Origin of the sequence: Citrobacter sp. Awk 2 (assembly GCF_028069815.1) — a bacterium.
Lineage (GTDB): Bacteria > Pseudomonadota > Gammaproteobacteria > Enterobacterales > Enterobacteriaceae > Citrobacter.
In genome coordinates, this window is record NZ_JANEWL010000012.1 from 1 (window position 1) to 57,671 (window position 57,671).

The 57,671-nt window shown below is 50.9% G+C and carries 48 protein-coding genes (1 of these 48 running past the window's edge); 23 read left to right on the forward strand and 25 right to left on the reverse strand.

The annotated features are described in order from the left end of the window. The first annotated feature begins 233 nt into the window (after positions 1 to 233). Together NNO02_RS05340 and preA are read left to right on the forward strand one after the other, a co-directional pair. On the forward strand, positions 234 to 1,475 hold the full coding sequence (locus NNO02_RS05340) for an NAD(P)-dependent oxidoreductase (protein ID WP_271454350.1): 1,242 nt from the start codon (positions 234 to 236) through the stop codon (positions 1,473 to 1,475). Continuing rightward, positions 1,469 to 2,704: an NAD-dependent dihydropyrimidine dehydrogenase subunit PreA gene (gene preA, locus NNO02_RS05345; RefSeq protein WP_271454351.1), complete on the forward strand. Its 1,236-nt coding sequence runs from the start codon at positions 1,469 to 1,471 to the stop codon at positions 2,702 to 2,704. Before NNO02_RS05340 ends, preA begins: the two co-directional genes overlap by 7 nt. A gap of 58 nt (positions 2,705 to 2,762) precedes the next feature. Here the strand turns inward: preA and mglC are convergent, their stop codons facing one another. The 6 genes from mglC to folE form a co-directional block, all read right to left on the reverse strand. Further along, positions 2,763 to 3,773: a galactose/methyl galactoside ABC transporter permease MglC gene (mglC, locus tag NNO02_RS05350; RefSeq protein WP_005129205.1), complete on the reverse strand. Its 1,011-nt coding sequence runs from the start codon at positions 3,771 to 3,773 to the stop codon at positions 2,763 to 2,765. A 15-nt stretch (positions 3,774 to 3,788) separates the two neighbouring features. Next, positions 3,789 to 5,309 carry a galactose/methyl galactoside ABC transporter ATP-binding protein MglA gene (gene mglA / locus NNO02_RS05355; RefSeq protein ID WP_048211171.1) on the reverse strand — a complete coding sequence of 507 codons (1,521 nt, stop codon included), beginning with the start codon at positions 5,307 to 5,309 and terminating at the stop codon, positions 3,789 to 3,791. Between the two features lie 71 nt (positions 5,310 to 5,380). Next, on the reverse strand, positions 5,381 to 6,379 hold the full coding sequence (gene mglB / locus NNO02_RS05360) for a galactose/glucose ABC transporter substrate-binding protein MglB (protein ID WP_043016958.1): 999 nt from the start codon (positions 6,377 to 6,379) through the stop codon (positions 5,381 to 5,383). Positions 6,380 to 6,674: 295 nt separating this feature from the next. Further along, positions 6,675 to 7,697 carry an HTH-type transcriptional regulator GalS gene (gene galS / locus NNO02_RS05365; protein WP_271440065.1) on the reverse strand — a complete coding sequence of 341 codons (1,023 nt, stop codon included), beginning with the start codon at positions 7,695 to 7,697 and terminating at the stop codon, positions 6,675 to 6,677. Positions 7,698 to 7,840: 143 nt separating this feature from the next. Continuing rightward, positions 7,841 to 8,998, reverse strand: a complete 1,158-nt coding sequence (gene yeiB / locus NNO02_RS05370; protein WP_271454352.1) for a DUF418 domain-containing protein YeiB — start codon at positions 8,996 to 8,998, stop codon at positions 7,841 to 7,843. Between the two features lie 14 nt (positions 8,999 to 9,012). After that, positions 9,013 to 9,681: a GTP cyclohydrolase I FolE gene (gene folE / locus NNO02_RS05375; RefSeq protein ID WP_003027410.1), complete on the reverse strand. Its 669-nt coding sequence runs from the start codon at positions 9,679 to 9,681 to the stop codon at positions 9,013 to 9,015. 321 nt (positions 9,682 to 10,002) lie between these two features. Here folE and fghA point away from each other — a divergent pair, with 321 nt between their 5' ends. Both fghA and NNO02_RS05385 read left to right on the forward strand, forming a co-directional pair. Then, on the forward strand, positions 10,003 to 10,842 hold the full coding sequence (gene fghA, locus NNO02_RS05380) for an S-formylglutathione hydrolase (RefSeq protein ID WP_271454353.1): 840 nt from the start codon (positions 10,003 to 10,005) through the stop codon (positions 10,840 to 10,842). Between the two features lie 274 nt (positions 10,843 to 11,116). Then, positions 11,117 to 13,102, forward strand: coding sequence for a ligand-gated channel protein (locus tag NNO02_RS05385; protein WP_271454354.1), 1,986 nt, complete (start codon positions 11,117 to 11,119; stop codon positions 13,100 to 13,102). 699 nt (positions 13,103 to 13,801) lie between these two features. On the opposite strand, the gene lysP is transcribed toward NNO02_RS05385, so the two are convergent. Both lysP and yieE read right to left on the reverse strand, forming a co-directional pair. Further along, on the reverse strand, positions 13,802 to 15,271 hold the full coding sequence (gene lysP / locus NNO02_RS05390) for a lysine-specific permease (protein ID WP_137383673.1): 1,470 nt from the start codon (positions 15,269 to 15,271) through the stop codon (positions 13,802 to 13,804). A 195-nt stretch (positions 15,272 to 15,466) separates the two neighbouring features. Beyond that, on the reverse strand, positions 15,467 to 16,348 hold the full coding sequence (gene yieE, locus NNO02_RS05395) for a DNA-binding transcriptional regulator YeiE (protein ID WP_048211165.1): 882 nt from the start codon (positions 16,346 to 16,348) through the stop codon (positions 15,467 to 15,469). 133 nt (positions 16,349 to 16,481) lie between these two features. Between yieE and NNO02_RS05400 the strand changes: the two genes are divergently transcribed. The 3 genes from NNO02_RS05400 (at position 16,482) to NNO02_RS05410 (ending at position 19,545) form a co-directional block, all read left to right on the forward strand. Beyond that, entirely contained in the window at positions 16,482 to 17,531 is a 1,050-nt protein-coding gene (locus NNO02_RS05400) for a YeiH family protein (RefSeq protein ID WP_137383674.1), read from the forward strand. Between the two features lie 65 nt (positions 17,532 to 17,596). After that, a complete protein-coding gene (gene nfo / locus NNO02_RS05405) occupies positions 17,597 to 18,454 on the forward strand; it encodes a deoxyribonuclease IV (protein WP_271440068.1) in 858 nt (285 codons plus the stop codon). Positions 18,455 to 18,456: 2 nt separating this feature from the next. Further along, positions 18,457 to 19,545, forward strand: a complete 1,089-nt coding sequence (locus tag NNO02_RS05410; RefSeq protein ID WP_271454355.1) for a sugar kinase — start codon at positions 18,457 to 18,459, stop codon at positions 19,543 to 19,545. Positions 19,546 to 19,686: 141 nt separating this feature from the next. Here the strand turns inward: NNO02_RS05410 and NNO02_RS05415 are convergent, their stop codons facing one another. The 4 genes from NNO02_RS05415 to hypT form a co-directional block, all read right to left on the reverse strand. Then, positions 19,687 to 20,937 (reverse strand): NupC/NupG family nucleoside CNT transporter, encoded by a 1,251-nt coding sequence (locus NNO02_RS05415; protein WP_040230612.1) that lies wholly within the window; start codon positions 20,935 to 20,937, stop codon positions 19,687 to 19,689. Positions 20,938 to 21,032: 95 nt separating this feature from the next. Further along, a complete protein-coding gene (locus tag NNO02_RS05420) occupies positions 21,033 to 21,968 on the reverse strand; it encodes a pseudouridine-5'-phosphate glycosidase (RefSeq protein WP_048211160.1) in 936 nt (311 codons plus the stop codon). Further along, positions 21,956 to 22,897: a pseudouridine kinase gene (locus NNO02_RS05425; protein ID WP_271454356.1), complete on the reverse strand. Its 942-nt coding sequence runs from the start codon at positions 22,895 to 22,897 to the stop codon at positions 21,956 to 21,958. Before NNO02_RS05425 ends, NNO02_RS05420 begins: the two co-directional genes overlap by 13 nt. 301 nt (positions 22,898 to 23,198) lie before the next feature. Beyond that, positions 23,199 to 24,110, reverse strand: coding sequence for a hypochlorite stress DNA-binding transcriptional regulator HypT (gene hypT, locus NNO02_RS05430; protein ID WP_271454357.1), 912 nt, complete (start codon positions 24,108 to 24,110; stop codon positions 23,199 to 23,201). A 352-nt stretch (positions 24,111 to 24,462) separates the two neighbouring features. On the opposite strand from hypT, the gene NNO02_RS05435 reads away from it, so the two are divergent. Continuing rightward, entirely contained in the window at positions 24,463 to 25,182 is a 720-nt protein-coding gene (locus NNO02_RS05435; RefSeq protein ID WP_137384075.1) for an aspartate/glutamate racemase family protein, read from the forward strand. Between the two features lie 76 nt (positions 25,183 to 25,258). Next, positions 25,259 to 26,557 carry an anaerobic C4-dicarboxylate transporter gene (locus NNO02_RS05440; protein WP_271440072.1) on the forward strand — a complete coding sequence of 433 codons (1,299 nt, stop codon included), beginning with the start codon at positions 25,259 to 25,261 and terminating at the stop codon, positions 26,555 to 26,557. A 68-nt stretch (positions 26,558 to 26,625) separates the two neighbouring features. Here the strand turns inward: NNO02_RS05440 and NNO02_RS05445 are convergent, their stop codons facing one another. From NNO02_RS05445 to fruB, 4 genes are all read right to left on the reverse strand, one after another. Next, the gene (locus NNO02_RS05445; RefSeq protein WP_271440073.1) at positions 26,626 to 26,862 is read right to left on the reverse strand and encodes a YgdI/YgdR family lipoprotein; all 237 of its coding nucleotides are present in this window, start codon (positions 26,860 to 26,862) and stop codon (positions 26,626 to 26,628) included. 145 nt (positions 26,863 to 27,007) lie between these two features. Continuing rightward, the gene (gene fruA, locus NNO02_RS05450) at positions 27,008 to 28,696 is read right to left on the reverse strand and encodes a PTS fructose transporter subunit IIBC (RefSeq protein WP_271454358.1); all 1,689 of its coding nucleotides are present in this window, start codon (positions 28,694 to 28,696) and stop codon (positions 27,008 to 27,010) included. Between the two features lie 16 nt (positions 28,697 to 28,712). Next, the gene (gene fruK / locus NNO02_RS05455) at positions 28,713 to 29,651 is read right to left on the reverse strand and encodes a 1-phosphofructokinase (RefSeq protein ID WP_003027446.1); all 939 of its coding nucleotides are present in this window, start codon (positions 29,649 to 29,651) and stop codon (positions 28,713 to 28,715) included. Further along, a complete protein-coding gene (fruB, locus tag NNO02_RS05460) occupies positions 29,651 to 30,781 on the reverse strand; it encodes a fused PTS fructose transporter subunit IIA/HPr protein (protein WP_137384080.1) in 1,131 nt (376 codons plus the stop codon). Before fruB ends, fruK begins: the two co-directional genes overlap by 1 nt. 368 nt (positions 30,782 to 31,149) lie before the next feature. On the opposite strand from fruB, the gene setB reads away from it, so the two are divergent. After that, a complete protein-coding gene (gene setB / locus NNO02_RS05465; protein WP_271440075.1) occupies positions 31,150 to 32,331 on the forward strand; it encodes a sugar efflux transporter SetB in 1,182 nt (393 codons plus the stop codon). Here setB and NNO02_RS05470 read toward each other — a convergent pair. Further along, complete coding sequence (locus NNO02_RS05470; protein WP_005129254.1) at positions 32,328 to 32,582, reverse strand: YkgJ family cysteine cluster protein; 255 nt, start codon at positions 32,580 to 32,582, stop codon at positions 32,328 to 32,330. The genes setB and NNO02_RS05470 overlap by 4 nt on opposite strands. Positions 32,583 to 32,817: 235 nt before the next feature. On the opposite strand from NNO02_RS05470, the gene yeiP reads away from it, so the two are divergent. Further along, on the forward strand, positions 32,818 to 33,390 hold the full coding sequence (gene yeiP / locus NNO02_RS05475) for an elongation factor P-like protein YeiP (RefSeq protein ID WP_271454359.1): 573 nt from the start codon (positions 32,818 to 32,820) through the stop codon (positions 33,388 to 33,390). A gap of 55 nt (positions 33,391 to 33,445) precedes the next feature. Here yeiP and torD read toward each other — a convergent pair whose 3' ends face one another. Genes torD through torC form a run of 3 tightly spaced genes read right to left on the reverse strand, consistent with a single transcriptional unit; the run spans position 33,446 to position 37,709 of the window. Next, on the reverse strand, positions 33,446 to 34,078 hold the full coding sequence (gene torD / locus NNO02_RS05480) for a molecular chaperone TorD (protein ID WP_271454360.1): 633 nt from the start codon (positions 34,076 to 34,078) through the stop codon (positions 33,446 to 33,448). Continuing rightward, the gene (gene torA, locus NNO02_RS05485; protein ID WP_271454361.1) at positions 34,068 to 36,566 is read right to left on the reverse strand and encodes a trimethylamine-N-oxide reductase TorA; all 2,499 of its coding nucleotides are present in this window, start codon (positions 36,564 to 36,566) and stop codon (positions 34,068 to 34,070) included. The genes torD and torA overlap by 11 nt, the downstream gene beginning before the upstream one ends. Before the next feature lie 12 nt (positions 36,567 to 36,578). Further along, complete coding sequence (gene torC, locus NNO02_RS05490; RefSeq protein ID WP_271454362.1) at positions 36,579 to 37,709, reverse strand: pentaheme c-type cytochrome TorC; 1,131 nt, start codon at positions 37,707 to 37,709, stop codon at positions 36,579 to 36,581. A 167-nt stretch (positions 37,710 to 37,876) separates the two neighbouring features. Here torC and pdxR point away from each other — a divergent pair, with 167 nt between their 5' ends. Beyond that, positions 37,877 to 39,358 (forward strand): MocR-like pyridoxine biosynthesis transcription factor PdxR, encoded by a 1,482-nt coding sequence (pdxR, locus tag NNO02_RS05495; protein ID WP_271454363.1) that lies wholly within the window; start codon positions 37,877 to 37,879, stop codon positions 39,356 to 39,358. Between the two features lie 71 nt (positions 39,359 to 39,429). Here the strand turns inward: pdxR and uxuA are convergent, their stop codons facing one another. Next, on the reverse strand, positions 39,430 to 40,620 hold the full coding sequence (gene uxuA / locus NNO02_RS05500) for a mannonate dehydratase (protein ID WP_271440082.1): 1,191 nt from the start codon (positions 40,618 to 40,620) through the stop codon (positions 39,430 to 39,432). 202 nt (positions 40,621 to 40,822) lie between these two features. On the opposite strand from uxuA, the gene NNO02_RS05505 reads away from it, so the two are divergent. The 9 genes from NNO02_RS05505 (at position 40,823) to yejF (ending at position 52,494) form a co-directional block, all read left to right on the forward strand. Continuing rightward, positions 40,823 to 42,289, forward strand: a complete 1,467-nt coding sequence (locus tag NNO02_RS05505; RefSeq protein WP_271454364.1) for a mannitol dehydrogenase family protein — start codon at positions 40,823 to 40,825, stop codon at positions 42,287 to 42,289. Positions 42,290 to 42,408: 119 nt separating this feature from the next. Then, entirely contained in the window at positions 42,409 to 43,395 is a 987-nt protein-coding gene (locus NNO02_RS05510) for a CobW family GTP-binding protein (protein WP_271440084.1), read from the forward strand. A gap of 34 nt (positions 43,396 to 43,429) precedes the next feature. Beyond that, positions 43,430 to 44,143: a phosphatase PAP2 family protein gene (locus tag NNO02_RS05515; protein ID WP_271440085.1), complete on the forward strand. Its 714-nt coding sequence runs from the start codon at positions 43,430 to 43,432 to the stop codon at positions 44,141 to 44,143. A 413-nt stretch (positions 44,144 to 44,556) separates the two neighbouring features. After that, on the forward strand, positions 44,557 to 45,126 hold the full coding sequence (gene mepS, locus NNO02_RS05520) for a bifunctional murein DD-endopeptidase/murein LD-carboxypeptidase (protein WP_121584825.1): 570 nt from the start codon (positions 44,557 to 44,559) through the stop codon (positions 45,124 to 45,126). A gap of 182 nt (positions 45,127 to 45,308) precedes the next feature. After that, complete coding sequence (locus NNO02_RS05525) at positions 45,309 to 46,868, forward strand: cyclic di-GMP phosphodiesterase (protein ID WP_271454365.1); 1,560 nt, start codon at positions 45,309 to 45,311, stop codon at positions 46,866 to 46,868. Between the two features lie 100 nt (positions 46,869 to 46,968). After that, complete coding sequence (locus tag NNO02_RS05530; protein WP_271454366.1) at positions 46,969 to 48,783, forward strand: extracellular solute-binding protein; 1,815 nt, start codon at positions 46,969 to 46,971, stop codon at positions 48,781 to 48,783. Next, positions 48,784 to 49,878, forward strand: coding sequence for a microcin C ABC transporter permease YejB (locus NNO02_RS05535; protein ID WP_040230596.1), 1,095 nt, complete (start codon positions 48,784 to 48,786; stop codon positions 49,876 to 49,878). Then, entirely contained in the window at positions 49,878 to 50,903 is a 1,026-nt protein-coding gene (locus NNO02_RS05540; protein WP_271440088.1) for an ABC transporter permease, read from the forward strand. The genes NNO02_RS05535 and NNO02_RS05540 overlap by 1 nt, the downstream gene beginning before the upstream one ends. Position 50,904: 1 nt before the next feature. After that, entirely contained in the window at positions 50,905 to 52,494 is a 1,590-nt protein-coding gene (gene yejF, locus NNO02_RS05545; RefSeq protein ID WP_271454367.1) for a microcin C ABC transporter ATP-binding protein YejF, read from the forward strand. Between the two features lie 3 nt (positions 52,495 to 52,497). Here yejF and NNO02_RS05550 read toward each other — a convergent pair whose 3' ends face one another. The 3 genes from NNO02_RS05550 to rsuA form a co-directional block, all read right to left on the reverse strand. After that, positions 52,498 to 52,842 (reverse strand): YejG family protein, encoded by a 345-nt coding sequence (locus NNO02_RS05550; protein WP_137384093.1) that lies wholly within the window; start codon positions 52,840 to 52,842, stop codon positions 52,498 to 52,500. 333 nt (positions 52,843 to 53,175) lie between these two features. Further along, complete coding sequence (locus NNO02_RS05555) at positions 53,176 to 54,366, reverse strand: Bcr/CflA family multidrug efflux MFS transporter (protein WP_271440090.1); 1,191 nt, start codon at positions 54,364 to 54,366, stop codon at positions 53,176 to 53,178. Between the two features lie 15 nt (positions 54,367 to 54,381). After that, positions 54,382 to 55,089, reverse strand: coding sequence for a 16S rRNA pseudouridine(516) synthase RsuA (gene rsuA, locus NNO02_RS05560; protein ID WP_137384095.1), 708 nt, complete (start codon positions 55,087 to 55,089; stop codon positions 54,382 to 54,384). A 151-nt stretch (positions 55,090 to 55,240) separates the two neighbouring features. Between rsuA and NNO02_RS05565 the strand changes: the two genes are divergently transcribed. Both NNO02_RS05565 and rplY read left to right on the forward strand, forming a co-directional pair. Further along, positions 55,241 to 57,001 (forward strand): DEAD/DEAH box helicase, encoded by a 1,761-nt coding sequence (locus NNO02_RS05565; RefSeq protein WP_271454368.1) that lies wholly within the window; start codon positions 55,241 to 55,243, stop codon positions 56,999 to 57,001. 124 nt (positions 57,002 to 57,125) lie between these two features. After that, the gene (gene rplY, locus NNO02_RS05570; protein WP_137384097.1) at positions 57,126 to 57,410 is read left to right on the forward strand and encodes a 50S ribosomal protein L25; all 285 of its coding nucleotides are present in this window, start codon (positions 57,126 to 57,128) and stop codon (positions 57,408 to 57,410) included. Positions 57,411 to 57,529: 119 nt separating this feature from the next. On the opposite strand, the gene yejK is transcribed toward rplY, so the two are convergent. Beyond that, positions 57,530 to 57,671, reverse strand: the 3' portion of a protein-coding gene (yejK, locus tag NNO02_RS05575) for a nucleoid-associated protein YejK (protein WP_005129293.1). It continues 866 nt past the right edge of the window; only the last 142 of its 1,008 coding nucleotides appear in the window; the start codon falls outside the window, past its right edge; its stop codon occupies positions 57,530 to 57,532.

Sequence of the window (57,671 nt, forward strand, 5' to 3'; positions counted from 1 at the left end):
CGATATTGTCTTTATATTAGTATTTGAGAATAACTAATATTATGATAACGGTTACCATTTCATTATAAGGGATTCATGCTGCCCGTCAGCATTTCCCTCACACCTTCTTCTATTTGTGAATCCTTTCACAGAATACTCTTCCTGCAGTGCTTAGCCTTAAGAATAGCCTTTCACTTTTTATATTTTGTTATTAACGGTTTGCCTTAATTTACTCAAGCATTAAGGAAGAAAATATGCCACAACAAAATTATCTGGATGAGCTCACGCCGGCTTTCACCCCATTATTAGCAATAAAAGAGGCTTCTCGTTGTTTATTATGTCACGATGCCCCCTGTAGTCAGGATTGCCCGGCGCAAACCGACCCAGGGAAATTTATTCGTTCCATATATTTCCGTAATTTTAAAGGCGCGGCTGAAACTATCCGGGAAAATAATGCGCTCGGTGCGGTGTGCGCCCGGGTATGCCCAACCGAAAAATTATGCCAGCGCGGATGTACACGTTCAGGAATTGATAAACCTATCGATATTGCGCGTCTGCAGCGATTTATTACCGATTTTGAACAGCAGACCGCAATGAAAATCTATAATCCCGCAACAAAAACGCTGGGCAAGGTCGCCATCATCGGTGCGGGTCCGGCCGGATTACAGGCCAGCGTAACGCTGAGTAATCTTGGCTATGACGTCACCCTCTTCGAAAAGCAGGCCCAGCCAGGCGGCTGGTTGCGTTACGGCATTCCAGAGTTTCGTCTGCCACAGACGGTTTTAGATAATGAGATTGCCCGTATCGTGGAAATGGGCGTAACCATCAGATGCCATTGTGAAGTGGGTAATGCCCTCTCCCTTGAGCAACTCAAAACAGAATACCGCGCCGTACTGGTGACCGTAGGGATGTCTTACGGTTCTACGTTGCCTCTGTTTGACCACGCGAATAATGTCGAAATTGCCGTCGACTTCCTGCAACGGGCCCGGCAGTCAGGTGGCGATATTACCGTCGCACAAAGCGCATTGATCATCGGCGGTGGCGATGTGGCAATGGATGTCGCCAGCACACTGAAACTGCTGGGCTGCCCGTCAGTCACCTGTGTCGCGCGTGAAGAACTGGCCGAATTCCCTGCCAGTGAAAAAGAGTTCAACAGTACCCAGGCGTTAGGGGTATCGATTATTGACGGTTTCACGCCTGTGGCGGTTAGTGGGAATCGCGTCACCTTTAAGCACGTACGCCTGCCGGGAGAACTCTCGCTTGAAGCCGAACATATTATTCTTGCCGTCGGTCAACATGCGCAGCTTGATGATTTCGCCGCGTTAAAGCCACAGCGCAACCTTATCGATACGCACAATTACCAAACCGCCGATCCGGTTATGTTTGCCGCGGGCGATATTGTTAAAGGCGATAAAACCGTTGTATACGCCGTGAAAACCGGAAAAGAAGCCGCTCAGGCCATTCATCACTATTTAGAGGGAGCTTGCTCATGTTAACGAAAGATCTTTCTATTACTTTTTGCGGCGTCAAATTTCCCAACCCGTTCTGCCTCTCTTCTTCTCCGGTGGGCAACTGCTATGAGATGTGTGCCAAAGCCTACGATACCGGCTGGGGCGGTATTGTTTTTAAGACAATCGGTTTCTTTATTGCCAATGAAGTCTCCCCACGCTTTGACCATCTGACCAAAGAAGATACCGGCTTTATCGGCTTCAAAAACATGGAGCAAATTGCCGAACATCCGCTGGAGGAGAATCTGGCCGCAATTCGCCGACTGAAACAGGACTATCCTGACAAGGTCCTGATTGCGTCGATCATGGGTGAAAACGAAGAACAGTGGCAGGAGCTGGCTCGCCTGGTTGAAGAGGCGGGTGCAGACATGATCGAATGCAACTTCTCGTGTCCGCAAATGACCTCACATGCCATGGGCAGCGATGTCGGGCAAAGTCCTGAGCTGGTCGAAAAGTATTGTCGGGCAGTTAAACGCGGCTCAGCCTTACCAATGCTGGCTAAAATGACACCAAATATTGGTGATATGTGTGAGGTGGCGCTGGCAGCTAAGCGCGGAGGTGCTGACGGTATCGCGACCATCAATACGGTTAAATCCATCACCAATATTGACCTGAAGCGCAAAATCGGGATGCCGGTCGTCAACGGTAAATCCAGTATCTCTGGTTACTCCGGCAAGGCCGTGAAACCTATCGCTCTGCGCTTTATTCAGCAACTGCGTATGCACCCTGAACTGCGCGATTTCCCGATTAGCGGCATTGGGGGGATTGAAACCTGGGAGGATGCCGCCGAGTTTCTGCTGTTGGGTGCTGCCACGCTGCAGGTAACCACCGGGATCATGCAGTATGGCTACCGAATCGTGGAGGATATGACCAGCGGGCTGTCACATTACCTCGCCGATCAAGGATTTGATTCACTGGAGGAGATGGTTGGTCTCGCCAATACCAATATCATCCCCGCAGAGGAACTTGACCGTAGCTACATCGTCTATCCGCATATCAATCTCGAAAAATGTGTGGGCTGTGGCCGCTGCTACATCTCCTGCTATGACGGAGGGCACCAGGCGATGGAATGGAATGAGGAGACCCGTACACCGCACTGCAACACGGAAAAATGCGTGGGCTGCTTGCTGTGCGGTCACGTTTGCCCGGTAGCCTGTATCGATCTCGGTGAGGTGAAATTTAAAACAGGCGAGAAAGCACATACTTTAACCTTGTAACACTCACAAAAAAGCCCGGTGCAGATTGCGCTGCGCCGGGCTTTTAGCGTTTTAATCGTTACTTCTTACGTGCGTATTTCAGCGAATCCAGCGCGACGGCGAAGATGATGATGCCGCCCTTAATAATGTACTGCCAGTAAGGGTTCACGCCGATGTAGGTCAGACCGTAGTTGATGACGGTGAAGATAATCACACCGGTCACCACGCCGAAAACCGTCCCCACGCCACCGCTGAACGACACGCCGCCAACCACGCATGCCGCAATGGCATCCAGCTCGTACATAAAGCCGAGGTTGTTGGTCGCAGAACCGATACGCCCTGCTTCCAGCAATCCACCGAAGGCATAGAACACACCAGACAGCGCATAGATAATCAGCAGGTTCAGCGCCACGTTTACACCGGACACTTTCGCCGCTTCGGGGTTACCGCCGATAGCGAAAATATTTTTACCAAAACGGGTCTTGTTCCACAGCACCCAAACAAAGGCCACGGCAATCAAAGCATAGAAAGTAATGTAGGAGAGTCGGAAACTACCCAGCGCAATAAAGCCCTGCGCAAAGGTTGAGAACCCGCTGTCAAAGCCAGAAATTGGCGATGCCCCAACAAAGTCGTAATACAGGGAGTTAATACCGTAGACGATAATCATCGTACCGAGGGTGGTAATAAAGGGCGTCACATTCAGATAAGCAATGATGATACCGTTTACCAGACCGATGACAGCACCGATAACGCAGACAATCAGCACGACCACAATAATGGGCATCGTCGCCATTTCCGGGAACACCTTGTTGGCGTTCTCCATCGACTGCAGCAAGGTTGCTGCAACGACCGCCGCCAGGCCAACCTGGCGCCCTGCTGACAGGTCCGTCCCTTGCGTAACAATCAGCCCGGCAACCCCCAACGCGATAATAATACGCACCGAGGATTGCGTCAGAATATTACTCAGGTTCAGTAAACTTAAGAAAGTGGGATCCTGGAAAATAATAATTGCCAGCAAAACCAAAAGAACAACGTAAATTCCGCCTTCTTTCAGGTAAGTAAGAAAACTTTTCTTATTTAACGCACTCATGAGGAGCCCCTAATCTTAAAGGTGCAAAGACGCAAGACGGAGGATTTCGTTTTGCGTTGTGGTTTTGGTTTCAACAATTCCCGCGACGAGGCCATTGCTCATCACCAGAATACGATCGGTAATACCTAACAACTCCGGCATTTCAGAGGAAATAATGATGATCCCCTTTCCTTTTTTCGCCAGTTCAGCAATCAACTGATAAATCTCAAACTTTGCACCAACATCGATACCGCGTGTCGGTTCATCCAGCATCAGGATTTCAGGCTGCGTTAACAACCAACGGCCAATGACCACCTTTTGCTGATTACCGCCAGAAAGCGAACCAATTTGCGTACGATGCCCTGGTGTTTTTACCCTCATCGAGTCAATTACCCACTGGGTATCGCTCTTCATGCGGGAATTATCCAGCAGGCCGACTTTATTTTTATAGTTCTGGATATTGGAGATTAACGAGTTAAAACCAATGTCCAGATAGGCATAAATACCGGTTGAGCGACGCTCTTCGGTGACCAGCGCAAAACCATGGTTAATCGCTTCATTCGCGCTGTGGTTATTGATTTTTTTGCCGTGGAGCGTAATCGTGCCCGATGATTTCTCACGAATGCCAAACAACGTTTCAACGATATCGGTGCGTTTCGCGCCAACCAGACCGGCAATGCCGAGAATTTCCCCTTTATGGAGATCAAAAGAGATATCACGAATCGACGGCTGACGCAGAGAAGTCAGGTTACGCACTTCCAGAATCACTTCTCCCGGCTTGTTCTCTTTGTCCGGGAAACGTTGGTTCAGTGAGCGTCCTACCATCATGGCGATGATCTTATCCATGTCCAGCCCTTCCAGCGGCTGGGTCGCAATCCATTGGCCATCGCGTAGCACGGTAATTTCATCACACAGTTGAAAGATTTCTTCCATTTTGTGAGAAATATACACAATCCCACACCCACGCTCTTTCAGCTTACGGATGATGGTAAACAGATGATTAACCTCTTTCTCGGTTAACGATGAGGTCGGTTCATCCATAATGACGATTTTGGCGTCATACGAAAATGCTTTGGCAATTTCAATCATCTGCATTTGCGAAACAGATAATGTTCCGACACGCGCACGCGGATCGATATCAATATCCAGTTCATCGAAAATCGCTTTGGTATCGCGGTACATTTTTTCCTGATCGACAAACATACCTTTGGTGGGATAGCGCCCCAGCCACATGTTGTCCATTACAGAACGTTGTAATACCAGGTTTAATTCCTGGTGTACCATTGAAATACCATTCTCAAGCGCTTCTTTAGCAGAATGAAAATCGATTTCTTTACCCTGAAATAAAATACTACCGGAATCTTTTTGATAGATCCCAAAAAGACATTTTAATAATGTTGACTTTCCAGCGCCATTCTCGCCCATCAGAGCATGAATAGAATGTGGGCGGACTTTTAAATTGACATTATCAAGAGCCTTAACGCCGGGAAAGGACTTGTTGATGCCGCTCATTTCCAACAAGTATTCGCCTGACGACTGAGTATTAGTGCTGACCATAATTATACCTTGTTGGCCTTGCAGAGTGCGTAATTAAGGGCGCAATGAAATTGCGCCCACAGACGGAGTATTTATTTGTTGGTGAACTCTGCCAGATTATCTTTATCGACACCGACATATGGAACGCGAACAATTTTGTTCTCAATTTTCCAGTTGGTACCGTCTGCCGCGCCTTTGCCATCAGCCAGGTTTCTCGCCAGATCAAAGGTCGCTTTCGCCTGGTTGTTTGCATCGTTCAGCACGGTACCGGCCATGGCACCAGATTTCACCAGAGCCAGCGCTTCAGGCAGCGCATCGACGCCAAATACCGGGACGCTGGTTTTGTTGTGCGCTTTCAGCGCTTCAACTGCGCCCATCGCCATGGCGTCATTGTTGGCGATAACCACTTCAATTTTGTTTGCGTTAGGACCAGACATCCACGCATCCATTTTATCTTTCGCCTGAGCGGTATCCCACATTGCGGTATCTAACTGCAACTGCTCAGTTTTAATGCCTTTGTCGTTCAGCTCTTTAATCACGTAGGTCGTACGTGCTTCAGCATCAGGGTGTCCCGGTTCGCCTTTCAGCAGAACAAACTGAATTTTGCCGTCTTTATTCAGATCCCAGTTCGGGTTAGCGGCCCAGTGCTTGGCAATCAAATCACCCTGAATAATCCCGGACTCTTTGGAGTCAGTACCGACGTAATAGGCTTTGTCATAGCTGTCCAGCGCTTTACGGGAAGGCTCTTTGTTGAAGAATACAATCGGTACGTTCTGACCACGTGCTTTTTCAATTACCGTTCCTGCTGCTGCCGGGTCAACCAGGTTGATGGCCAGTGCTTTAACGCCTTTTGCCAACAACACATCAATCTGATCGTTCTGTTTGGACTGATCGTTTTGCGAGTCATTCATCAGCAACTGTACATCCGGTGCCGCTTTGGCATCTTTTTCAATAGCCTTACGTACCACAGACATAAAGTTATCGTCATATTTATAGATAGTCACACCAATGCGGGTATCAGCAGCGTGCGCAGCCGCGCCGAATAACATGCTTGCCATTACAGCAGACAGGGTCAACACCTTCTTATTCATGGTATCTCCGGTTTTATTATGCAGGGTAGTGCTTGAGATAAATGCTCGGCAGGCAGAACGTTACTGAAGTGTTACTGAACGCCGAAGCTCACTTTTAAAAATATTTCTTCCGTGTCTGGCAACGCTCCAAAAACAGGCTTTAATTTTTGTTTAAGACGCCTATACCTCGATGAAAGTGATTATTCACCGTTACATAGTAGTTACAGCGCAGCAAACAGTGTCATCATAGCTATCGCATTGTTAAGATACTGTGAATTTACTCACATATTGAAAGCGGTTACATAGCCCGACATTATCAGTTAGTGATCGGTGCCGCATTCTGCCGCAAAGCCACAGAATGGCGCCGCACCAGTGTCGGCATAAAGCAATGTGTTGCATCAGGATCCAGCGTTCCCGCCGCGCCTTGTAGCGCAAGCTCGGTGGCCATTTTTGCCATAGAAGCAATAGGATAGCGCACCGTTGTCAGCTGCGGGTCGGTGTAACGTGCGATGGGAATATCGTCGAAACCAATGATAGACAGATGTAATGGAATGGCGATGCCGTTGTCTTTTAGCGCCGTTAGCGCGCCAGCGGCCATATTGTCGTTGTAAGCGAAGACAGCCGTCAGTTGCAGGTTGCGTCCCAGCAGTTCCACCATGGCGGACTCTCCGCCCTGCATATCCGGTGAACCAGTACCTATCCAGCTGTCGGCAGGAGTAACACCCTGTTCTTTCAGGGCACTTAGCCACCCTTCTTTACGCATTGCGTCGTCCTCAATGCGGTGACTTGATGCCAGGTAACCAATACGTTGATGCCCATTATTCAGCAGCATGCGGGTTGCCATTTTAGCGCCACTAATATTATCCAGACAGACGCAGCGATGCGCATAGCCCGGCACAATGCGGTTGATCAGCACCATACCGGGGATCTGATCCATAAACTCCGCCAGCTCGCGATCGCTCAACGCTTTCGAGTGAACAATCAGTGCGTTACAACGCTGACGAATCAGTACCTCAATGGCGTGACGTTCTTTTTCAGCTTCGTGGTAGCTGTTGCCTATCAGGACGTACTTCTGATGCTGCTGGGCAACCAGGTCCACGGCTTTGACCAGCGCGCCAAAAAATGCGTCTGATACATCCATCACCACGACACCAATCGTGTCGCTCACCTGCGTCGCCAGCGCTTGTGCATTGGCGTTTGGGCGATAGCCGAGCTGAGTCACTGCTTTCATTACCGCTTCACGCGTGTCAGGACTCACCAGTGCGCTGTTGTTGAGTACGCGGGAAACAGTCGCAACCGAAACGCCAGACTGCCGTGCCACATCACGTATGGTTACCATATTCACTGCCCTGTTTAAGATGCGGTTACCCGCAGACACCCCAGGCTGTGTATTTTGTCAGCACAACGAAACGGACTGCGTGAGTGATGTCACAGGAATGAAAGCGCTTACATCCATTTTGTTAATGAATGTGATCCAGATCGTTATCTGGATGTTCGCGGTAATGATGTCCCTGACGCACGCAGGGTTAATTGACGCCATAGCCATTCTACCGGGCCTTGCCGGTAAAAACGCAACCAAATGACGGAGAAAAGCAGGTTAACGGCCCAGACCGGAATGACAAATAACAGCAGCGCCAGTCGGTCATATTTCATAAATAAGCCGAATTGATAAAACAGCGTGGTACAAATTAAGGTTTGTAACAGATAGTTAGTCAGTGCCATGCGTCCAACGCAGGCTATCGCAACAACCCATTTTAAACGGCTAAGCTGAGGCCAGAAACCAAACAGCAACGCGGCATAGCCAATTGTCTGAAACGGCGCGCCCAGCTCACGCGGGGCCTGCAACAGAAAAGCGCACCAGCGATATGCCCAATCCAGATGCCACTGTGCAACGATAGCAGGCAGGTTAATCGCAATGCCAATAATGACCAATAGCGCGCCGGTACGTCGATAGTGCTGCAAGCTGTACTGCCCTTTCAGCCAACCGCTGCGCATCAATGCCGCGCCCAGCAACATCATCCCCGCCAACTGCCAGCCGTACTGTGCCCCCAGCGCCAGTAAGCTGTCTGACAGCATATCTACGCGATTGCTGACCGCTTCCATACCGCCGTTAATTTTCCAGTATTTCTCATACAGCAACGCAGAAGCATCCGGTGTCCAGGCCCGACTGGTCTCACTTCCGGAGATAAACCCCAGCAGTAACAGCACACCAACGCCCACCAGATAGAGCAACACGCCAGTGTTAAACAGACTTTTGACTGAAGGGGCATCACGAACCAACCGCCAGCAAATCAACCCGATGAGGCCATACGCCAGCAGGATATCGCCATCCCAGAACAGCAAACCGTGAATAAACCCCAGCAGAACCAGCAAAGTGAGTCGCGACTGGATCCAACGTTTGCCTCGCGGTAGCAGCATCTGCAAACCCGCGCCAAACAGCAGCGCAAACAGCGTGAGGAATTTCACCTGCGCAAAGAGATCAAGCACAGCCCAGGTCCAGGCATCTGACGGGGTAATGTTGCCGTACCAGGCAGGATTCAGATAGGCCGCCTTTGGCAGACCAAAGGCGCTAATATTGAGAAGCAGGATGCCGAGGATGGCGACGCCACGAATAAAATCCAGCGTGACATTACGCTCCATGGCCCCTGCCCTGATCAGTTGTGGTGACGCACGGCGCGCAGGAATTCCTGACGCGTATTCTGGCTGGACTTAAACAATCCGCCAAGCGAGGTAGTGGTGGTGGCGCTGGTCGCATCACGGATACCACGCGCTTTCACGCAGTAATGCACAGCATCAATTGAAACCGCCACATTATTCGTCCCGAGCAGCGTTTGCAGCGCGGTGAGTATTTGCTGAGTCAGCCGTTCCTGGACCTGTGGGCGCTGGGCGAAGAATTGCACAATGCGGTTAATCTTCGACAGACCGATGACCGAATCTTTCGGAATATAGGCCACCGTCGCTTTGCCATCAATCGTGACGAAGTGATGTTCGCAGGTGCTGGTCAGCGTGATATCGCGAACCGTGACCATCTCATCCACTTTCATCTTATTTTCAATGACGGTGATTTTAGGGAAATTGGCGTAATCGAGGCCGGAGAAAATCTCATCGACATACATTTTTGCGATGCGATGTGGCGTTTCCATCAGACTGTCATCGCTCAAATCAAGATTGAGCAATTGCATAATCTCGGTCATATGACCGGAGATAAGACGTTTGCGCGTTTCATTATCCATCTCTTGCACGGGCGGGCGTAGCGGTGTTTCAAGACCACGCGCGACCAGCGCTTCATGAACCAGGGCCGCTTCTTTACTGAGTGATGACATTTCTTTTTCTCCTGCAGGTGGGGCGCCTCTGCCCTGCGTGGGGCAAAGTTTTTAGGCTGTGTCACAGCCAGAACATTGTGCGTGAGGCGGCGCACATAATCCAGTATTCGCCGCGATAATTATTGAAATTGGTGCTGCCTTTTAGCACACAGATTTCATACGTCGTTCAACCGGGTGAATTCGAGTGTTAATGTAAAGTTATATAGATGATGAAGTATGTTTGCTCAATGCGGAAGTGAAAGTTACTCACAGTGCAATGAATAATCTGTATTATGGTGAGTTCGCAAACACATTCAGGTTCAACACAATAAGGAGCCACGCATGGAAATGCTTGAAGAGCACCGCTGTTTTGAAGGCTGGCAGCAACGCTGGCGTCATGACTCCACCACGCTAAATTGCACCATGACCTTCAGTATTTTTCTTCCACCACCCCGGGATAACACCCCGCCTCCGGTGCTGTACTGGCTGTCAGGCTTGACCTGCAATGATGAAAACTTCACCACTAAAGCCGGAGCACAACGTATTGCGGCTGAACTGGGCATCGTTCTGGTGATGCCTGATACCAGCCCGCGTGGGGAACAGGTCGCCAATGATGAAGGCTACGATTTAGGCCAGGGTGCCGGATTTTATCTCAATGCCACGCAACAACCGTGGGCCTCACATTTCCGCATGTATGACTATATGCGTGATGAGCTGCCAGCACTCATTCAGTCACAGTTTAACGTCAGCGATCGCTGCGCCATCAGTGGGCACTCAATGGGGGGGCATGGTGCACTGATCATGGCACTGAAAAATCCTGGCAAATACACCAGCGTTTCTGCCTTCGCCCCCATCGTCAATCCATGTCGCGTACCGTGGGGTGAGAAAGCCTTTAGCGCCTATCTGGGTGAGGATAAATCACGGTGGGCGGAATGGGACAGCTGTGCGCTGATGCTGGCCAGCAAACCAGAAGATGCGATCCCAACGCTTATTGATCAGGGGGATAGCGATCAGTTTCTCGCCGACCAGCTGCAACCCGCAGTCCTGGCCGAAACCGCCCGTCAGACTGCATGGCCGATGACATTACGCATTCAGCCTGGCTATGATCATAGCTATTACTTCATTGCATCGTTTATTGAAGATCACCTGCGTTTCCACGCCCAGTATCTGCTGCTGAAGTAGCCTTCGAGGGCGCAAGCCCTCTTGGTTTCTCCATTATTCCTTCACTTTTTATCCATTTTTATTTCGCCGCTATCTCATTGATTTTATAAACACTTCCCCAAATTTTATATCAAACACAAATGATTTCTATTATCATTTGTGTTTACAAAAATTCATACTTTTGTACAATCCCCCCGCTTCTTTACTGAAAAGAGTCCTTAAAAGACAAATACATACAATTGTCATGGCCTTTCACATGACACGCAGTTAGATTCATTTAAATGGAATGATACAAATGACTATACCTCACGTTAAGGCTGTAGCCGCCGCAGTATGCGTCGCGAGTCTCCCATCACTCGTCTATGCCGCCGACCAGGATACCGTGGTCGTCACCGCCACCGGGTTTGAGCAAAAAATTCAGGATGCCCCCGCCTCCATTTCGGTTATTACCAAGCAGCAGATCGAAGATAAAGCGTATCGCGATGTGACCGATGCACTGAAAGACGTCCCTGGTGTTGTTGTGACCGGCGGCGGTAGCAGCAGTGATATCAGCATCCGCGGTATGGCCTCGCAATACACGCTCTTCCTGGTTAACGGCAAACGTATCAGCACACGCGGTACGCGCCCGAACAGCGACAACGCGGGTATTGAGCAAGGCTGGCTGCCGCCACTGGAATCCATCGAACGTATCGAAGTGATCCGCGGCCCGATGTCGTCGCTGTACGGCTCTGATGCCATGGGCGGCGTGATTAACGTGATCACCAAAAAAGTCTCGAATACCAAAGCCTGGACCGGCTCCCTGCATGGCGACGCCACCTTCCAGGAAGATCGGGACTCCGGTGACCTTTACCAGACAAATGCCTACGCGTCCGGACCACTGATCGACGGGCTACTCGGCGCAAAAGTGACCGGGCTGTTCTCCCATCGCGGAGAAGATAAGATAGTCAATGGTTACAATGAACAGCGCCTGCGCAACGGCGGACTCACCCTCAACTTCACCCCGGATGATAAAAATGACATCGACTTCGATGTCGCGCATGAACTACAGGATCGCAACAGCACGCCGGGCGAATCGATGGCGGCAGAAAACTGCCGTAACGGTGTTTGTAAGCCAAACAGCAAAAGCTACAACCGTTATGAACACACAACGTATTCATTAACCCACAGCGGTTATTACGACGATTTCAACAGCACCAGCTATGTTCAGCAGGAAGAGACCAAAAACCCTGGTCGTCAGATGAAATCCTACAATACGATCTTCAATAACCAGAACCAGGTCTTCCTCGGGGCGCACACCCTGACAGTTGGCGGGCAATACCGTTATGAAAAACTGCGCGATAACGGCAACCAACTGCAGGCTGCTGACGGTCTGAACAAATTGACCCGCTGGAGCTGGGCACTGTTTGCCGAAGACGAATGGGCGGTTACCGATACTTTCACGCTGACCGGTGGTCTGCGTATGGATAAAGATGAAAACTACGGTGACAACTGGACGCCGCGCGGCTATGGCGTATGGCACCTGAGCGATCAGTGGACCTTAAAAGGCGGTGTTTCTGCGGGCTATCGTGCACCGGACCTGCGCCAGTCATCCGCAAGCTGGGGGCAAGTGACCGGTGGCGGTCGTCTGAACGGTATCATCGTCGGCAACCCGGCTCTGAAACCAGAAAAAAGCCTGAGCGAAGAGATCGGTTTACTGTGGGATAACGGCAATGACCTCAATGCGGGCGTCACGCTGTTCAATACCGACTTCAAAAACAAAATCACCGAAGTGCGTCGCTGTAACAGCAGCGCCGATCCGGCTTGTACTATTGGCAGTACCCATTACGACTTTGTCAGCGATCGGGTTAACGTAGATAAAGCCAACATGCGCGGCGTCGAATCCACCTTCGGTTGGAAAATGACCTCCGACATCAACTGGACAGCGAACTATACCTACACTGAATCTGAACAGAAAAGCGGTCAGTTCTCCGGTCAGCCATTAAACAAAATGCCAAAGCATATGTTTAACACCACGCTGGACTGGCAGGCAACGCAGGATCTCGGTTTCTGGAGCCGTCTGAATCTGCGCGGTAAAACGTCAGAGTACCTGAGCCGTACCTCCATGGCGCAAGGCACCCCTTCCTATACCCAGGTCGATATCGGTATGCGTTACTACGCGACCAAAGATGTGCTGCTTACTGCTGGCGTGTATAACGTGCTGGATAAACAGATTGATTACGATACCTATGACACCGTGCTTGATGGTCGTCGCTACACTGTTGGCCTGACTTACAACTTCTAAGTTTTGGACAATAAAAACCCCGGTCTAATGCCTGTTAGTTAAGCATGTATGGAGAACATTTTATTCCGCTACGGGGTTCCGTTCACTTCAACGGTATCACTTCTTTGAATCACAGATACCCGTGAACGTGCAAGGGAGGCTCACCGCCGCCTCCCTTGCAACCCAGGCTCCCGGCACGGAAAATCGTCGCTGCGCGAGCTATTCGTCTTATGCCGTCTGCCTGTCGGGTCGGGGTCGAGCCAGCGTCCCTGCAGGCCGTCCCCTCTGCCCGCATCCCTGCGGGCAGCCCCGGTCAGCCGTCAACGCCTCATCGATTTTCAGCCGGACCAGGGTGTCGCTTCAACTCTCTGACTTTCAGTTAAATCTGTTTTGCTGTTCAAACATGTTCAAATAAAAATACAGGTGGTCAGGCGTGCCGGGAGCCGGGATTGTTAAGGGTGCGCGATAGCACCCTTAACACGTTCACAGGCGTTCAGTGTACAGAGAAGCGATGAACATGAGGTGAACGGAACCCTTTCTCAGAGAGAGCATGTTCATTACCCCGCCAACACATGTTGATGCTTTCTGAAACTAAAATGTTAACTGAACAGCGTGAGTGCCGGAGGAGGGTTATTGTCTGCCGGATGGCAGCACGGAGGGCTTACCCGACCTACACTATCTTACGTAGGTCGGATAAGCGCGGTACCATCAGGTACAAGATTACTTCTTCACACGTTTCGGAAAGTGCATTTCGCTGTAACGAACGAAACGGGTTCCTTTGGTCAGCTTATAGCCAAACCAGATGATCAGGAACAGCGGAATACCAATATAGGTTGCCATTACGCCGCCCCAGTCAATGGTATCTTTCAGGAACGCTTCATAGTTTTGCCCCAGGGTGATTATCAGGCACAGGACAAAGGCAAAGATCGGCCCCAGAGGGAAGAAGCCAGAACGATACGGCAGATCCTTAATATCATGGCCCTGCAACACATAACCACGACGGAAACGATAGTGGCTAATTGCAATTCCCAGCCAGGCGATAAAGCCCGTCATCCCGGAGGTGTTCAACAGCCACAGGTACACAGTCTGGTTACCAAACATGGATGTCAGGAAGCACAGACCTGCCACGACAGTCGTTGCATACAGCGCGTTACGCGGTACACCGCCACGAGACAGTTTAGAGAAAATACGCGGCGCTTTACCGTCACATGCCAGGGTGTAGAGCATACGTGTTGATGCATACATGCCGGAATTACCCGCCGACAGCACCGCCGTCAGGATAACGGCGTTCATCACCGCTGCCGCAGACAGCAGACCCGCGTGCTGGAATACCAGCGTGAACGGGCTGACGCTGATATCTTTTACATCATTGCGCAGCAGGCTCGGATCGGTATACGGGATAATCAGGCTGATAATCAAAATCGCGAACACATAAAACAGCAGGATTCGCCAGAATACCTGGCGCACCGCGCGCGGAATGTTCTTCTCTGGATCTTCAGATTCGCCCGCGGCGATACCAATCAACTCGGTCCCCTGGAAGGAGAAGCCGACGATCATCGCCACACCAATCATGGCAGCAAAACCGCCAGCAAAGGGGGCATCACCTGTCGTCCAGTTACTCCAACCCACCGGTTGAGCACCTTTGAAGATACCGATAATCATCATCACGCCAACCACGATGAAGATAATCACGGTGGTAACTTTGATCAGTGAGAACCAATACTCTGCTTCGCCAAATCCACGTACCGAAATGTAGTTCAGCAGGAAGATAACGCCAAGGAACAGCGCACTCCAGATCCAGCCTGGCGTATCCGGGAACCACCAGCTCATGACCAATTGTGCGGCCACCAGGTCCACGGCGATAGTTACCGCCCAGTTGTACCAGTAGTTCCAGCCGAGCGCGAAGCCAAAGCCTTCTTCTACATAGTTCTGACCGTAGGTAGAGAACGAACCGGAAACCGGCATATAGGCTGCCAGCTCACCGAGACTGGTCATCAGGAAGTACACCATCAGGCCAATCAGAATATAGGAAAACAGCGCGCCGCCAGGACCCGCCGCAGAAATAGTTGCACCAGATGCAACGAAAAGACCCGTACCGATGGAACCGCCAATGGCGATCATCGTCAGGTGACGCGCCTTCAGTTCACGGCGTAGCGTGGGCGCTTCTGTGGTTTTAGTTTCGGAAACCATGTGAAAATGCTATCCATCCAAAAAATGAGGCGCGATTGTAGCAGACGAAATGGCATTCTTCCGGCACAAATGCGCAGTTATAAGAGACCTTCATGACTGGCCGCGGATTATAAGTAAAGCAGAAACTGGGCAACGTATGACGATTGCCCTCAGTTGAAGATGGGGTGTTCATTGCAGGTGCGACGCATCAGAGTCTTATTCAACCTGCTCTACCTGGTCGCTATAACGTAAAAAACGCAGCAGCGAGTTTGAAAGATGTTTTTGGCGATGATGGACGCGCCAAAGCGTGCGGACCAGACGCGGCAACGGTACCGGAACTTCGCTTAACGTTCCTGCCTGCAGTTGTTCTGCAATAACCCGACGTGACAAGCAGCTGATCCCCAGTCCATGGCGAACAGCATGTTTAATGGCCTCAGAGTTACCCAACTCCATTGCCATCTGAAATCTCGGTAGATGAGACAGCAACAGATAATCCACCAGCTCGCGAGTACCGGACCCACGTTCGCGCAGGATCCAGGGCGAAGCCGCAAGTTGCTCCAGCGTCACGGGACCCGTGGTTAGCGGCGATGACGGCGCAGCAAATACCACCAGCTCATCTTCCAGCCACGGTTCAGAGATGATCTCCGTACTGTGACATGGCCCTTCGATAAGCCCGATGTCGACCCGAAAATCCAGCACAGCATTGATAACATCCTGGCTGTTGCCCACGCTGAGTTCCAACGGCAAATCGGGGAAATCACGCCGGTAACCTGCAATCATGGCAGGTAAAATATAGTTGCCGATGGTGCTACTGGCATAGACGCGAATCGCGCCATTATCTTCACGAAAAAGCTGTTCGATTTCTGTCGTTTGCTCGAGCAAGGCCAACGCACGCGGATAGAGTAAGCGCCCGTGCTCATTGACGACCAGCCGCTTGCCCACGCGGTCAAACAGTTGCACGCCAAGTTGCCCTTCTAAATCGGTAAGCGCAGCACTCACCGCTGACTGCGACAATGACAACATGACAGATGCCTGAGTCGTCGAGCCGCTTTTCAGTACCTCAGCAAACACTTCAAGTTGTCGCAGGGTGATATGCATAGTCGTTTTCCACCGGGTAGCCCGTGCTTACCACTTATAAAGATTAATTATAAATATATAATCAATTTTATTTTTAAGCCACTTCACCTTACAATTTTTGCCAAGAAATCATTCAAATTGTTCAGGAGGGGTTATGACTGAACTCGCCCTACAGAATCATCGTCGTACAGTGTGGCATTTTATTCCGGGGCTTGCCCTGAGTGCAGTTATCACCGGGGCCGCCTTATGGGGAGGTTCCATTCCCGCCGTCGCAGGTGCCGGGTTCAGCGCCCTCACCTTAGCCATCTTATTCGGGATGGTTATCGGCAACACCGTGTATCCACAAATCTGGAAAAGCTGTGACGGTGGCGTGCTGTTTGCCAAGCAACATTTACTGCGTCTGGGGATCATCCTGTATGGTTTCCGCCTCACCTTCGCCCAAATAGCCGACGTTGGTGTCAGCGGTATCGTCATTGATGTCCTGACGCTCAGCAGCACCTTTATGCTGGCCTGTTTCCTCGGACAGAAAGTATTTGGTCTGGACAAACACACCAGTTGGTTGATTGGTGCGGGGAGCAGCATTTGTGGTGCCGCCGCGGTATTAGCCACTGAGCCGGTGGTGAAAGCAGAAGCCAGTAAGGTAACGGTCGCCGTTGCTACCGTGGTTATCTTCGGGACCATTGCTATCTTCCTGTACCCGGCAATGTATCCGCTACTGGCGCACTGGTTTAGCCCGGAAACCTACGGGATTTATATTGGCTCCACGATGCATGAAGTTGCACAGGTTGTTGCCGCCGGGCATGCAATCACCCCGGAAGCTGAAAACGCAGCCGTCATTGCTAAAATGCTGCGCGTCATGATGCTGGCTCCGTTCCTCATCATCCTGGCAGCACGTGTTAAACAACTGTCTCCGGCGACCGGCGGAGAGAAAAGTAAAATCACTATTCCGTGGTTTGCCATCCTGTTTATTGTGGTCGCGATTTTTAACTCGTTCCACCTGCTGCCACAGTCAGTGGTGAACATGCTGGTTACGCTGGACACCGTGTTGCTGGCTATGGCGATGGCAGCACTGGGGTTAACCACTCACGTGAGTGCACTGAAAAAAGCCGGTGCAAAACCTCTGCTGATGGCACTGGTGCTGTTTGTCTGGCTGATTGTGGGCGGTGGCGCGATTAACGTTGCCATCCACGCGCTGATGGCATAATCGATCACGACTCACCTCCATTAACCCGCTATACTCTTCCCTTTTGAGTATGGCGGGTTTAATTTATGAAATACATCGGAGCGCATGTAAGCGCCGCTGGCGGTCTGGCTAACGCCGCTATTCGAGCTGCAGAAATCGAAGCGACCGCATTCGCCCTGTTCACCAAAAATCAGCGCCAGTGGCGCGCCGCACCATTGACCACTGAAGTCATTGATGACTTCAAGTCAGCCTGCGAGAAATATCACTTTTCCTCCGCACAAATCCTGCCACATGATAGCTACCTGATTAACCTCGGCCATCCCGTCAGCGAGGCGCTGGAAAAATCACGCGATGCTTTTCTTGATGAAATGCAGCGCTGCGAGCAGCTTGGTTTATCCCTGCTTAACTTTCACCCGGGCAGCCACTTAATGCAGATCCCGGAAGATGAATGCCTGGCGCGTATTGCGGAATCAATCAACATTGTCCTTGCTCAGACCCAGGGCGTGACGGCAGTCATTGAAAACACCGCCGGGCAAGGCAGTAATCTTGGTTTTAAGTTCGAGCATCTGGCGGCAATCATCGACGGCGTCGAGGATAAATCCCGTGTAGGTGTCTGCATCGACACCTGCCACGCCTTCGCGGCCGGTTACGATTTGCGTTCCGCTGACGAGTGTGAAAAGACATTCGCTGAATTTGAACGTATTGTCGGCTTTAACTATTTACGCGGTATGCACCTGAACGATGCCAAGAGCGCATTTGGCAGCCGCGTTGACCGCCACCATAGCTTAGGGGAAGGCAATATCGGTCACGATGCATTCCGCTGGATCATGCAGGACAGCCGTTTTGACGGCATCCCACTGGTACTGGAAACCATCAACCCTGATATCTGGGCCGAAGAAATTGCATGGCTGAAAGCGCAGCAAACTGAAAAGGCGGTTGCATAATCATGAACGACAGGGAAAAGCAGATCCTTAAGATCCTGCGACGCAATCCGCTGATACAACAAAATGAAATCGCCGATATTTTGCAGATCAGCCGTTCGCGCGTCGCCGCACATATTATGGATTTGATGCGCAAAGGAATGATCAAAGGTAAAGGTTATATCCTTACCGAACAAGATTATTGCGTCGTCGTCGGGGCAATAAACATGGATATTCGTGGTGTCGCTGACATCCACTATCCTCAAGCCGCATCTAACCCCGGCAGCATCCACTGTTCTGCTGGCGGCGTGGGGCGAAACATCGCCCACAACCTGGCACTACTGGGCCGTGACGTGCATTTAATTTCCGCGGTTGGCAGCGATTTCTATGGCGAAACGCTGCTGGAACAGACCCGTCAGGCTGGTGTTAACGTTTCCAACTGTATTCGTCTGCATGGACATAACACCTCCACCTACTTGTCGATCGCGAATCAGCAGGAAGAGACCGTACTGGCGATTAACGATACCCACATTCTGCAACAGCTAACGCCGCAGTTGCTGAACGGTTCACGGGATCTTATCCGCCATTCCGGCGTCGTGCTGGCAGATTGCAACCTGACGGCTGAAGCCATCGAGTGGGTATTTACTATTGCTGATGACATTCCGGTATTTATTGATACCGTTTCAGAGTTCAAAGCAGCAAAAATGAAGACCTGGTTTACACGTATTCATACGCTCAAACCCACGCAGAAAGAGCTTGGCATTTTATGGGGTAAGCCTGTCCAGTCGGATGCGGATCGCGTGCAGGCCGTCAACGACCTCCATCAACAGGGGGTAAAACGCATCTTTGTATGTCTGGAGGACGAATCCGTTTTTTGCAGCGAAAAGGACGGAGAGCAATTTTTACTGACACCGCCGAAGCATACAGTGATAGACAGCTTCGGTGCCGATGACGCATTTATGGCGGGATTGTTATACAGCTTTCTGGAAGGCAGTGAGTTCCGCGAAAGCGCGCAGTTTGCAATGGCCTGTGCAGCATTATCACGCGCCAGCGTCAGTATTAACAACCCGACGCTCTCTGCCGATAATGCCCTGTATTTGCTGAAAACCGCTTAGAGGTAATGCCGGATGGCGCTACGCTTATCCGGCCTACAAACAACGACACTTCCTCGCAAACTGCTACCACCTGGCCTACAAGCAACAACTCTTCCTCGTAGGCTGGATAAGGCGTTAGCCGTCATCCGGCAAAGCATCCGGCTATGCTAAACCAATAAAGAAACCGGCTATTGTGGCGCTCATCAGGTTAGAAAGCGTTGCCGCAGCCAGTGCTCTCATCCCAAGCTGTGCGATTTCCGGTGCGCGCTGTGGCGCAATGGCTGAAAACGCACCGACGACGACACCAATCGAACCAAAGTTTGCAAAACCACACAGGGCAAACGAAATAATCGCAATGGTCTTCACATCCAACGTCCCACCCGTTTGCAGGTACGGTGAGAAGTTGAGATAAGCGACAAACTCATTAATCGCCAGCTTCTGCCCGATCAGGCTCCCCGCCAGCGTTGCATCGCTCCAGTCCACCCCCATAATCCATGCCAGCGGAGCCAGGATATAGCCAAAAATGCCTTCCAGGGTCGCGTGACCGAAGCCAAACCAACCGCCAACGCCACCAATAATGCCGTTAATTAACGCAATAATAGCGACAAATGCCATTACCACCGTCGCAACGCCTGCGGCAATCTTCAGCCCGGTCATCGCCCCGCTCGCCGCCGCTTCGATGATGCTTTTCGGTGGTGTCTCAGTAAACGACAGATTCTCGAAGGTAACGCGAGATTCTTCTGTTGCCGGGCTCAACATACGCGCGAACAAAATCCCGCCAGGAATTGCCATCAATGATGCCGCCAACAAATAATCGATGGGGACCCCCATTCCGGCGTAACCGATCATCATTGAACCCGCAATAGACGCCATCCCGCTACAAATTGCAGTAAACAGCTCATTGCGATTCAGGCGATCAATAAAGGGTTTCACGATTGCCGGAATTTCGTTTTGCCCGAGAAAAATCGTCGTCACCGCAACAAATGATTCGATTTTACTGATGTTCAGCGCTTTCTGGAAAATACCACCGAGAATACGGATCAACAGTCCCATTACGCCAATGTAGTAAAGCAGGCTTATCAGCGCGGTAACAAAAATGATGGCAGGGAGAACCCGGAAGGCAAAGATAAAACCGGCACCGTCAAACAGCACATCCATTTTAGGACCGACCAACGAGCCAAAAATAAATGCACTTCCTGCATCGCTATATGACATGACCTTGTGGACGCCGAGTGCCGCCTGTTCAACCAGCCATTTCCCCGGAGGGAAATACAACATGATACCGCCAATGGCGATTTGCAGAACCAACGCAGCACCAACGGTACGCAGGCTAATACGTTTTTTATTTACTGACAGCAGAAACGCGATGGCCAGTAATACCACCATACCCACAACACTTCTCATTATATCCATAATGAAATCCCTTCATGCCAGGAAACCCGGCGCTAACGCCAGGTTTTGGTAGGTTTGATATTCACGGGCGACCACTTTCTGCCCGGTACATTCGGTCAGGCGAGGCGTTGATATTCCTTCGCAATCTCGCAAGCCAGTACGGCGTTGTTGAACACCAACTGAATGTTAGATTTCAGACTGTCGCCTCCGGTCAGTTCCGCAACCCGTGCCAGAAGGAACGGCGTGCTATCTTTGCCCACAACGCCCTGCTCTTCAGCTTCCTTCACTGCCCTATCGATTGCCGCGTTAATTTTTTCCTCTGCCATTGCAAACTGTTCAGGGATTGGGTTTGCGACAACCAGGCCGCCGTTCAGGCCGGTTTGCCATTTCACCGCCATCGCACGGGCAATTTCTTTTGCGCTGTCCAGACGAATGCTGACGTCAAACGGGCTGGTGCGGCAGAAAAATGCTGGCAGTGATGTTGTCTGATAACCAATGAGCGGTACACCGAAGGTTTCTAAATATTCGGTTGTTAATCCGAGATCGAGAATAGATTTTGCCCCTGCGCAAATAACCGTGACATTGGTATGTGCCAGTTCTTGTAGATCCGCAGAAATATCAAATGTATGCTCAGCCCCACGGTGAACACCGCCGATACCTCCGGTTGCAAATACTTTAATTCCCGCCATAGCGGCAATAATCATGGTAGAGGCAACGGTAGTCGCACCATTTTTCCCCGCCGCGACAACAAACGGTAAATCTCGACGACTTACTTTAGCAACGTTATGCCCTTCACGTCCCAAAAGCTCAATTTCGTCTTTACTCAAGCCAACTTTCATTACTCCGCCAATAATGGCAATGGTTGCAGGCACAGCACCATGTTTGCGAATAGTTTCTTCTACTTCAATTGCTGTCTGCGCATTCTGTGGAAATGGCATGCCATGGGAAATAATGGTTGATTCAAGTGCAACAATGGGTTTTTTACTGTTTAATGCTTCCTGAACTTCTGGAGATATTTGTAATAATTCAGAGGAAAGAGTTAATTCAGACATTCTGTGTTCTCCACTAATGAGCTAACATTCGCAACAGACAAATCAGGGTTATTGGTATATTCACAGGCCAGTGCCATCGATGAGCAACCCTGCGCAAATCGAACCGAATCAATAAAGGGCAAACCGTCTACCCAGCAGGATGCCAGTCCTGCCATCATGGCATCACCCGCCCCCGTAACATTAATGACGTGAGTTTTAATGGGCAGCGACCAGCCGCTACACCCCGAGATATCACTATAATAAACACCGTCCCCCCCCATGCTGAGCACCAGGCGGTTTAGGCCGCGTTCATGAAACCACGTGGCAACTTTGCCAACATCCTCTCGCCCGGAGAGGGCAATACCACTCAGGGTTTCAGCTTCAAGTCGATTAGGTTTTAAGGTGTGGATTTTGCCGAGTTGTTCGCGAATTTTAACGCACTTCCATGCCGATACCGGGTCAACAAACACCGGTACCTCACCCGCGTTTTCCAACACCCATGTCAGCGCGTCTTCGCTGATATTACAGTCAGCAACAATAACTTTTGCTGCACGAATAAAATCACGATGTTGCGACAAAAAATCCGCTGAAATGTGGTCAGTAATACTCATATCATTAATGGCAACCAGCATCTCACCGGTATTATCAAGCAGCGACAAATAGCTTGATGTATTTTCTCCAGCAACAATCAGGCATTTTTCGACATGAACACCAGATTGATTAGTTTGCGCCAGCAGTGATTGCCCATAGAAATCGTTACCAACGGCAGTCAGTAACCATGAATCTTTCCCCAGCAGCGCCAAATTATGAGCGATATTGCGTCCCACGCCGCCTGGCGTAAATTTTATTTTTCCCGGATTCGAGTCCGCATAATTCAGAGAAGCATGCGAATACCCGGCGACATCCATATTGGCCGAGCCAATGGTTACTATGTATTCCTTTTCACGCATAGCACGTCCCCTGGCAATATAATTACCACTAATGAGTTCGTCAGAAATAACCCTTGCCACCAAAAGGATTATTAGAGCACATGTTCACTATCAAACACGTGTTCATGTTAGCCAGGTTTTTTGTAAAGTAAATCCATCCGCAAGATCTAAAATAAATAGATATGAACAGAGTCACAATTTTTTATAGATACAGTTTGCAAGGGAGAGAAAAAATGAGAGACAGAACACAAATTGAACAATCCAGAAAAAAAACCTCCGGATAACCGGAGGTTTTTCAGATGCGCCAGGCGGACTGCGTGCATTAACTGAGCGAAACCAGATCCTCCGGCATGTGGTTGTACAAAATCCGCCAGAAGTGCTCAGCCGTTTTATTCAGGCGGGTGTCCATCCGGTAAATATAGGCCTGAATAGGCACCATCAGTTCCGGCGTCTGCAGACAAACCAGCCGCTTGTCGCGCAGTTCGTTTACGATAGTCCACGCCGGTAGCCAGGCGATACCATGCCCATCTAATGCCATATTTTTCAATAACTCACTCATCGAAGACATAAACAGAGTACGAGCAGAAATGCCCCCCACTTCCGCCAGATGACGGTTTACCAATCTTCCCATGTAGGATGTGCTGGTATAGTTCAGGATCGGCGCCTGCGGCTGATAGATATCAAACAACGCCTTCCCCTGCGCGTCAGTCGCACAGACGGGATACAGCTCAGACTCAAAAACCTTCAAACCGCAGAAAGGTGACTGCATTAAATCTTCATCCCGAAAGGAGATAATAAAATCACTTTTCCCTTCACGCAGGGTATTCACCGCTTGCACCACATCAATCGCCTCGACGTGATAAACAAACTCTTCCCCCCAGGCCGCCATTGAGTGCACTAATCTGGGCAACATAGTCAGCGACAGAGAATGTGCCGCCGCTATTTTGATATTGGGTACCCCAAGCAGGTTGTGCCCACTTAGCTCATCCAGATTGCATTCCAGCTGTTGCAGCAGACTACGGGTTTGCGAATGGAATAACTTACCCTCCTCCGTGAGTTGCAGTGGGCTCGTCGTGCGATCAAAAAGCTGTACCCCCACGGCTGATTCGAGCGCCTTGATCCGCCTGCTAAATGCCGGTTGGGATATATTGCGTTCCTCGGCCGCCTGGGAAAAATGACGACACGCCTCCAGCGTCAGGAAATCATATAACCATTTTGTCTCAATATTTTTCATGCCTGTCACGCGGATGTTTAAATATGCCAATTGGCTTTAAGCATCATGCCTGAATATTTCCAGAGATGAAATTCATCATCGCCACCTGGTGATTCGTTTTTTGCATCAAGCCTTCGTTTTCAACATTACCATGCCTCCCTCCCCCTCGGCCACGACCGCTCGCCTGCCGCGTATTGTCGGACCTCAGGCTGAATATCGGCCTGCTGAGGTGACAAACGAAGCCACATCCATGCGGTTTTTGCATTGAACAAAACATTATTGCATTTCTCCTCACGCCTCACTGCTGTTAAACATGACCAGCAGATACAACGTAGCTCTGAATATTAATCATTGGTGAATTGAGGTATATATCGTGAAAGGTTTAATTGGCGTACTTGGTGGTATGGGGCCAGCGGCAACCGTCGATCTCTTTAATAAATTCGTCACCTTTACCGCGGCACAACGTGACCAGGAACATATCCCATTAATTATTTCATCTATTCCTGACATTCCTGACCGAACTGACGCGTTAATGCATCATGGTAATTCCCCACTCCCGGCAATGCGTGATTATATGCATAAACTCGAAGATGCTGGCGCGGAATGTATTGTGATCCCCTGTAATACCGCCCACTTTTGGTTTAATGAATTAAAAGAGTGCTGTCACACAGAGTTGCTCAGTATCGTTGAAACGACCATTAACGAGGTCAAGAACTGTGGAAAATCACGTATTGGACTGCTCGCCACCAACGCCACGTTGTACATGGGTCTCTATCAGAAAGGCATTGAATCGCTTGGGCTAACCTGCATCAGTCCTGACTCTGCCAGTCAGGAAAAAGTGATGGAAAGCATCTATTGCTTAAAAGCCGGTGATGCTAAGCGGGCACAAATGCTGATGAATGAACAGGCTCAGGCACTCTTTTCTCGCGGCGCACAAGTTATCGTCCTGGGATGTACGGAAGTCCCCGTCATCCTTGCTGAGGCTGTCAAAACGTCACCTGAAAAATATATTGATTCAACCGGTTCGTTGGTTCGCGCCGGTATTAAATGGTACGAGAAACGCGTTGGTAAAAATCACCTTTTGGTGCAATGAAAATCTATACCTGGCTAATTGTTGCATTAAATAAACACCCATTTTAATAACCAATTATTCTCTGGCGGAGGCCATCATGATTTGGCTGGAAATTATCGTAGTGTTAGGGGCAATATTCTTTGGCATCCGCCTTGGCGGAATTGGTATCGGTTTATGTGGCGGGCTGGGGCTGGCTATATTAACGCTGGGATTTGGGCTGCAAATTGGTTCGCCGCCCGTGGACGTTATTCTTATTATTATGACGGTTGTCGTGGCAGCATCGGCGCTACAGGCCGCCGGAGGTATGGATTATCTGGTACGTGTTGCCGGGAACTTTATGCGGCGTAACCCTAAATATATCAATATTATTGCGCCTATTATTACCTGGTCGATGACCATTATGGCGGGGACCGGATTTATTGTCTTTTCTACCCTACCGGTCATTGCCGAAGTAGCAAAAGAGTCTGGTATCCGCCCCTCACGCACACTCGCAGGGTCCGTCGTCGCCTCTCAGGTGGCAATATCCGGCTCACCGATCAGTGCTGCAATGGCTGCAATGCTGACCATCATGGAAGGAAACGGCGTCAGCTTTATACAGGTCATGGCGGTATGCCTGCCCGCCTCGTTCGTTGCCGCCATGGTGGCCGCATTCATCGCTTCACGCCAGGGGTGCGAGCTACAGGATGACGAAGTGTATCTGCAACGCCTGCAAAAAGGTCTGGTCCGTAAATATGAAAGCCAGAGTAGTACGACGCCGGGTGCCGTGCTTTCCGTCGCTCTGTTTATGCTGGCAACCATCGTCATCGTCATCCTTGCTGCCTGCCCTCAGCTACGTCCGGGATTCGACGTCGGTAGTCCGATGAATACGCGGGATATCATTATTATCTGCATGTTATCTGCCGCTTGCCTGATGGTCGTGTTATGCAAAACATCTACAGATGCCATTGTACTGACATCCACTTTTCGAGCAGGGATGAGTTCGCTGGCCGTCATTCTCGGCATTGTTACACTGGGAACCACATTCATTGACGCACACTTAGCGGAAATTAAAGACATCGCGGGTAATATTCTACAGGCCTACCCGATGCTGTTGGCTCTGGTACTGTTTGGGACCTGCGCGCTGCTCTATTCGCAGGGAGCCACCACGCCGCTGATTATCCCGCTTGCCGTCGCGCTCGGCGTACCCACCTGGGCCATTCTGGCTTCCTATGTGGCAGTGACTGGTGTGTTTGTTCTCCCCACATACCCCACTTCACTGGCGGCAATGGAGTTCGACACCACCGGGACAACACGCGTGGGCAAGTACGTCTTAAACCATCCGTTTATGTTACCAGGACTGGGTGGGATCATCGCGGGCGTTGCCTTTGGTTTTATCATCGCGCCAATGATTGCCTGACCCGTTTTATTCTGGGGGGCCGAAAGCGATATCGCCCCCTGAATGCTTCGCGACTTACCTGACCGGGTTCACCATAGCAATACCGTCTTACCTTTATCTATTTGCTTCACCTCGCTGCTTTTAATCACGCGGTGATAGCCATAGGTATCAGCATATTTTGTCAATCCTGTCCCGGAATCCTGCTCAGGTTTTCCTTGCGTCTCTATCGTTGTCCCTGATGTTGTTGTCATCACATAAGTGGTTGAGCACCCTGTAAGCAACAGCGTAGCGAGTGACAGAGAGGCAAAAATGTGCGTTTTTTTCATATTCGATTTCCGTGATGAGTTTGATTTAAGGGCACTTTATCGAATTTGGTTAAGGCAGGATGGATTATTGTGGCGGTGCCGCAACTGTCGGGATCAAAGAATAAAAAAGGGCAGAGAAATCTCTGCCCTGGGAAGTAAAGAAGGGTTAGGCTACTTTCGCAACGGCGTCCACTTCCGGGCGCTTCAGCACCGCGTAGGAGAGACCTGCCACCAGCGTACCAGCAACAATCGCCATCAGGTAACCAAGTACAGGGGTAATGGCACCAGGGATCAGCAGTACAAACAGTCCGCCGTGTGGTGCCATCAACTTCGCACCCACAGCCATTGAGATTGCTCCCGTCACCGCGCCACCGACGATACAGCATGGCAGAACACGCATCGGATCGCGTGCCGCGAACGGAATTGCCCCTTCGGTGATAAAGCACAAACCCAGAACCAGTGCCGCTTTGCCACCTTCTTGTTGTGCTTTGTCGAACTTACGACGCGCAACCAGCGTTGCCAGACCCAGAGCCAACGGTGGCACCATACCTGCCGCCATAATGGCTGCCATCGGTGCATAAGTTTGCGTACTCAGCAGACCCACCCCAAAAGCGTAGGCCGCTTTGTTCACTGGACCGCCCATGTCGGTACACATCATGCCACCAAGAATCGCGCCAAGCAGAACCGCATTCGCCGTCCCCATGGTTTGCAGCCAGTGAGTCAGGCCTTCCAGAATGCCCGCAACCGGTTTACCAATCAGGTAAATCATTGCCAGACCAACGACCAGGCTCGAAAGCAGCGGAATAATCAGAATCGGTTTCAGCGCTTCCATACTCTGTGGGAGTTTCAACTTCGTGCTGATGAGCTTCGCCACATAACCGGCAAGGAAACCGGCGATAATCCCACCGATAAAGCCAGAACCGGTGCTTACCGCCAGCATACCGCCGATAAGACCCGGCGTCAGACCGGGACGGTCTGCGATAGAAAATGCAATATAACCTGCCAGAACGGGCACCATCAGTGCGAAGGCTGAGCCCCCACCAATCTGCATCAGTGCTGCCGCCAGCGTACCTTGCTCTTTGAATGCTTCAATACCAAAGGCGAATGACAGCGCAATACACAGACCGCCCGCAACCACCATCGGCAGCATGTAAGACACACCGGTCAGCAGGTGACGATACGCGCCCGCGCCCTCTTTTTTTCCTTCGGTGGCCGCAGTCTGATTCTTCCCGGCAGGCTGGTACGGGGTCGCTTCATCCAGCGCTTTATCCAGTTCCTGCTTCGTTTTCTTCAGCGCCAGGCCCGTAGACGTGCGATACATCGGTTTTCCAGCAAATTTCGCCAGATCAACCTCAATATCAGCCGCCACAATCACCAGATCAGCCTCGGCAACCTCTTCCGGCGTAATGGCATTACCAGCCCCTACAGAGCCACGGGTTTCCACTTTCACCCACCAGCCGCGTTTTTTCGCTTCGGTTTCAATGGCTTCAGCAGCCATAAACGTATGTGCGACACCTGTTGGACAAGCTGTCACTGCCACCACACGTTTTGGACCATTGCTTGCCACTGGCGTTGCCACAACCGGCGCGCTATATGGCTGCGCATGGCCTTTTGCTTCACTGAGAAAAAGCTCGGGATGCGCAACCGCACGACCGATGTCACCCAGCCAGACCTTTTTGCCGTTCAGCGAATTGTCGACAGGCAGCTTATCGCCCAGGACAATCGCCAGCTCTGCATCATTTGGATTATCGATGATCTCCAGATGCGCTTTTTGTGCCGCCGCTCCAAGCAGGGTTTTCGCCATATAGGCGCGAGCCTGGCCGAGATTAGCGTCAATAATCAGCAGCGTTTTCATTATGCCTCTCCTGCTGTCAGTTAAACGGTTTTAAGTCGACACGCGCCATCATTGCGGCCAACTGAGGACGATCGGTAATGCCAACATTACTTTGGCTTACCGCCAGGGCGGCAACTGCCGTCGCCAGACGCAGGGTATGTTCGCTGGATTCACGCATCAGCAAGCCATAAATCAGACCGCCAACCATCGAATCACCCGCACCTACAGTGCTGACCACCTCAACTGACGGTGGTTTAGCAATCCATTCACCCGAAGCGTTAACCCATAAAGCGCCTTCCGCACCGAGTGAAATCACCACGTGCGCAATGCCTTGTTCACGCAGAGCATGTGCCGCATCGATAACATCTTTCATTTCTGGCAGCTTACGGCCAGCCCAGATTTCCAGTTCACGACGGTTTGGTTTCACCAGCCACGGAGCCGCTTTCAGCCCGGCGACCAGCGCTTCACGACTACTATCAAAGATAATGCATGGACACTGACTGCGCAGGCGCGTCATCCAGTCAGTGAATGCTTCAGGGCTCACGCCGGTCGGCAAGCTGCCGCTGACGCACACCATATCGAATTGCCCCAGCCAGCTCAGTGAGTCATTCACAAAGCGTTCCCAGTCAGCCGGCGTGACTTCAAAGCCGGAAAAATTGAAGTCAGAAACTTCACCATCTTTTTCAGTCAGCTTGACATTAATACGGGTACGCCCCTGCACCACTTGAAAACGGTTAGCGATGCCCAGTTCACTGAACAATTGCTGAAAACCATCCTGGTTGTCCTTCCCCAGAAAGCCGCCGACCGTCACGTCAATCCCCAAATCCTTAAGCACTTTTGCGACGTTAATCCCTTTTCCCGCGGCATGCAGACCGGTCGTTTTCACCAGATTGACTTCACCGCGTTCAATTTCAGGGCAAAAACCGACCAGATCATAAGCCGGGTTCAGGGTGATAGTTGCAACACGTCTGCTCATTATGCGCCCTCCCCAAGACCTGCCGCGATGGCATCGCCAATGGCTTTCAGCGCCTGTTCAGCATCCTCACCCTGTGCGGTAAAGCGCAGGTGGTGTCCTTTTTTCACGCCCAATGCCACCACTTTCATCAAACTGCGTCCATTTGCCGGTTTTCCGGTTCCATCAAGATTTGTCACGGTTATTTCACTATTAAATTGTTTAATCGTATTCACCAGCATGGTGCCCGGACGGGCATGTAAACCATGCTCATTACGCACTACAAACTCGGCACTCAGTACATCATCAGTTAATGCATCATCACTGGTCAGCAGCGCCAACACCGTCGCAGCATCCGCCTTCAGCAAACGGTCAGCTTTATTGCTCAGCAACAGATCGCCAAGACGCTTCAGCACCGCAACGGGCTGGTCATCATTCATCGCGACAGTAACCAGCAGCGCAGCAGCTTCTCCCTGCACGTCAAATGCGCTTGCCGCACGACTGACCGCGACGGCGCTGCGCACATTGCCTTCAGCACAATCATTCAGCCAGATGCCCTGACCAAGATTCATTGGTTGCTCGTTAATCGCTCTGGCCACAAAGGTGGCATCTACTGCACCGGCTTCTTTCAGACGTGCGGCGTTCAGCGCCTGCAGCGTCACCAGTGAATTGGCGACGACGTCCAACGACAGCGTTTCGTTATCAAGCTTCAGCTGCTCGCTCTGCTTTTCGCCCATCAGCAATGCACGCAACTCTTCTGCCGTGGTGGCGGATTTCAACTGTTCCGCAACCGAGTCATCACTCAATACATGAGTCAGCTGACGCAGCAACCCAAGGTGTTCATCTGAGCTGGCTGCAATGCCGATTGCCACATACGCAACCTGACCTTCGCCCCACGTCACACCTTGCGGAAACTGAAACACCTGAACCCCGGTTTTCAGCACCTGATCGCGTGTATCTGTCGTACCGTGAGGAATGGCAATACCATTGCCGAGAAACGTCGATGTTTGTTGTTCGCGTGCCAGCATGCCATTGACATAGCCGTCCGCAACGTTGCCCGCTTGCACCAGGGCTGCGGCAACCTGGCGAATAGCCTCTTCTTTGTTCCCGGCCTGTTCGCCCGGGTGAATATCCTGAACAGATAACTGGAACATGATTCTCCTCTCCTGCTGAATTGAAACGATTCAGCTAACATGAGAAAAAAGGCGTCACCCGACTCCATCAGTTAAGGCAAGATGACGCTGAAACGTTTCAAGGAGTCTGGATCTTTCTGCTTCAGCACGCAAGTAAAGTTAACAATTAACTTGCTGAATTTAGATATACCGCACATTTTCTCGACGGCTCTTTGAAACAAGCTGACGCAAAAACGTGTTCAGCTACCCAACTTCAGCATCGTCAGCATGTGGACTTCTCAGACTGAAATGACATTTTGATTTTCCATATCGATTTTGATTTAGTGCCCTGTTTATTTTCTGGCGAGCAGCGTAAACTCCGCCTCTCTTCACTCCACTGATAGCTAAACATGCATAACACCCCCGTAGCCGCCACACCCAAGGCGTTTGATTTAACGTCTTCGGCGTTCCTGCTTGTCGCTTTTCTCACGGGTATCGCCGGGGCATTGCAGACACCTACGCTCAGCCTTTTTCTGACCGATGAAGTCCATGCTCGTCCGGGAATGGTGGGCTTCTTTTTTACCGGGAGCGCCGTCATCGGCATTTTGGTAAGTCAGTTTCTGGCCGGACGCTCTGACAAAAAAGGCGATCGTAAAAACCTGATCGTTTTTTGCTGCGTACTTGGCATGCTGGCCTGCGTGCTGTTTGCCTGGAACCGAAACTATTTTATTTTGCTGTTTGTCGGTGTATTCCTCAGTAGCTTTGGCTCCACCGCCAACCCGCAAATGTTTGCTCTCGCCCGTGAACATGCCGATCGCACTGGCCGGGAAGCCGTCATGTTCAGCTCTATTTTACGTGCTCAGGTTTCACTGGCATGGGTGATCGGCCCACCGTTGGCTTACGCGCTGGCCATGGGGTTCAGCTTTACGGTGATGTATCTCAGCGCCGCGGTGGCATTTGTTGTCTGCGGCGTGATGGTTTGGTTTTTCTTACCGTCAATGAACAAAAGCGTACCTCTCGCGACAGGTGCGGTTGAGGCTCCACGCCGTAATCGTCGTGATACGCTGCTGCTTTTTGCTATCTGTACATTAATGTGGGGCACCAACAGCCTCTATATCATTAATATGCCGCTGTTTATCATCAACGAACTGCATCTACCTGAAAAACTCGCCGGTATCATGATGGGCACCGCAGCAGGGTTGGAAATCCCAACCATGCTGATTGCCGGATATTTTGCGAAACGTCTGGGCAAACGTCTGTTGATGAGAATTGCCGCCATCGCCGGGTTCTTTTTTTATGCGGGCATGCTGTTGGCACATTCGCCGGCGGTTTTGCTCGGCTTACAGTTGCTGAACGCGATTTACATCGGCATCCTCGGCGGGATTGGCATGCTTTATTTTCAGGATTTGATGCCGGGACAGGCGGGATCAGCCACAACGCTGTACACCAATACCATCCGCGTAGGCTGGATCATTGCCGGCTCGTTGGCAGGTATTGCTGCAGAAATCTGGAATTACCACGCCGTATTCTGGTTTGCGCTGGTGATGATCGTCGCGACGGTTGTGTGCCTGGTGCGCATCAAAGACGTTTAAGGTGCAGTCAACGCTTCAAGCTCAATAAGGTACAGCATGGCCTGGTGTGTCGTTTTACCGCACATTTCCGCACTGGGTTGCAAACCGGCACACACTTTTGGGCGCAACGGAGACGCAAAAATCTTACAGCGCAGGGATTCATCTAGCTGAACGCATGGCGTATTGGCGGGCTTGCCATCAGGCATGCCAGGGATAGGGCTGGAGATAGAAGGCGCAGTGCAACATGCGCCACAATCCGGACGGCATTCCATACAGTATTCTCTTTAGGGTAAACCATCGGATTGTTCAGGTAGCGAACAGTATACACAAATTCATTCGGCGTACCTCAAGATGGCATGCACACAGCCAACAACGAGGTAACCAGAAGGGCGGAGTGTATACCACCTTTTTTGCACCAGCAAAAGTGTGAATTCCGCTTGCCTGAATGCCCCGGCGCGAGTAGTTTGACGCGATATTTTAGACACTCCTCACTACAGGATTTTTTCGATGCCAAGAGCGAACGAAATTAAAAAAGGTATGGTACTGAATTACAACGGCAAGCTGCTGATTGTAAAAGATATCGATATTCAATCACCGTCCGCACGTGGTGCAGCTACGCTGTACAAAATGCGTTTTTCTGATGTCCGTACTGGTCTGAAAGTTGAAGAGCGCTTCAAAGGCGACGATATCGTGGATACCGTCACCCTGAGCCGCCGCGGGGTTGATTTCTCCTACGTCGATGGCAACGAATATGTCTTTATGGATAAAGAAGACTATACCCCGTATACCTTCACCAAAGACCAGATCGAAGAAGAGCTGCTGTTCATCCCGGAAGGCGGGATGCCGGACATGCAGGTACTGACCTGGGACGGCCAATTACTGGCGCTTGAACTGCCGCAGACCGTAGATCTGGAAATCGTTGAAACCGCACCGGGTATTAAAGGTGCTTCAGCGAGTGCGCGCAACAAGCCAGCAACCCTGAGCACCGGCCTGGTGATCCAGGTTCCTGAGTATCTGAGTGCAAGTGAGAAAATCCGTATTCATATCGAAGAACGCCGCTATATGGGTCGCGCAGACTAATATCTCTGCCACACATTGACGTTCAGGGACAGCACAGGCTGTCCCTTTGTCATTTTCAGCGTTGACTACTGAGATAAAAATCATCCATTAACAGTGATTCCAGATACTGCTCATCTTCCCGTATAAAACCCACAATTACGCTAACCGCCCGCGCATAAAATCCCGCCTCATCACGCTGCTGGCAGCTATCACGAAACAAGGGTGCCCAACACATAATGTGATGATGCAAAAAGTAATATTGTGCAGATAGCGTTTCCTCTTTGGTCACCATCCTCGCCATCAATGCCAGCTGTATAGCGATATGATCGGAAGGCTCATTTTCCTGCGCAGCCAGCCCATGTTCAATCAACAGCACATTCATTTGTCGACGTTCTTCAGCCGCCGTTGTGTGCGGATAATGTCCCGCATACGGGGAAACACCGCCAGGCGGCGCCAGCAGAAATAACGTTGCAAAATCTGCGGCCAGCTCCAGTTGTCGGCTTTCACGACGCAGAACCTGCGTCAGGCTACGTTCCAGTTTTTTAACATCCAGCGAAAGCCCGGGGATACCCGCCAGCGACGCAAGCCACTGTCGGGTATCCTCGCTTTCAAGACGAGCGAGTTGTTTCTGGTCCAGCTCACGAAACAGCAATTGTGAAAACCACTGATAGACCGCAGCGCGTTGCTGACAAATAAGGTTATGCTGCATTTCCCCCCTCCTCTTTCACTATCTCCGGCCCACCAAATCCCGTGACCGGTGGAACGTGTTGCTGATAGCGCTCAACATCCACCAGCACAGTATGCGCTGAAGGCCCTTGCGCCAGTTGAGACGTACCAATATCTGCGCTCAGGACATTTGGATCGCCATAGGTACATAGCGTCCCGGCTTTCCCACCTTCCAGTGGGGAATACCATGCCCCTTCATGAATGCGGATCACGCCAGGGGTAAAATCAGGGCTAATCACCACCCCCGCCAGCACCTGACCGCGTGCGTTAAAGACCCGCGCAATATCCCCGGCTTTTAAACCCCGCGCGGCAGCATCTTGCTCGCTGATGTAAAGCGGTTCTCTTCCGGCTACCGCATACGTGCTGCGAAAAGCATCACTTGAGCACAACTGGGAGTGCAGGCGTTTATCCGGATGGCAGGATTGCAGGTGCAGTGGATATTTGTCTTTTTTACCCTGATGGCTACGTTCAAACGGCTCCATCCACACCGGATGCCCAGGGCAATCGTCATACTGAAAACCGGCGATCGTTTTGCTGTAAATTTCAATCAAACCTGATGGTGTACCCAGAGGATTAAGATCGGGCTGATCGCGAAATTCGCCATGACGAACCCACGGTTGTCCCGCGGGATATTCAACATACCCTTCACCTTTCCAGAACGTGTCAAAGTCTGGCAACGTGACACCGAGCGAGGCACCCATTTTGACGCCTTCGTCATAGAGCGCTTGTACCCACTGCATTTCATCGCGGTTTTCCCGGTATACCGTCTCCTTGTCAAAACGTTTACAGAGTCCGGCAAACACGTCGAAATCATGCCGCGCTTCATATTGCGGTTTGACGACCTGATGCAACGCCATCAGCCCCTTATTCGAATGAGTGCCAAACTGCTCAATATCATTGCGTTCAAAGCGTGTAGTAACAGGCAGGACAATATCGGCAAAACGACAGGATGCGGTCCATTGGTGATCTAACACCACCACGGTCTCCAGTTTCTTCCACGCCTCGATCATTCGGTTGCGATCCTGCTGGGCGTGGAACGGGTTAGCCGCGCTGAAGATCGCCATTTTAATGTCAGGGTAGATTAACGTCTCACCGTTAAAGGCGATCTTTTTGCCCGGTTCCAGCAGGCAATCAACAATACGTGAGGTAGGGATATGCTCAGATACACCGCGAAAATCCGGTTTATACTTCGCTTCTGGCGGATTGTTAATGCTCCCCAGACCAGAAAGTACCGGTCCGGCTGACGTCACCGTCCCTCCGCCGTTATAGTGCCAGCCGAACCCCACACCGCCGCCCGGTAACCCAATTTGACCGACCATACTGGCCAGCACCACCAGCATCCAGGGATACTGTTCGCCGTGGTGCATACGCTGTACGCACCAGCCGCCCATAAACTGCGTCCGGCCTTTCACCAACAGCCGGGCAAAATCACGGATCTGATCCGCCGTCAGTCCACAGATTTCCGCAGCCCACTCGGCGTTTTTCGGTTGCTTGTCTGTTTCTCCCATCAGGTAGGGTAAAAACTGCTCGAAGCCGACGGTGTAGTCGTTAATGAATGCTGTGTCGTACAGTTTTTCTTCATACAGGGTATGTGCGAGTGCCAGCAGTAACGCAACATCGGTTTGTGGTCGTAACGCCAGCTGTTCACACCCCAGAAAATTTTGTGATTTGCTCCGCACCGGATCAACGCTGATGACGCGCATTTTGCCTTGGGCGACGGCCTCTTTGATCTGCTGCCAGTAGCCAAACGCGTCGTGATCGGGAACCAAAAATTCAATCTGCAAATTCTTAATGGGATCACAGCCCCACAGTACGATGGTATTGCTGTTCTCGATAACCAGCGGCAGCGAGGTTTGCTGTTCATAGACTTCAAGCGAACCAATTACATGCGGCAAGATAACCTGGGCTGCAGCCGCTGAATAGTCGCCTACGGTCGTCACATAGCTACCATGCAAACCGAGCCCTCTGTCCATTGCACCGCCAGCCTTGTGGTATTTGCCCACCATTTGCCAATCCGCCAGCCCGGTAAAGACGCCGGATGAACCGTAGGTTTTTTGCACCCGCTCAAGCTCTTCATAAAACAGGTCCAGCGCCTGATCCCAGCTAACCCGCACAAAACGATTATCTCCCCGCTGGCTACGATCCGACTTCTCACGCTTGCGTAACCAGTCCAGTCGAACCATCGGATAACGAACCCGTGAAGGGTTGTAGACGATTTCACGTACCGCATTGAGCATATCGCACGGGTATTTGTCATGTTTGAACGGTCGCGTTTCCGTCCACTCGCCGTTAACCACTTTGGCTTCAAAAGCACCATAATGTGAGCCGGATTGGATCCATTGTTCGGGGTTTTCCCCCGCCGCCCATACTTTTGATATCAGCGGATTAGGCGCCAGCGCACTGGCTGCGCCAACCGCCAGCATTCCGGTCAGAAAACGACGGCGTGACGGATTAAAGTCATGAATATCCATATCTTATCCTTATTATTTGTTGGGTTCAGACACATCACTGGCGTGGGTCTGGAGGTATTTCAACAACGTACGTTCTTCCACCGGATTGAGTCGATAATACGTCGACATCGCTTTCAGTCCGGCAATCCAGCCATTGGCGGTGTATCGGGTAGCTGGCGGCGTGCTGTGACAGGCGCTACACGTCGATTGCAGCATCTGATCCGAGTACTCCCACACCGGAGTAATGCTATCGATGAGTCCCTGCGCGGAGGTCCATGCGGTCACACTCACCTGCTGCCATTCCTGATGCGAACCAGGGTCAGTCTGGGTTTGCAGGACTTTCACGTTTTCCATCAGTGAAGCATCAAGGACTGCGGAGAATACGCGTTTGCCCATATACTGGGTGATCACCCGCCCACGCCCCTTGCTTTCACGCCAGCCCGTCACTTCCAACTGGACGTTGTTCCCCTCTTTTTGCAGCACCTTGACCTGGGTTGCCGGAAATAACAGCGCTTTCCCTGCTGGTGCCCCCGCCGTAGCTGTTAGTGTTTTTTCGCTTAACGAAAACAGCGTCGTCGCAGTTGATAGTTTTTCCCCCTGCTGTTGTAGCTGCTTGTAGCGATCGCGAAAGCCACTGCTCATGTCCGGTTTGTGGTGCGCGATCCCTTTGTGACAGTCAATGCAGTTGCTGTCCTTCGCTGCCGCCGCCGTCATCTGTGCTGCGGCATTGGCGGATTGTTTTCCATGATCCATCGCTTCATAGCTGTGACACGATTTACAGGCTGCCGAATTGTTGGCACTCATCCGTGCCCACTCTCGCTGGGCGAGCTCAGCCCGTTTGGCATTGAACTTTTCCGGGGTATCAATCGAAGGTGAGATAAAGGTGTGGTAGAGATCGTTTAAGGCTTCGGTTTTGCGCACAAGCGTCGGGACGACTCCCGGGGGAATGTGGCAATCCTTACACTCCGCCCGTACACCAGAGGCATTACGAAAATGCACACTGGTCTTATACTCCTCTCCTGGTGTGCGCATCGAGTGGCACGATAAACAAAACTCCGTAGTGCTGGTGTAATGTACTCCCTGCCATGTTCCCCAAATTAAAATGGCCATTACAACTGCGCCACCTAACGCACACCAGAGCGCGTTCTTTTTTATCCACGACATACCTGCCTCCATTTTTTTAATAGCATCACGCTAAGGGATATTAAAAAGCAAAAATAGAGACAGCGATTTCAGATTATAGGAACAGCCTTAACTCTATGAGGCGTGTCAAAATAGCAATATGCTGAAACGTGTAATATGGCGTTATTGTTTAAACAAGGAATTTCCTCATGCTGACACTGTCTCTCAATAGGGAAAGTCGCACCCCGCTACAATTGCAGATCTTTCAATTTTACTTTCAGGCAATTCAGCAAGGCGATTTGCTTTGTGGGGATAAACTGCCTTCTATCCGCGAGCAGGCACAGACGCTAAATGTGGCCAAAATCACGGTAGTGATGGCGTATGAAAAACTGATGGCGGCAGGTTTTATTAAGAGCAGGCAGGGTATCGGCTATGAAGTCACATTTACGGCACCTATGCGTAGTCCCCCGGTACACGTGCCATCTGCGGAAGGCTCACCGCCGATAAAGCCTAAGCCTGCCGGTGTTTCTACCGATGTTTACGCTGAAATGGGGCGTGAGTGCTATTGCCGGATGGGTGTCCCTGACCCCAATGCGTTTCCCTGGTCAAGCTGGCGTAAATGGAATAATGCCCCCAGCGTACTTAAAGAGCAGCTACTGACTCGATATCATTCACCAAACGGATTATTTTCATTACGTGAGCAAATTGTCAGATACCTTAATTTATCCCGCGGCATTAATACCTGTGCACAAAACATCATCATTACTGATGGAATTCAGGAAGGATTATCACTGCTCAGCCAAATATTTATTATTCATCACACCCTAAGCCAGAATAAAAAATGTCACGTGGTCGCCGAATCACCTTGTTATTCTGGCGCATGGCATCTGTTTAATTATTATGGTGCCGATATTACGTCTATTGCCGTGGATAATCACGGGCTGTGCACCGATAATTTACCCGAGGTTGAAACCCAGCTTTGTTATGTGACCCCCGCTCATCAGTATCCAATGGGCAGTGTTCTGTCACTTGAACGACGTAAGTCATTACTCACGTGGGCACAGCGAGTGGGCGCCTGGATTATTGAAGACGATTACGACGCCGTATTTACGTATGGTGAGAATCCCCTTCCGGCACTGAAAGCCATGGATTACCACAACCGGGTTATCTACATGGGGACCTTCTCAAAAACGCTGGGACCGGGGGCACGTCTCGGTTACCTCGTTTGCCCTGATGAACTGCTGCCCGCCGTTCAAAATATGAAAGCGCTGAACAACAATGGTAGCCAGTGGTTATTGCAGCAGTTTTTAGCCGAGTTAATGCAAAACCAGGTGTTTTATACTCATCTCGGCAAGCTAGCCAGCAACTACGCAGCACGCCTCGCATTACTGCGTGATGGCTTATCAGCCCTGTTCCCTGAAGGAAAGATCGATGGTGCCTCGGCAGGGTTACATCTCTCATTACGCATTAACTGGTCGCCTGACGTCATCGCAAAACTACGCCAACGCTGCCTGCAGGCAGGGGTACGCTTTGATACATTACAGGAAATTGAAAACGGTTCAGAAACAGCCTGGCGGCAAAAAAATTCCGATGCGGTGATGTTCTTTGGTTTTGGCGGGTTGCAGGTGCCGCACCTCAGAAAGGTATTAAATGTACTGGAGCAGGAGATGTGTGCGTTATTACAGCAATAACAACGCACCTGAGTATTGCCGGGGGGCGGTACAAGCGCCATCCGGCAATTTATGGTCTCGTGTTGAACGAATTACAGCAGATCGCGGAACTGCGTTTTTTTCAGCGCCAGCTCCACGCCGCGAACTTCTGCCAGCCCTTTCAGGCGACCAATCGCGGAGTAGCCCGGATTCGTTTTCTTGTGCAGATCGTCAAGCATCTGATGTCCATGATCCGGGCGCATTGGGATCGGACGCAAATCACCCGCTTTCTTACGGCGTTGTTCTTCGCTCAAAATGGCTGCCACCACCGATACCATATCCACGTCACCCTGCAAGTGTGCGCCTTCGTGGAAGGTTTTCGGGTTTTCTTCACGGCAGGTTGAACGCAAGTGTGTGAAGTGAATACGATCGCCAAAGGTCTCAATCATTTTTACCAGATCGTTATCGGCGCGCACGCCGTACGAGCCGGTACACATGGTGAAACCATTATTGATGCTATCTACCGTTTCTTTCAGCCATTGCATATCTTCAATGGTCGACACGATACGTGGCAGACCGAGGATTGGCCGTGGCGGATCATCAGGATGCACTGCCAGACGTACGCCAACTTCCTCAGCAACAGGCACAATCGCCCGCAGGAATACAGCCATGTTATTGCGCAGATCGTCTTTGCTGATCCCATCATATTCCGCCAGGCGCGCGCGGAATTGATCCAGCGTATAACCTTCTTCGGCACCCGGCAGACCAGCAATAATGTTGCGGGTCAGCTTTTCAATGTCGGCAGCGGTCATTGCATTGAAATAATCCAGCGCCTGACGCTGCTCTTCAGCGGTGTAATCGGCTTCAGCCCCCGGACGTTGCAGAATGTGCAATTCAAAAGCCGCAAACGCAATCTGGTCGAAACGCAGCGCTTTGGACCCATCCGGTAGCTGATATTCAAGGTCGGTACGCGTCCAGTCCAGGATCGGCATGAAGTTGTAGCACACGGTATCAATGCCGCAGGTCGCCAGGTTTCGAATACTTTGCTGGTAGTTTGCAATCCACGTCTGATATTGGCCGGACTGTGTTTTGATGTCTTCGTGGACAGGGATACTTTCCACCACCGACCAGGTCAGCCCTTTTTCGGCCAGAATCGCCTGGCGCTTTTGAATTTCTTCTACGGGCCACACTTCACCGTTTGGAATGTGGTGCAAGGCGGTCACAACACCCGTTGCGCCAGCCTGACGCACATCATCAAGCGATACTGGATCGTTTGGTCCGTACCAACGCCAGGTTTGTTCCATTGCTTCACCTCACAAGTTGTTATACCAAATTAAACGACTTTTATGACGACTACCATACAGGCATCCGGTACATGATCAACACATCGCCCATCATTGATTGATCCAGCTCACATTACCCGGATAAATGAGGCACACCAATTCAATTTGTTGTCATATAACTTTATACTGCCATTGTTAATTAATGGTTAATCAGGTGTATTTAATGAAGACTATTGCCTCAGCGTCTCTTGCGGAAAATGTCGTGATGCCTCAGTACGATCGCCAACAGCTAAAAACGCGGATCGTACATTTTGGTTTCGGTGCATTTCATCGTGCCCATCAGGCGTTATTGACCGACCGGGTGCTAAATTCGCAGGGCGGAGACTGGGGGATTTGTGAGATCAGCCTGTTCAGCGGCGACCAACTGATGAGTCAGCTACGCGAGCAGGATCATTTATTTACCGTGCTGGAAAAAGGTGCGGCCGGTAACCAGCCAATTATCGTCGGGGCCGTCAACGAGTGCCTGAATGCAAAACTGGATTCGCTGGCTGCTATTATTGAGAAATTCTGCGAGCCTCAGGTCGCGATTGTCTCGTTAACCATTACGGAAAAAGGCTACTGTATCGATCCTGCCACCGGGTCACTCGATATCACTAACCCGCGTATTATTCACGATCTGCAAGTACCGGATGAACCCCACTCTGCACCGGGTATTATTGTTGAGGCACTGCACCGCCGACGTCAACGTGGGCTGCAACCGTTTACTGTCCTCTCCTGTGATAACATCCCGGACAATGGTCATGTGGTAAAAAACGCCGTACTGGGAATGGCGGAGAATCGCTCGCCTGAGTTGGCTAACTGGATACAGGAGCACGTCAGTTTCCCGGGAACCATGGTAGACCGGATTGTCCCGGCAGCGACTGAAGAATCACTGGATGAAATTGCCCGCGAATTAGGCGTGGCAGACCCATGCGCAATCAGTTGCGAGCCGTTTATTCAGTGGGTCATTGAGGACCATTTTGTCAGCGGCCGTCCGCAATGGGAAATGGCCGGTGTACAGATGGTTGATGATGTTTTGCCGTGGGAGCAAATGAAACTACGGATGCTGAACGGTAGCCATTCGTTTCTCGCTTACCTCGGCTATCTGGCGGGATTCCAGCATATCAGCGACTGTATGCAGGACCCCACATTTCGCGAAGCGGCTCACCGCCTGATGCTCAGCGAACAAGCCCCGACGCTGCGCATCACCAATGTCGATTTAGACCAGTATGCCGACAGCCTGCTGGAACGCTTTGCCAATCCGGCGCTAAAACATAAAACCTGGCAAATCGCGATGGATGGCAGCCAAAAATTACCCCAACGTATGCTGGACGGGATTCGCGTTCATTTAGCACGTCAAAGCGAGTGGCCGCTGCTGGCACTCGGCATTGCGGGCTGGATGCGCTACGTAAGCGGAATTGATGATTCAGGTGCAATTATTGATATTCGTGACCCGATGAGTGACAAAATCCGCACTATCGTCGAACAGAGTACGGAATCAGAACGCGTCAGCGCGCTGCTTTCACTGCATGAAATCTTCGACACAGACCTCGCACAGAACCCACAATTCGTCGATACCGTGGAACGCGCCTGGCAACGTATCGCCCAGTACGGTGCACATCAGGCTGTCATCGAGACGTTAAAAAGTTAACGATTTCTGCCATTAAACAGGACGAAGTTCGTCTTCGTCCTCTATGCCCTTCTCTTTTCCCCCGTTTTTCGCCAGGATTGTTAAAAGCCATTACGGTAATTTATGATTCTGGAGTAAACGTGACTAAAACCAATCTCATCACGGGTTTTCTCGGCAGTGGCAAAACCACATCTATTCTTCATCTATTGGCCAACAAAGACCCCGCAGAGAAGTGGGCCGTTCTGGTCAATGAGTTTGGCGAAGTGGGTATCGACGGCGCACTGCTCGCTGATAGCGGCGCATTGCTCAAAGAGATCCCCGGTGGCTGTATGTGCTGCGTTAATGGTTTGCCCATGCAGGTTGGCCTCAATACGCTGTTACGTCAGGGAAAACCGGATCGGCTGCTGATTGAGCCCACCGGTCTCGGACATCCCAAACAGATTCTGGATTTACTGACCGCGCCGGTTTACGAACCGTGGATCGACTTGCGCGCAACGATTTGTATCCTTGATCCGCGCCTGTTGCTGGATGAAAAAAGCGTAGCGAATGAGAATTTCCGCGATCAGTTGGCATCTGCCGATATCATCGTTGCCAATAAATCCGATCGTGCCACGACAGAAAGCGAAATTGCGCTGCAAACCTGGTGGCAACACTACGGCGGCAACCGCCAGTTAGTTCACGCCGATCATGGGCAAATCGACGGACAATTACTGGATTTGCCCCGGCTGAATCTGACGGAGCTTCCTTCCAGCGCGGCACATACTCACCAGCATGCTGATAAAAAAGGGCTGGCAGCTCTAAGCCTGCCTGCGCAGCAACGCTGGCGTCGCAGTCTGAACAGCGGTCAGGGGCATCAGGCCTGCGGCTGGATTTTTGACGCTGACACGGTGTTCGATACCATCGGCCTGCTGGAATGGTCACGTCTCGCCCCTGTTGGGCGTGTGAAGGGAGTGATGCGTATTAAAGAGGGGCTGGTGCGTATCAATCGTCAGGGTGAGGACTGGCATATTGAGACGCAAAACGTCGCTCCTCCTGATAGCCGTATTGAACTCATCTCCGATACCGAGACCGACTGGAATGCATTACAGAGTGCATTGTTGAGGCTTCGTTTAGACGTTGGCGCGTAAGGTTGCCTCCGTTTTATGGCAATGGTAAACGACGATGAAAACCCGATACCCACAAATACTCCTGCTTAATATTGCTGGTCTGGCGCTATTTCTGTCCTGGTACCTTCCACACGGGCATGGGTTCTGGTTTTCTCTTGATTCGGGCATCTTCCACTTCTTCAATCATAAGCTGGTTGAGAGCCCGCTCTTTCTGTGGATTGTCGCTGTCACCAATAACCGGGCATTTGACGGCTGTTCATTATTGGCGATGGGTACATTAATGCTGAGTTTTTGGCTAAAAGAAACGCAGGAAGGTCGTCGCCGTATTGTGGCAATTGGGCTGGTGATGCTGCTAACTGCGGTGATATTAAACCAGTTGGGCCAGGCGCTTATTCCGGTTAAGCGCGCCAGCCCCACTCTCACATTCGATAATATTAATCGCGTCAGCGAGCTGCTGCATATTTCAACAAAAGATGCGTCCAGAGACAGTTTTCCTGGCGATCACGGTATGATGCTGCTTATTTTTTCCGCATTTATGCTGCGTTATTTCGGAAAAGTCGCAGGAATAATCGGCCTTATTATCACTGTGGTTTTTGCCTTTCCACGCGTAATGATCGGCGCGCATTGGCTCACAGATATCGTGGTAGGTTCAATGACCGTCGTATTGATTGGCTTGCCCTGGTGGTTAATGACGCCATTAAGCGATCGCCTGGTTATGCTGTTTGCCCATTATCTTCCCGGTAAAAATAAACAATTTTTAAACAAATAACGCAGAGTAATTAACATCATCAGGGATACTTCTGATTTCCTGATGATATCTGCCGGGAATTTATCATTCTGACTGTCATTCTCCTGTCATATTATTCCTGTTTAAAATGAATGAATTGCGTGTTTTTTACTCTATCTGTTCTTAATTTAGCCAATGCAGTTTATTCACTTTCTGTATCACTTTTTCTTATAAGAAATCACATAAAATCACTCGCAATGACCGGAGCGATCGGGTAACCTCAGACTCGTTTTGCCTCGCGGGATAATTATTCACTATAAGAATAAATTTGTGCGTTCTGCCACAGATTTGACCTTAAAGAATTGTCTCATCATGCGTTGGTAATTAGTCTCGTCACGTTTGGCATTTTTTATAACGATATTTATCGTTAAGGACTTCAAGGGAAAACAAACAAAATGGTCAAATCTCAACCGATTTTGAGATATATCTTGCGGGGGATTCCCGCGATAGCAGTTGCGGTTCTGCTTTCTGCATGTAGCACAACAAACACCGCGAAGAATATGCATTCTGAGACGCATGCTGTGGGTAATGGAGATAACTCTTCACTGCAAGCCTCTCAGGATGAATTTGAAAGTATGGTACGTAATATCGATGTTAAATCACGTATTATGGATCAATACGCTGACTGGAAAGGCGTGCGTTACCGCCTTGGCGGCAGCACTAAAAAAGGTATTGATTGTTCAAGCTTCGTACAGCGTACGTTCCGCGAGCAATTTGGTTTAGAGCTTCCGCGCTCAACCTACGAGCAACAGGAAACGGGCAAATCCGTTTCGCGCACTAATCTGCGCACAGGCGATCTGGTTCTGTTCCGTGCGGGTTCCACCGGCCGTCACGTCGGTATCTATATCGGCAATAACCAGTTTGTACATGCCTCGACCAGCAGTGGCGTTATCATTTCCAGCATGAACGAGCCTTACTGGAAAAAACGTTACAACGAAGCTCGCCGGGTCCTGAGCCGCAGTTAATTTCGTTTGGCAGCTATCCCTTGGCTATCCTGATGAGACTTATCAAAAGCACTGCTTCGGCAGTGCTTTTTGCGTTGCGCTATGTTTAAGAAAAATCTCACTATACGAATCAATCCAGGTTATAGTTTTACAGATCAAGCCGTTTAATAATAAGCAGATACCCCAGGTAAACATAAGGAACTATGTTCAGACGTCCTTCATCTTCCAGTCGAAATGTCCTTTTTACCTGTATTTTTACGGGGGTAGCCGTCGCGGTACTTGTCAGCACCCTGCAGTTTTTTGCCACCTGGCACAAACGAGATGTTAAGTACGAAACGCTTCTTTCCGATATCGAATATTACATCAGCAGTTACCTCTCAGACCTCAAAAGCACAACAGATGCCCTGCAACCGCTGGTCTCATACAATTGCCAACAAGTTGCCGCCAAGCTGACCGCCAGCGCAGCGTTTAACCTCAATGTACGCGCTTTTTTGTTGGTAAAAGAGGGTATTGCTTTCTGCTCCTCCGCAACTGGCGCGATGGATTCGCCTATTCTGTCGCTGATTCCGAAGCTGGATATCCACAAAGATGTCGATGTGGAATTGCTGTCCGGTACCCCGATGATGCCTGACAAACCGGCGATCATGATTTGGCACCGGAATCCTTCATTTAATAATAGTGGCGTGTTTTCCTCACTGAATATCAATCTGGCACCTTACCTGCTCTATACCGCCCGAGAAGATGATTTTGACGGTATTGCGATTATTGTCGGTGATACCGCTATCACGACATTTTCATCCCAACTGATAGACGTCTCCGCACTTCCGGATACCACCTGGCGTCAGACGACGCTGAAAGGGATCCCCATGAAGATTCGGCTATACGCACAAGAGTGGACGTACACTGACGTCTGGTATGCCGTCATGTTGGGATGTATGGCCGGGATCATGACTGGGTTGCTTTTGTGGTACTACATCTACGCCATTCGTTTACGCCCGGGAAAAGATATTCTCAACGCCATCAAACACGATCAGTTTTATGTGGTCTACCAACCGGTCGTTGAAATGGCGACGCTGGAAGTAAAAGGCGTAGAAGTATTGTTACGCTGGCGCCACCCGACAACAGGTGAGATACCGCCAGATGCGTTTATTCACTACGCTGAATCACAACAAATGATCGTGCCGCTGACGCAGCATCTGTTCAAACTGGTGGCCCGTGATGCCCCTGCATTAAAAAAAGTGTTACCGCAAGGTGCAAAACTCGGGCTCAACATCGCGCCAACGCACCTGCATGGTGAGAGCTTTAAAGACGATATCCAGCACCTGAATGCCTCCCTGCCGCCACGCCATTTCCAGGTTGTACTGGAAATCACCGAACGCGATATGCTCAATCAGCACGAGGCATCAAAGCTTTTTGAATGGCTACACTCTGCCGGATTCGAAATTGCCATTGATGATTTCGGCACTGGCCACAGCGCACTCATTTATCTGGAACGCTTTACCGTTGACTATCTGAAAATCGACCGAGGATTTATCAACGCCATTGGTACAGAAACGCTAACGTCTCCGGTACTGGATGCGGTGTTGACACTGTCTAAGCGTCTTAATATGCTGACGGTTGCTGAAGGGGTAGAAACGCCAGAGCAAGCCCGATGGCTACGCGATCGCGGGGTTCATTTCTTCCAGGGATACTGGATCAGCCGCCCATTAATGCTTGATGATTTTGTGCGTTGGATGGCGCAACCCGATAAGCCAACGTGGTGATCGCACCAGGCGATTCATATATTTTCGCTCGCCACCCCAACCGCTATTTCTCGGGCAAGAAGCCTGTCGGGTTGTGGCAGGACAAGGAAACCTCTGTGATATGATGCCTCGCGTACTGCTTCTGTTTATCGCCCTTATCGGGTTTAACGTTCATGCCCAATCCATCAAAGAAAGCTACGCCTTTGCCGTGTTGGGCGAACCCAAGTACGCATTTAATTTTAATCACTTTGATTATGTTAACCCTGCGGCCCCCAAAGGCGGGCAGCTCACCCTCTCCTCCATTGGTACCTTTGACAACTTCAACCGCTACTCGATGCGCGGCAACCCTGGCGCACGCACCGAAACGCTCTACGATACACTGTTTACCACCTCGGATGATGAACCCGGCAGCTACTACCCGCTTATCGCTGACAGAGCACGTTACGCCGATGATTACTCATGGGTAGAAATCGCGATTAATCCGCGGGCCCGTTTTCACGATGGTTCTCCCATTACCGCACGCGATGTCGAATTCACCTTCCATAAATTTATGACCGAAGGCGTACCGCAGTTTCGTTTGGTCTACAAAGGAACAACGGTAAAAGCAATTGCCCCGTTAACAGTGCGAATTGAACTCGCCAAACCGGGCAAAGAGGATATGCTCAGCCTGTTTTCCTTACCCGTTATGCCCGAAAAGTACTGGAAAGATCACAAGCTCAGCGACCCCTTGTCGTCTCCCCCCCTTGCCAGCGGCCCTTATCGCATCAGTCAATGGAAAATGGGACAGTACATTGTTTATTCGCGTGTTAAAGATTATTGGGCGGCAAACCTGCCCGTCAATCGCGGGCGCTGGAACTTTGATACCATCCGCTACGATTACTATTTAGATGATAACGTCGCTTTTGAAGCGTTTAAGGCTGGAGCATTCGACCTGCGACTTGAAAACGATGCAAAAAATTGGGCAACCCGTTATACCGGTAAGAATTTCGCGAATCATTACATTGTCAAAGACGAACAAAAGAATGAGTCCGCACAGGACACACGATGGTTAGCCTTTAATACTCAACGTCCAATGTTTAGTGACCGACGAGTACGGGAAGCGATTACGCTGGCCTTCGATTTTGAATGGATGAATAAGGCCCTGTTTTATAATGCCTGGAGTCGGACAAACAGCTATTTCCAGAACACCGAGTATGCGGCCAGAAGTTATCCCGATGCGGATGAACTGGTGATCCTTGCGCCAATGAAAAAAGATCTGCCACCGGAAGTTTTCAGTCAAATCTATCAACCGCCGATGTCGAAAGGCGATGGCTACGATCGTGAAAACCTGTTGAAAGCCGATACGTTACTCCAACAGGCGGGATGGATACTGAAAGGGCAACAACGGATAAATAGCACCAGCGGTAAACCGCTGACCTTCGAGTTATTACTCCCGGCAGGCAGCAACAGCCAGTGGGTATTGCCATTCCAGCATAACCTACAGCGGTTAGGTATTACGATGAATATCCGCCAGGTCGATAACTCGCAAATCACTAACCGTTTGCGCAGCCGTGACTATGACATGATGCCCAGGCTCTATCGCGCAATGCCATGGCCAAGCTCAGACCTGCAAATTCTCTGGGCCTCTGAATATATAGATTCCAGTTATAACGCGCCCGGTGTGCAAAGCCCGGTCATTGATAAACTGATTAGCCAGATCATTGCCGCACAAGGGAATAAAGCCAAACTGATCCCGTTGGGGCGGGCACTGGACCGGGTATTAACCTGGAACTACTACATGTTGCCGATGTGGTACATGGCAGAGGATCGTATAGCCTGGTGGGATAAGTTTTCGCATCCGGCTATCCGCCCGATTTATACCATTGGCATCGACAACTGGTGGTATGACGTCAACAAAGCGGCGAAACTTCCCGCAGCCAGAAGACAGGGAGAGTAAATGGGCGCTTATCTGATTCGACGTCTGCTGCTGGTGATCCCCACGCTCTGGGCCATCATTACTATCAACTTTTTTATCGTACAGATTGCACCTGGCGGTCCTGTTGAGCAGGCTGTCGCCGCCATTGAGTTCGGACAAAGCGGTGCGTTGCCCGGTGCGGGCAGTGAAGGTGTGCGTGCCAGCCACGCGCAAACCGGCGTTGGGAATATCAGCGACAGTAACTACCGTGGCGGCCGGGGCCTTGACCCGGAGGTTATTGCGGAAATAACCCGTCGCTACGGATTCGATAAACCCATCCATGAACGCTATTTCAAGATGCTCTGGGACTATATCCGTTTTGATTTTGGCGACAGTCTGTTTCGCAGCGCCTCTGTTCTTACGCTAATCAAAGACAGCCTCCCGGTCTCCGTTACTCTGGGGCTCTGGAGTACACTCATCATCTATCTGGTGTCGATTCCACTTGGTATCCGCAAAGCGGTCCACAACGGTAGTCGTTTTGACGTCTGGAGCAGTGCTTTCATTATTATCGGCTACGCCATCCCCGCATTCCTGTTCGCTATTTTGCTGATCGTCTTTTTTGCCGGGGGCAGCTATTACGACCTGTTCCCGCTACGTGGACTGGTGTCCGCTAATTTTGACGCCCTGCCCTGGTATCAAAAAATTACCGATTATCTGTGGCACATTACCCTGCCGGTGCTGGCAACCGTGGTGGGTGGGTTCGCCGCGCTGACCATGCTGACTAAAAACTCATTTCTGGATGAGGTACGTAAGCAATATGTCGTTACTGCGCGTGCCAAAGGCGTTAGTGAGAAAAATATTCTATGGAAGCATGTGTTCCGCAATGCCATGTTGCTGGTAATCGCAGGATTTCCCGCCACATTTATCAGCATGTTTTTCACCGGTTCGCTGCTGATCGAAGTGATGTTTTCGCTTAATGGTCTGGGATTACTGGGATATGAATCTACCGTATCGCGCGACTACCCGGTGATGTTCGGCACACTCTACATCTTCACCCTGATCGGCCTGTTGCTCAATATCCTCAGTGATATCAGCTATACGTTGGTCGATCCTCGTATTGATTTCGAGGGACGCTAATGTCGCGATTAAGCCCCGTCAATCAGGCCCGCTGGGCGCGTTTTCGTCATAACCGCCGCGGCTACTGGTCATTATGGATTTTTTTGGTGTTGTTTGGCCTGAGCATATGTTCCGAGCTGATCGCGAATGATAAGCCGCTATTGGTTCGCTATGACGGCAGCTGGTATGTCCCTCTGGTTAAAAACTACAGTGAGAGCGATTTCGGCGGCCCATTAGCAACAAAGGCTGATTACCAGGATCCGTGGCTACAACACCGTCTGGAGAGCCAGGGTTGGATACTATGGGCCCCCATCCGGTTCGGCGCTACCAGCATCAACTTTGCCACCGATAAGCCCTTCCCCTCTCCGCCCTCGGCGCAAAACTGGCTGGGTACTGACGCAAATGGTGGTGACGTGCTGGCGCGTATCCTTTACGGCACCCGCATCTCAATTCTGTTTGGCTTAATGCTGACCCTGTGTTCCAGCGTCATGGGGGTGATGGCCGGCGCACTACAGGGATATTATGGCGGTAAGGTAGACCTGTGGGGGCAACGGTTCATCGAAGTGTGGTCTGGTATGCCAACGCTGTTTCTGATTATTTTGCTCTCCAGCGTCGTTCAGCCTAACTTCTGGTGGCTATTAGCGATCACCGTGCTGTTTGGCTGGATGAGCCTGGTTGGCGTGGTACGCGCGGAATTTCTGCGCACCCGAAACTTTGATTACATTCGCGCAGCGCAAGCGCTCGGGGTTAGCGATCGCAGTATTATTTTGCGTCATATGTTGCCGAATGCGATGGTTGCCGCCCTGACCTTTTTACCGTTTATTTTATGCGCCTCAATCACCACGCTCACCTCGCTGGATTTTCTCGGGTTCGGATTACCGCTCGGCTCTCCATCACTGGGAGAATTGCTGTTGCAGGGTAAAAATAACCTTCAGGCCCCGTGGCTTGGGATCACCGCGTTTGTCTCCGTTGCCCTCTTATTATCGCTACTGATTTTTATTGGTGAAGCGGTACGCGACGCATTTGATCCCAATAAGGCGATTTAAGATGACACAACCTCTGTTAGCCATTGAGAATTTATCCGTCGGTTTTCGTCAACAAGATACCGTACGCACTGTAGTCAACACACTCTCTTTGCGCGTTGATGCCGGGCAAACGCTGGCGCTGGTGGGTGAATCTGGTTCAGGTAAGAGCGTCACCGCGCTTTCGGTGTTGCGTCTGTTGCCTACGCCGCCTGCGGTGTACCTCTCCGGTGATATCCGCTTTCACGGTGAATCATTACTTCACGCTAACGAGCAGACACTTCGCGGTGTACGGGGAAATAAAATCGCCATGATTTTCCAGGAGCCAATGGTATCGTTAAACCCATTGCATAACCTTGAAAAACAGCTCTATGAAGTCCTGTCGTTGCATAGGGGAATGCGTCGGGAAGCCGCACGGGCAGAAATTCTGACCTGTCTGGATCGTGTAGGCATTCGCCATGCAGCAAAACGCCTTACAGATTATCCGCACCAGCTTTCCGGCGGTGAGCGCCAGCGCGTAATGATTGCTATGGCGCTGTTAACCCGCCCGGAGCTGTTGATTGCCGACGAACCCACAACCGCGCTGGATGTCTCTGTGCAGGCGCAAATTCTGCAACTGCTGCGAGAATTGCAGCGTGAGCTGAACATGGGATTGCTGTTCATCACTCATAATCTTAGCATCGTAAGAAAGCTGGCCGATTCCATTGCCGTCATGCAGAACGGTCAATGCGTTGAACAAAACCGTGCCGAGCCATTGCTTGCTGCACCAACCCATACCTACACGCAGAAACTGTTAAATAGTGAACCCTCTGGCGATCCAGTCCCTTTACCCGCCGGACAACCGCCATTACTGGAAGTGAATGGGCTCAGCGTCGCCTTCCCTGTACGCAAGGGTATCCTCAAGCGCGTGGTGGATCATAATGTGGTGGTTAACAACGTCAGTTTTACCCTCAGGCCCGGTGAAACACTGGGGCTGGTGGGCGAATCAGGATCCGGGAAAAGTACCACCGGTCTGGCGCTGCTGCGATTAATCACATCACAAGGCAGTATTGTGTTCGATGGTCTGGCGCTGCATACCTTAAATCGTCGCCAACTGTTGCCAGTACGCCACCGCATTCAGGTTGTCTTTCAGGACCCCAACTCGTCACTGAATCCGCGTTTGAGCGTATTACAAATTATTGAAGAGGGATTGCGCGTTCACCAGCCAACGCTTTCCGCTGAACAGCGTGAAGCGCAGGTAAAAGCCGTGATGGCTGAAGTCGGACTCGATAGCGAAACGCGCCATCGCTATCCTGCAGAGTTTTCCGGTGGTCAACGCCAACGCATAGCCATTGCCAGGGCATTGATTCTCAAACCCTCGCTGATCATTCTGGATGAGCCGACATCCTCGCTCGACAGAACCGTACAGGCGCAAATCCTCACGCTGTTAAAGTCCTTACAGGAAAAGCATCGTCTGGCCTATATCTTTATCAGCCATGATTTGCATGTTGTACGTGCGTTATGCCATCAGGTTATTGTGTTGCGGCAGGGAGAGGTCGTGGAACAGGGGCAATGCGAGCACGTATTTAACGCGCCACAACAGGCCTATACGCGTCAGCTGCTCGCGCTAAGCTGACGCTCAAAACGGATTGTTGTTTGAAAAAGGTTCTGCGATGGCCACACCGAAATTTTTCAGCCTGCAGGTCGCGGCAAACTCATCCTGGCGATTCACAAACAGACACGGTTCCCCTTCACATTCCAGTACGGAACAAGGAACTTCAATATCGCTAAGCGCCTGGCTGAGTTTATGCATGACTGACCACGCACTGTCACCATCGGGACTGAGTAATTTTAACGCTACCAGACTATTTTCCGTACTTTGGCCATTTTGCGGAATCGGTTCAACTTTTGAGCCTGCGAAACCCACCGACCAACGATAGCACTGCGGCAGACGATGAACGATTGAGAGTTGTAATGTCATCACTTTCTTTCCCTGGAAGCACAGTCACTTCACAATTATTTTACATCAATATTAACACATCATTGACAATACGTCTTTAGACAGTTGGTAAACGTTTACACCCTGTCCTTAAGCCGCTTTCCGAACCCCGTATTTAAATTTATTCAATGGGTACGGCATGTTTCCGCGCTATATGTACGCGTTTCTGCGATCTAACTCAACCTTTTTAACTACAATGATGTGACTTTTTACATAAATTGATTTTACATAAAATAAACATTACTGGGGGGAATGATGGATTTGCGGTTGATATGCATCAACTCCGGAGGCGTTATAGCCCCCAGGTTGTGTATTAGATCACCGTTTTTTGCTGCGACTGGCGTAGAGATAGAAGAGAATTGAGCTGGTGGCGCAAAACGCAATCGACCAAATCATTGGCCAGGCTGAGTTAAAGGTCGCCAGTGACAAGAGCGCGCCAACAACAGCGCCGATACCAAAACGAAACGTCCCCGCCAACGATGAGGCTGTCCCGGCCATGTGCGGAAACTCATCCAGAATGACCGCCATCGCATTTGATGACACCATCGACACGCAACCTACAAACGCCGCAACACCGACAACCAGAGCCCAGAATCCAACGCCGAACAGTGCGCTGAATACCATCCAGCCCGCCATCACAAACTGGATCCACAGCCCGGTACGGAACATATTTAGTGCACCAACCCGACGAACAAAGCGACTGTTAATGATTGTCATCACAAACAGGAAAACGATGTTCAGTGCAAAGTAATAACCGAAGTGCTGTGGTGAAACATGGTTGATTTCAATGTAGACAAAGGGGCCTGCACTCAGGAAAGAAAACATCCCTGCAAAGCTAAACCCACTGGCCAGCATGTAACTCAGGACGCGCTTGTGGCGAAACAGCGAGGCAAAGTTGCCCAGAGTAGTACGCAAGCGAAACGGCTGACGGCGCTCAACGGGCAAGGTCTCTTTGATCAGCGTAAAGATCATCACCGAGGCCAGAATCGCCGCCACAGCGAGGATCCAGAAGATATAGTGCCAACTCAGCCATACCAGCACCCAACCGCCCACAATAGGTGCCATCAGTGGTGCAATCGTCGTCACCAGCATGACAAATGACATCATGCGCGAGAATTCTTCCTTCGGATAGATGTCGCGCATCAGGGCATTGATGACCACGCTTGCCGCCGCAGCCGCCAGACCGTGGAAGAAACGCATAGTGATCAACTGATCGATAGTTTGCGCCAACGCACAGGCGACCGCTGCCGCCGCAAACACCAGGGTCCCTCCCAGTATCACCGGTTTACGCCCGATGCTGTCGGCCATCGGCCCATAGATCAACTGCCCCACCGCGAACCCCAGAATATAGGTACTGAGGGTCATTTGTGCACTGCCTGCCGGCACGCCAAATTGAGCAGAGATCACCGGCAGTGCCGGAAGATACATATCGATCGACAACGGCATCAACATGGCCAACAAGCCAAGGATAAAAACAATGGCAATTGAAGAGTTCTGCCGGGTGGTCACATTTAGCTCCTGATATTAACGCGGGGTTAAGTTAACGCTGGCGATTTCTTCTTCGGTCAATGGACGGTATTCACCGGGCTCCAGATCCTCATCAAGCTTGATGGCACCGATGCGTTCACGATGCAGTTCCACAACGTGATTCCCGACAGCGGCAAACATGCGTTTAACCTGATGATAGCGCCCTTCACTGATGGTCAAACGTACCTGAGTCGGCGTGATCACTTCCAGCACAGCCGGCTTCGTCAGATCTTTCTCGTTATGCAATTGCACACCACGGGCAAACTGCTCAGCGGTATCGTCTGCCACCGGTGATTCCAGCGTCACCCGATAAGTCTTCTCACAATGGTGACGCGGAGAGGTAATGCGATGCGACCACTGACCGTCGTCGGTCATTAACACCAGTCCGGTGGTGTCGATATCCAGACGTCCTGCCGCATGCAGTTTGTGCGCGACAGGTTCATCGAGAAAATAGAGAACTGTCGGGTGATCCGGATCATCCGTGGAGCAAACATAGCCCTGAGGCTTATTCAGCATAAAATAGCGTGGACCCGTCTGTTGAACCAGAGAATTGCCGTCATATTCAACGTCATGTTCTGGCAGCAGCTTAAAGGCGCTATTTCTGACGATTTCGCCGTCGACGGTAACACGGTTACCACGGATCTCACGCCCGGCAATAGCGCGGCTGACGCCGAGTTGCTGAGCGATAAATTTATCAAGTCGCATGAGTGTGATTTTGCCTGTAACAATACGGAAATCGGGCGTTATGCCCGAAAAGTGGAGCCGTTTTCCGCTCAGTATAACGAGCTAACAACTTCCCTCAAGGGAAAAAGATTCGTGGCATACTATACGCGAGACTGTTACATATTGTGAGCCCATGATTTTTACTCTTCGTCCTTACCAAAAAGAAGCCGTGGATGCCACGCTCAACCATTTTCGCCATCACCGCACGCCGGCAGTTATCGTCCTCCCCACAGGTGCAGGCAAAAGCCTGGTGATTGCTGAACTGGCGCGGGTTGCGCGTGGGCGCGTATTGGTGCTGGCACATGTCAAAGAGCTGGTTGCGCAGAATCATGCCAAGTACTGCGCTCTGGGGTTGGAAGCCGATATCTTTGCCGCCGGGTTAAAGCGCAAAGAGAGCCACGGGAAAGTGGTTTTTGGCAGCGTTCAGTCGGTGGCACGTAATCTGGACGCCTTCCAGGGAGAATTCTCCCTGCTCATCGTCGATGAATGCCATCGCATTGGTGATGATGAAGAGAGCCAGTATCAACAGATCCTGACACACCTGACAAACGTAAATCCTCATCTACGCCTGCTCGGGCTCACCGCCACGCCTTTTCGCCTGGGCAAAGGCTGGATTTATCATTTCCATTATCACGGTATGGTACGCGGCGATGAAAAAGCGTTATTTCGCGACTGCATTTATGAATTGCCGCTGCGCTACATGATAAAGCACGGTTATCTGACGCCGCCGGAACGCCTCGATATGCCGGTCGTACAATATGATTTCAGTCGCCTGCAGGCGCAGAGTAATGGCCTGTTCAGTGAAGCAGACCTTAATCGGGAGCTGAAAAAACAACAACGAATAACACCGCATATCATCAGTCAGATTATTGAGTTTGCTCAGACGCGCAAAGGGGTAATGATTTTCGCCGCTACCGTTGAGCACGCCAAAGAGATTGTCAGCCTGCTCCCTGCTGATGATGCGGCGCTTATCACCGGAGAGACACCGGGATCGGAACGTGATGTATTAATCGAAGACTTCAAATCACAGCGCTTTCGCTATCTGGTTAACGTTGCGGTCTTAACCACCGGATTTGACGCCCCACATGTTGATCTGATAGCCATCCTGCGCCCAACCGAGTCGGTCAGCTTGTACCAACAAATCGTTGGACGCGGGTTGCGCCTGGCTCCGGGGAAAACGGACTGTCTGATCCTTGATTACGCCGGGAATCCGCACGATCTGTACGCCCCGGAAGTGGGTGCGCCCAAAGGGAAAAGTGACAACATTCCGGTGCAGGTATTCTGCCCTGCCTGCGGATTTGCTAACACTTTCTGGGGGAAAACAACCGCTGATGGCACACTGATCGAACACTTTGGCCGTCGCTGCCAGGGATGGTTTGAAGATGATGACGGTCATCGCGAGCAGTGCGATTTCCGCTTTCGTTTTAAAAACTGTCCGCAGTGTAATGCGGAAAATGATATTGCCGCTCGCCGCTGTCGCGAGTGCGATACGGTACTGGTCGATCCGGATGATATGCTGAAAGCCGCGCTCAGACTCAAAGATGCACTGGTTCTGCGCTGTAGCGGCATGGTGTTACAAAACGGCCAGGATGAAAAAGGTGAATGGCTGAAAATCACCTATTACGATGAAGATGGTGCCGACGTCAGCGAGCGTTTTCGCTTACACACGCCCGCGCAGCGAACGGCCTTTGAACAGCTGTTTATTCGCCCACATACCCGTACCCCCGGCGTGCCCTTACGCTGGATAACCGCCGCCGATATCCTCGCCCAACAGGCCCTGCTGCGACATCCTGATTTTGTGGTGGCACGCATGAAAGGCCAGTACTGGCAGGTACGTGAAAAGGTCTTCGACTATGAAGGTCGTTTCCGGCGGGCACATGAATTACGCGGTTAATCGTACTTTTGATTGATGTACCCGCCGTTTGAGTATAGAATCTCGCCCGCTTTTGCATACGCAAAGCAGATCACTTACCTGTTGCTGGGTCGCCTGTAGCAGGAATTATTAAAGAGAGATTTAAATGTTTACTATCAACGCTGAAGTACGTAAAGAGCAGGGTAAGGGTGCGAGCCGCCGCCTGCGTGCCGCTAACAAGTTCCCGGCAATCATCTACGGTGGCGCAGAAGCCCCGGTTGCTATCGAACTGGATCACGATGCAGTTATGAACATGCAAGCTAAAGCTGAATTTTACAGCGAAGTTCTGACCCTCGTTGTTGACGGTAAAGAAGTTAAAGTTAAAGCTCAGGCTGTACAGCGTCACCCGTTCAAGCCGAAGCTGTCTCACATCGACTTCGTTCGCGCGTAATCGCCAACAAGTTGAAGAAAAACCCCGCCCTGGCGGGGTTTTTTTATGGGATTTTGTTGGCGGTAAAGAGGAATCACGCAGGCCGGATAGGCGTTAACTCGCTTATCCGGCAAATGGCTCTATTTCCCGCCTGATGTGCGACGCTGCAGTTGGTCACGCAGATTCGGCGGTGTACCTTTAATGGTCAACGTGTCTGTCGCCGGGTCCCAGAAAATACGCTCGCCCAATAGCATGGCATCGAAGTTAATCGTCAATCCGCCG

Coding starts and splice junctions, on each gene's coding strand:
- yeiB (WP_271454352.1), bottom strand. CDS start 8,998: ATGGAGCGTAATGTCACGCTGGATTTTATTCGTGGCGTCGCCATCCTC.
- NNO02_RS05425 (WP_271454356.1), bottom strand. CDS start 22,897: ATGCGTGAAAAGGAATACATAGTAACCATTGGCTCGGCCAATATGGAT.
- torC (WP_271454362.1), bottom strand. CDS start 37,709: ATGTCGTGGATAAAAAAGAACGCGCTCTGGTGTGCGTTAGGTGGCGCA.
- NNO02_RS05515 (WP_271440085.1), top strand. CDS start 43,430: ATGAAAACCCGATACCCACAAATACTCCTGCTTAATATTGCTGGTCTG.
- yeiP (WP_271454359.1), top strand. CDS start 32,818: ATGCCAAGAGCGAACGAAATTAAAAAAGGTATGGTACTGAATTACAAC.
- NNO02_RS05505 (WP_271454364.1), top strand. CDS start 40,823: ATGAAGACTATTGCCTCAGCGTCTCTTGCGGAAAATGTCGTGATGCCT.
- NNO02_RS05565 (WP_271454368.1), top strand. CDS start 55,241: ATGATTTTTACTCTTCGTCCTTACCAAAAAGAAGCCGTGGATGCCACG.
- torD (WP_271454360.1), bottom strand. CDS start 34,078: ATGCAGCATAACCTTATTTGTCAGCAACGCGCTGCGGTCTATCAGTGG.
- torA (WP_271454361.1), bottom strand. CDS start 36,566: ATGGATATTCATGACTTTAATCCGTCACGCCGTCGTTTTCTGACCGGA.
- NNO02_RS05445 (WP_271440073.1), bottom strand. CDS start 26,862: ATGAAAAAAACGCACATTTTTGCCTCTCTGTCACTCGCTACGCTGTTG.
- NNO02_RS05535 (WP_040230596.1), top strand. CDS start 48,784: ATGGGCGCTTATCTGATTCGACGTCTGCTGCTGGTGATCCCCACGCTC.
- galS (WP_271440065.1), bottom strand. CDS start 7,697: ATGGTAACCATACGTGATGTGGCACGGCAGTCTGGCGTTTCGGTTGCG.
- pdxR (WP_271454363.1), top strand. CDS start 37,877: ATGCTGACACTGTCTCTCAATAGGGAAAGTCGCACCCCGCTACAATTG.
- folE (WP_003027410.1), bottom strand. CDS start 9,681: ATGTCATCACTCAGTAAAGAAGCGGCCCTGGTTCATGAAGCGCTGGTC.
- mepS (WP_121584825.1), top strand. CDS start 44,557: ATGGTCAAATCTCAACCGATTTTGAGATATATCTTGCGGGGGATTCCC.
- yejF (WP_271454367.1), top strand. CDS start 50,905: ATGACACAACCTCTGTTAGCCATTGAGAATTTATCCGTCGGTTTTCGT.
- mglC (WP_005129205.1), bottom strand. CDS start 3,773: ATGAGTGCGTTAAATAAGAAAAGTTTTCTTACTTACCTGAAAGAAGGC.
- rplY (WP_137384097.1), top strand. CDS start 57,126: ATGTTTACTATCAACGCTGAAGTACGTAAAGAGCAGGGTAAGGGTGCG.
- NNO02_RS05525 (WP_271454365.1), top strand. CDS start 45,309: ATGTTCAGACGTCCTTCATCTTCCAGTCGAAATGTCCTTTTTACCTGT.
- mglA (WP_048211171.1), bottom strand. CDS start 5,309: ATGGTCAGCACTAATACTCAGTCGTCAGGCGAATACTTGTTGGAAATG.
- nfo (WP_271440068.1), top strand. CDS start 17,597: ATGAAATACATCGGAGCGCATGTAAGCGCCGCTGGCGGTCTGGCTAAC.
- fruB (WP_137384080.1), bottom strand. CDS start 30,781: ATGTTCCAGTTATCTGTTCAGGATATTCACCCGGGCGAACAGGCCGGG.
- fruK (WP_003027446.1), bottom strand. CDS start 29,651: ATGAGCAGACGTGTTGCAACTATCACCCTGAACCCGGCTTATGATCTG.
- NNO02_RS05530 (WP_271454366.1), top strand. CDS start 46,969: ATGATGCCTCGCGTACTGCTTCTGTTTATCGCCCTTATCGGGTTTAAC.
- NNO02_RS05420 (WP_048211160.1), bottom strand. CDS start 21,968: ATGTCTGAATTAACTCTTTCCTCTGAATTATTACAAATATCTCCAGAA.
- uxuA (WP_271440082.1), bottom strand. CDS start 40,620: ATGGAACAAACCTGGCGTTGGTACGGACCAAACGATCCAGTATCGCTT.
- NNO02_RS05400 (WP_137383674.1), top strand. CDS start 16,482: ATGACTGAACTCGCCCTACAGAATCATCGTCGTACAGTGTGGCATTTT.
- preA (WP_271454351.1), top strand. CDS start 1,469: ATGTTAACGAAAGATCTTTCTATTACTTTTTGCGGCGTCAAATTTCCC.
- fruA (WP_271454358.1), bottom strand. CDS start 28,696: ATGAAAACGCTGCTGATTATTGACGCTAATCTCGGCCAGGCTCGCGCC.
- NNO02_RS05470 (WP_005129254.1), bottom strand. CDS start 32,582: ATGGAATGCCGTCCGGATTGTGGCGCATGTTGCACTGCGCCTTCTATC.
- NNO02_RS05415 (WP_040230612.1), bottom strand. CDS start 20,937: ATGGATATAATGAGAAGTGTTGTGGGTATGGTGGTATTACTGGCCATC.
- NNO02_RS05440 (WP_271440072.1), top strand. CDS start 25,259: ATGATTTGGCTGGAAATTATCGTAGTGTTAGGGGCAATATTCTTTGGC.
- rsuA (WP_137384095.1), bottom strand. CDS start 55,089: ATGCGACTTGATAAATTTATCGCTCAGCAACTCGGCGTCAGCCGCGCT.
- setB (WP_271440075.1), top strand. CDS start 31,150: ATGCATAACACCCCCGTAGCCGCCACACCCAAGGCGTTTGATTTAACG.
- lysP (WP_137383673.1), bottom strand. CDS start 15,271: ATGGTTTCCGAAACTAAAACCACAGAAGCGCCCACGCTACGCCGTGAA.
- NNO02_RS05340 (WP_271454350.1), top strand. CDS start 234: ATGCCACAACAAAATTATCTGGATGAGCTCACGCCGGCTTTCACCCCA.
- mglB (WP_043016958.1), bottom strand. CDS start 6,379: ATGAATAAGAAGGTGTTGACCCTGTCTGCTGTAATGGCAAGCATGTTA.
- yieE (WP_048211165.1), bottom strand. CDS start 16,348: ATGCATATCACCCTGCGACAACTTGAAGTGTTTGCTGAGGTACTGAAA.
- NNO02_RS05410 (WP_271454355.1), top strand. CDS start 18,457: ATGAACGACAGGGAAAAGCAGATCCTTAAGATCCTGCGACGCAATCCG.
- hypT (WP_271454357.1), bottom strand. CDS start 24,110: ATGAAAAATATTGAGACAAAATGGTTATATGATTTCCTGACGCTGGAG.
- NNO02_RS05540 (WP_271440088.1), top strand. CDS start 49,878: ATGTCGCGATTAAGCCCCGTCAATCAGGCCCGCTGGGCGCGTTTTCGT.
- fghA (WP_271454353.1), top strand. CDS start 10,003: ATGGAAATGCTTGAAGAGCACCGCTGTTTTGAAGGCTGGCAGCAACGC.
- NNO02_RS05385 (WP_271454354.1), top strand. CDS start 11,117: ATGACTATACCTCACGTTAAGGCTGTAGCCGCCGCAGTATGCGTCGCG.